Source organism: Nonomuraea sp. NPDC049152 (assembly GCF_040648355.1).
Taxonomy (GTDB): domain Bacteria; phylum Actinomycetota; class Actinomycetes; order Streptosporangiales; family Streptosporangiaceae; genus Nonomuraea.
The window spans coordinates 1-55,676 of sequence record NZ_JBEZDO010000037.1 but is presented as its reverse complement, the minus strand read 5'-3'; the positions used below and the strand labels follow the sequence as shown (position 1 = coordinate 55,676).

Sequence of the window (55,676 nt, the reverse complement as noted above, 5' to 3'; positions counted from 1 at the left end):
GTGTGCGCCGCCGGCGCGTGGTCGGCCCCCCTCGCCCGCTCGGCGGGGGTGGACCTGCCGCTCACCGAGCCGATCGTCCAGGAGCTGCTCACGACCGATCCGCTGCCGTCCATGCCGGACATCCCCGTCACCCTGCACGCCGCCAGCGGCCTGCTGGTACGGCTGCGCGGCGACGGGCTGCTGATCGGCATGGGCTACCCGGGACCCGACAGGGGCGCGTGGCGGCGGCGCGTGGCCGCCCAGCTCGCCATCGTCTATCCGAGCCTGGCCGGCTCCGGTCTGTACACCGCCGCCACCGGCGTCCGCGACGCCAGCCCCGACCGCACCGCGTTCATCGGCCATCTGCCGGGGCCTCCCGCGTTCCTGTACGCGGCGGGGTTCTCCGGCCACGGCCTGTGCAACGCGCCCGCGGCGGGCGAGCTGGTCCGCGACCTCTACCTCGGAAAGGATCCAGGGCTCGACACGACCACGCTGTCCGCAAGGCCAGAGCGAGTGGGGTGACATGGACACCGAAAACGCCGAATTCGTACTCGACCCCGCCACCCCCGACGTGCACGCCGACAACGTGCGGCTGCGGGAGGCGGGAGCGCTGATCCCGGTGGAGGTCGAGGGGGTGCGAGCGTGGGCGGCCACCCGCTACGCCACGCTGGCCGCCGTTCTCACCCATCCGGACCTGTCCAGGGACGTCAGCCACTGGGATCCGGCGGCCAAGGCCGCCGCGCCTCCCAACACCGCGGTCAGCAAGCTCGCGTCCGACACCTCCATGCTGAACGCGGAGGGCGACGCCCACCACCGGCTGCGCGCACCGGTGTCCAAGTCGTTCAGCGCACGCAGGGTGGAGGACCTGCGCCCGAGGGTGGCCCGGCTCGCGGCCTCTCACGTCGACCGGCTGGCCGCCATGCCGCCTGGCCCCCTCGACCTGCGGCTGGAGTTCGCCTATCCGATACCGCGCGACGTCATCTCCGAGCTGATGGGCGTCCCGAGCTCCCTGAGAGAGGAGCTCCACGAGCTCACCGACGTGGCCGCCAGGGTCGGCGACGGTCCCGACGACGTGGCCGACGCCCGGCGGCAACTGTGCAGGCTGCTCGACGAGATCATCGAGATCCGGCGCGACACGCCGGGAGAGGACCTGATCACCGACCTGATCGCCGCCTCCGAGCAGGAAGAGGACCGGCTCACCCGATCGGAGGTCCGCGACACGGTCGAGCTGCTGTTCATCGCGGGGCACGTGACGACCGTCAACCTCATCACCAACGCCGCCCGGGTCATGCTGACGCATCCCGACCAGCTCGCCGCGGTCCGCTCGGGGGCGCGGCCGTGGAGCGCGGTGGTCGAGGAGACCATGCGATGGGACTCGCCGATCGCGCACTTCCCGATGCGGTACGCCGTACGGGATCTGGAGATCGAGGGGATGCCGGTGCGCAAGGGCGAGGCGGTCATCGGCTGCTTCGCCTCGGCGGGCCGCGACCCCGACCGTTACGGGGAGCGGGCGGAGCGGTTCGACGTGACCGCTCCCACGCAGAGCCACCTGTCGTTCGGGCACGGACCGCACTTCTGCCTTGGCGCGCCGCTGGCCAGGCTGGAGGGCGAGGTGGCGCTGGCCGCGTTGTTCGCGGCGTTCCCCGACATCAGGCTGGCCAACCAGGAGAACGGCTGGCGGCCCCTCGGCACGGTGCTCGGCAACAGCACCAGGAACCTGCCCGTGGTCCTCGGAAGGAGGGCGGAATGAGCCTCGGCCACAGCGTCTTCGCGGGAGTGCGCGCGGCCGGGCCGAGAGAGGTGCTGGTGTGCGGGCGGCGTCGGCTGACCGGCGACGACGTACTGGAGATGGTGGCAGGCGCGGCGGCCGCGCTGCGGGCCCGCGGGATACGGCGCGGCGACACGATCGCCTGCATGTCGGGCCGGCAGCCCGAAACCACCGTCGCCAGGCTCGTGATGCTCGCGCTCGGCTGCCCCGTCGTCCACCTGCTGCCGGGGGTGCGGATCGAGGCCGCGGCCAGGACCATGCGCACGCTCGGCACGACGGTCCTGCTCCACGAGCCGTGCCGTCAGGAGGACGCCGACCGGCTGCTCGAGGCGTATCCCGTGCCGATCGTCTACCGTCTCGACGCCGACCTGTTCTCCACGCCGCACGGCGGGCTCGTCAGCCCGCCGGAGGTGCTGCCCGACGAGCTGTCGGCGGTGGCGTTCACCAACGGCACGACGGGCGGCGCCAAGGCCGTCGCCTACAGCCAGCGGGCCGAAGCGGCGCACCTGGCGGCGGCGCGGGCGACGTTCGGACCCGAACCGTGGCGCTTCCTCATGCCGCCAGGCCACTACGTGCCCAACCAGCTCGCGCTGTGGGCGCTGGCGACCGGCGGCACCGCGGTCCTGGTGGACGACACCGAGGTGGGCCACGAACCCGAGGTGATCGCCAGGGAGCGCGTCACGCAGGCTCTGGCGGGACGGCCGATCGAGCTCTACGACCTGGCCGGCCGGATGGGCCCCGTGGCGCTCGGCACCGGACCCGGCACCCTGCGGCTGTTGCTGTACGGCGGCGCGGCCGCGGTGCCGACGCGCAGCATGGAGGTCGTCATGGGGCTCGGCCCCGTGGCCCTGCAGTGCTACGGGCTCACCGAGGCGGGCTTCGTCACCGCCCTGTCACCGCTCGACCACCTGCGCCCCGACCGGGTGACCTCGGTCGGGCAGCCCGTCGAGGGCGTGGAGGTGTGCGTGCGCGACCTGGAGGGCCGCGCGCTGCGGGTCGGCGAGATCGGCGAGGTGTGGGTGCGTTCGCCCCAGCTCATGAGCGGGTACGTCGGCGAGCCTGAACGCACCGCCAGAACGCTGCGCGACGGCTGGGTCCGTACCGGCGACCTCGGCCACCTGAACGCCGACGGCTACCTGTTCCTCGTCGACCGCGTCGAGAACAGGCTGGCCGAAGGCGTCTACGCCCACCCGATCGAGCACGTCCTGACCAGCCATCCGGCCGTGGCGGACGCGGCGGTCTTCGCCGTGCCGCACGAGGGAGGACACGTGGTGGCCGGCACGGTGGTCAGGCGCGCCGACGGCGAGGTGGACCTCGACGTGCTGCGCGCCCTGGTCCGCGACTCGCTCGGCGCGCGGTGCGAGCCGCTGCACCTGTGGCTGATCGACAAGGTGCCCCGCACACCGGGCGGCAAGCCGGACAAGGCGGCGTTGCGCCTGCGGTACGAGCACACCGTCCCTGCCGCCACCGAACCCATCCACATCGCACCCATCACCATCGAACCGATCACCATCGAACCGATCACCATCGAATCCACCACCGAACCCGTGGCCACCTGACCGCGGCCACCTGACCGGCACAGAGATCCCGCGATGACGACGCCCGCCCGTCGTCATCGCGGTCTGGCGTGGAGCAGGGGTCAGACGCCGAAGGCGGCCAGGGTGCCCCAGGTGGTCGCCACACCCACCAACGCGCCGGCGATCACCTGTCCGGGGGTGTGGTGGGCGAGGCGGACCCTGGCCCAGCACACCAGGCCTACCAGGGCTCCGCCGACCAGCGCCGTCGGAGCAGGTGGCAGCACGTGGGCCAGGACCACGGCGGTCCCCGCCGACACGGCCGCGTGGAAGGAGATCTTCCAGCGCAGCGTCACCGGCACCGTCACCGCGAGGGCGGCGAGCATCGCGGTGACGGTGGCGACCAGAAGGGTGGGGGCGCCCAGCAGGACCAGCAGGACCAGCGCGACGAGCACGGCTCCCACGGCGGCCAGCAGAGGTCCCGTACGGCGGGCCCTGTCGACCAGGTGACGGGAGTCGAGCCGTCCCCTGCGGACGCCGACGGCGATGACGGTGGCGGGCACGCCGCCGCAGAGGGCGGAGGCGAGCAGGCCCCAGGCGGCGCCGGACCAGCCCTGGGCGAGCAGCCCGACGACGGGAGGCATGGCGATCACCAGCACCTGGGGGGCGAACACCTCGGTCACCCAACCGGCCATCCTGGTCATCACCGGCACGTACCCCCGACTCGTTTCATGGTCATCCAACCTGCCATGAGCCGGACGGTGGAGGCAATCAGCGCGGGCCCGCCGGCTCACGTGGTGGCGGGGCGGCCTCGCGAGTGCTCTCCGGCGATCGAACCTCGGACAGCGGGCATCGGCGGCGATGCGACATGATGGCGCGGTGGATCAGATCACGCTGAGCGCCTGTGCCGAGGTGGGGTTCCAGGTGGCGGGCCGCAAGGGGGCGCACGGCGCGATGCGGGCGTTGAGCCGGGTGATCCCGCTGGACGCCTACGCGTTCGTCGCCTTCGACCCGGTCACGGGACGGCACCGCAGCCTGGTCTCCGACGGGCTGAGCGGCGTCCCTGTCATCAGGGAGCGGCTGGGCGACGGCCGGGAGCCGTACCCGATGGATCCGGCGCAGCTGGCGGCCTTCGGCTGGCGGCAGGGGCTGACGACGCCGCTGCTGCTGGCAGAGGGCCGCTACACGGGGCTGCTGCACCTGTCGGCGCCCCGCTTCCCCGCGCACGCGCGGACGGTCATGGCGGCGCTGTCGCCGACGCTGGCTCATGTCACCGATCTGACCAGGTGCGTGATCGACCCCGTCGGGCTGCCGAGCGGCTTCGCCGCGGTGGCCTTCGACCGCGGCGGCGTGGTGCGCGACGTGGCGGGTGCGGCCAGGTCGGAGGTGGTGGCCGCCGATCCGGCCATGGCCGCCTGCGCCAGAGCCTTCCTCGACTCGCGGGAGCTGAGCAGGCGCGGGCTCTGGCAGGACCCGGGCGGCCAGTGGCGGGAGGTGCGGATGCTGCGCGCGGGCGTCGGCTCGCACGGCGCGCTGCAGGGGGCGGTGGTGGCCGAGCGGGCCTGCTGCCTGCCGTACGAGCTGACAGGGCGGGAGGTGCAGGTCCTGACCAGGGTGGCGGCGGGTGACTCCAATCCGCAGATCGCCGCCGCCCTCGTGCTGAGCGTCCGCACGGTCACCACCCACCTGGAGCACATCTTCGCCAAGCTGGGCTGCGACAGCCGTACCAGGGTAACCACGAAGGCCCTCGCCGAGGGCCTATGCGTGATCGACCTCTAGACGCCCGCCACCGCCCAGCCCCAGGGCACGGTGACGAGCACCAGCTCGAACCAGACGGTGTTGACGCCGTTCTCCCTGCTGTAGCCCCAGCGATGGCTGAGCGCCTCCAGCAGCGGCAGGCCGCGCCCGCTCTGCGCGGTCAGTGAGGCGGTACGGCAGGCGCACGGCGGCCCGTCGGAGCCGCCGTCCTTGACGCAGACGCGCACCTTCGACCCGGTGGACAGCACGGTCAGGGTGAAGGTGCCGCCGTCACGTGAGGCGGAGTGCACGACGGCGTTGGTGACCAGCTCGCTGGTCAGCAGCACGCTGTCGTCGTGAAGCGGATGTCCTGATCCGAGGGCGGTGGTCACCAGGCGGCGAGCCGTGGCGACCTGGTCGGGTGCTCCTGGAAGGGTCCAACTGTCGTACTCCGGCGGTTCCACGGCGACCTCCCCGACTGCGGCGACCCTTTAAGGACGCGGCGCCCGGCGAGCAGGAGGAGTCACGAAAAGGTAGGAATGTTCTTGCTGGACGGAACCGGATCAGGTCCGGTGCCATCGCGCTTCGGCCAGGCAGTACACCGCGAACAACACCAGTCCCACGGCCACCGCGACCAGCAGCCACGGGCCCGCGGGCGTGTCGGCGAGCGACTTGAGCGCGCCGTCGAGGCCGACGGCTCTGTCGGGGTCGTAGGTGATCGCCGCCTGCCCGATGAGGGCGCCCGCGGTGATGGCGATGACGCCCCGGGCGATGTACCCTGCCTGCCCGAGCCTGCGGACCGTTTCGCCGCCGCCTGTCATGTCCTTCATGAACTTCTTCGTCCAGCCCTCGTGGATCCAGTGGACGCCGAGCGCGATCACGCCGAGCGCGACGATCCCCACCAGCACCTGCCCCGCGGGCAGGGCGAGCAGCGCCTGGGTGACGTCCTGCGACTGGGAGTCGGTGGAGGCGGCCCGCTTCCCGCGCAGCAGCAGGCCGAGCAGGGAGACGACGAGGAGCACGTAGAAGACCGACTTGGCGGCCGACTCCAGCCTGTCGCGCGTCCTTCCCCCGCTGGTCAGCGCCTCGCGTGCCTGCCACACGACCAGCGCGGCCAGCCCCAACGTCATGATCCACAGCACCACCGACCCGAACGGCTGCGCGGCCACCAGGTGGATCGCGCCGTTCTTGTCCGCCTCGCCTGCCTCGCCGAAGGCCACCTGCAGCGCCACGAGGCCGATCAGCGCGTACAGCAGGGCCCTGGCCGCGTGCCCCAGCTTGGTGAGAATCATGGCGTTTCCTCTGCACCGGCGGGCGGGTCGTAAACCAGGGGGGCCGACCGAGTACGCTGCGATCGGATGAGGCGACTGGAAGGGGAACCTGGGCGTGAGCAGCCTCGAGGCCGTCTGGGTGCAGCCGTACGAGCAGCCCGGCGCGGCGATCGTGACGGGCGTCTTCGACATCCTGCACGTGGGGCACGTCCGCTACCTGCGGTCGGTGGCCGAACGCGGCCTGCCGCTGGTCGTCGGCGTGGAGGACGATCCGCGCGTTCGCGCGTGGAAGGGCCCGAGCAGGCCGCTGAACTCGGCCGCCGAGCGCGCCGAGGTGCTGGCGGCGCTGCGTTCGGTGTCGGGGGTGTTCATCGTGAGCGGCCCGCCCGAGGCGCACGGCCCCGAGGACTACATCGACCTGCTGGCCCCGATGCAGCCCGGCGCGCTCGCGCACACGGCGGGCGATCCGCACGCGGGCGGCAGGTGCGCGGCCGCGGCGCTGCTCGGCGCGCACTGCTGGGAGCTGGAGATGATTCCCGGTCGTTCGACGACCAGGATCGTCAACGCTGGGCTAGGATGATCCCCATGCAGCGCGCACTCGTCACGACGACGCCGGACCCGTTCCCGGCGCGCTGATTCCATGCTCCCCGGGCGAACGCCCGGGGATCGCTGGTCGTTCGCCCTCGTTTTCCGAAGGGTTCATCATGAACGACCATCGCAGGCTCGGCCGCGAGCTCGACCTGTTCGACACCCATCCGCTGATCGGTTCGGGGCTGCCGTTCTGGCTGCCCGCCGGCGCGGCCGTGCGCAGGGCGCTCGAGGACTTCGTGCACGAGCTCGAACGCCGCAACGGCTACCAGCACGTCAACTCGCCCGTGCTCGGCAAGCGCGAGCTCTACGAGAGATCAGGTCACTGGTCGCACTACAGCGACGACATGTTCCCCCCGATGGAGGTCGGCGGGGAGCAGTTCGTGCTGCGGCCCAGTCTGTGCCCGCACCACGCGCTGATGTTCGCCGCCAGGCCGCGCAGCCACAGGGATTTGCCGCTGCGCCTGGCCGAGCTCGGCGGCATGTACAGGGGCGAGCTGTCGGGCGTGCTGGGCGGCCTGTCCAGGGTGCGGGCCATCCAGCTCAACGACGGGCACGTGTTCTGCCCGCCCGACAGCGCTGCCGCCGAGGTGTCGGCCGCGCTCGACCTGATCGAGGCCGCACACGGCCAGCTCGGCGTCGTGCCCGCCCGCTACCGCCTGTCGCTCAGGGGCGACGGCGCCAAGTACGTCGACGACCCCGCCATGTGGAGCAGCGCCGAGGCCATCCTGCGCGAGGCGCTGAACGCGCGGGGCCGCGCCTTCGACGAGGAGCGCGGCGAGGGCTCGTTCTACGGCCCGAAGATCGACATCCAGGTCGTCGATCCGCAGGGGCGCGAGAGCACCCTGTCGACCGTCCAGGTCGACCTGTTCCAGCCCGGCCGTTTCGACCTGTCCTACGTCGGCCCCGACCAGGCGGCGCACCGGCCCGTGATGGTGCACAGGAGCCTGGTCGGCAGCCTCGAACGCCTGATGGCGCATCTCGTGGAGATCCACGGCGGCGCCTTCCCCGCCTGGTTCGCGCCCGTCCAGGCGGTGGTGCTGCCCGTCACCGACGCCGAGGTCCCCGCGGCCGAGGAGCTGGTACGGCGCAGCGTCGCCGCGGGCCTTCGCGCGTCGATGGCGGCGCCGGACCAGGGCACCCTGGGGGCGCGCGTCAGGTCGAACAGGCTGGTGCCGTACCAGCTGGTCGTCGGTCCCGCCGAGGCGGGGCTCGGTGAGGCGGCGCTGCGGCTGCGCGACGGCAGCAGGCACGAGGCCAGGCCGATCGCGCAGGTGCTGGCCTGGATGGCGGCTAGAGCCAGTCCCGCTTTTTGAACGCCAGGTACAGCAGCCCCGAGGCGACCAGGATGACGAGCGTCGAGGACCAGAAGCCGAGGCTCGTCCCGTACCCCGGATAGGGCACGTTCTGGCCGTAGTAACCGGTGATCATGGTCGGCACCGCGATGACCGCCGCCCAGCCGGTGAGCTTCTTCATGATCTCGTTGAGCCTGAACCCCTGCTGTGACATGTGGGTCTCGCGCAGGTTGCTCATGAGGTCGCGCAGGTTCTCCGTCCACTCGGCCACGCGCAGCACGTGGTCGTAGAGGTCCTGGTAGTACGGCGTCATCTCCGGCGTGGCCACGTCAAGGTCGCGCCGGAGCAGCGTGTTGACCACCTCGCGCATCGGCGCGGCCACCTTGCGCAGGCCGGCCATGTTCTTGCGCAGGGTGAACATCTTCCTGGAGTCCTCCCTGGACATCGGGCGCTCATCGAACAGCTGCTCCTCCAGCGCCTCGACCTGCTCGTCGAAGCTCTCGACCAGTTCGAAGTGGCTGTCGACGACGTAGTCGAGCAGGCCGTGGAGCAGGAAGGGGACACCGTTCTTGGCCAGGTCGCCCGCCGCGTCCCACCGGGCGGTCACCCTGTCGATGTCGAAGTGCTCGTTCTCTCGCACGGTCACCAGGGCGTTGCGGGTGGCGAAGATGTTGATCTCGACGGCGTCGAGCCCGCTGTCCTGCATGTGGAGCCAGTAGGCCGTGATGAACAGGTGGGTGTCGTAGACGTCGACCTTGGGCCGCTGGTGTTCCTGGAAGACGTCCTCCACCGCCAGCGCGTGCAGCCCCAGTTCCTCGGCGATGAGCTCCAGATCGCCCGCGCTGGGCGCGCACAGGTCGAACCAGACGACGTTGCCGGGGTCGCAGACGTGATCGGAGACCTCCGCGATGGGAAAGCCCTCCGACACGAGGGCACCGTCGCGATAAAGGCGGGTTCGCACCATGACCGTCCACCCTAGACGAGCTCCGCGAACCGCGCCGCGTTGTGCACGGCGGCGCCTCCCGGATCGTTGTTGAAGTAGACGTAGGCCTCCCGCCATCCGGCCTCGCGGACGCGTCGCGCCCACGATCGGAGCGCGGCCTCGCCGTACGCGGGCCTGGGGGTGGCCCTGCCCTCGTGCAGCCTGACGTAGCCCCAGCCCGTGGTCCGCCACGGCGGGTTCAGGATTCTGCTCTCCCTGTCGGCCCAGCACAGCGCCGCCTCCCGGGCCTCCAGCACGCTCCTCACCTCGTCGCTCCACCAGGAGGGGTGCCTGAACTCCACCGCCACCCGCACCCTCGGGGGGAAGCAGGCCAGACAGCGGTCGAGCTTGCCGGGGTCGGCGTGGAGCGTGGGCGGCAGCTGCAGCAGGATCGGGCCGAGCTTGCCCTTCAGGCCCTCGACCGAGGCCATCAGCCGCTCGACCGGTTCCTCGGGGTCGGTCAGCCGCTTGATGTGGGAGAGGTACCTGCTGGCCTTGACCGCCATCACGAACCCGTCCGGTGTGCGCTTGGCCCACGCCTCGAACGTCTGCGTGGGCGGCAGGCGGTAGAAGGCGTTGTTGTTCTCGACCGTGCGGAAGGTCTCCGTGTAGGTCTCCAGCCACAGCCGCTGCGGCACCTTCTCCGGGTACAGCACGCCCCGCCAGTCCCTGTACTGCCAGCCGGAGGTCCCCACGAGCGTCTCCATGCCGGGCACCTACCCGTGCGCGCGGGGGGCAGACAGGCGGGGTCAGCCGGATCCCGCGGGCAGTGACGGCGAACCGCCGCTCTGGAGGGCGTCGGAGCCGTAGGCGGCCGAGAGGATCCGCTCGGCGCGCGTACGGCACTCGGCCGCCGCGGCCAGGTCGTCGAGGCGCTCGTGCACGGCGGCCAGGTCGAGCAGGGCGCGCCCCACGTCGGGATGGCCGGGGCCGAGCGCCCGCTCGGTGCCGGACACGGCTCGCTCGAGCAGTTCCCTCGCCTCGACCACGCGACCGCCGAGGAGCCTGGCCACGCCGAGCCTGCGCGCGCCCAGCTGGGCGTGCGGGTGGTCGGGGCCGAAGACCGCGGAGAAGACGCCCATGGCCCGCTCCTGGTGCGCCTGGGCCAGTTCGTGCTCGCCGATGTCCTGGTAGACCAGGCCCAGGTTGGTCAGCGGCATGCCGACCTCGCCGTGGCCGGGGCCGTAGCAGGCCTCCAGGATGGTCAGCGCGCGCTCGTGACTCATCCTCGCCTCGTCGAAGCGGCCCACCAGGCGCAGCGCGTAGCCGAGCTTGTCGAGGGTGTGGGCCACCTCGGGGTGCTCCTCGCCGTAGACGCCCGCCAGCAGCGCCAGCGCCTGCTCCTGCAGCTTGATGGCCTCCTCCGCGCGGCCGGCGTCCTGCAGCACCAGGCCGAGGCCCGACAGCGAGTGGGCGACGTCGGGGTGGCCCGGGTCGAGGAGGCTGCGCGAGGCGGTCAGCGACCTGGTCAGCCACTGCTGGGCGGCGGCCAGGTCGCCGGCGAGCCACGCGGCGAACCCCAGGTCGCGGCCGATCCTGGCCAGTTCCCTGCCGTCGGCGTCGTCCCGGGCGGCCAGGATGCCGTGGCCGCGCTCCAGTGTCTGCCTGGCCTCGGGCAGCCGCCGCTGGCAGACCAGCACGTCGCCGAGGCGCTTCAGCACGTAGGCGACACCGGGATGCTCGGGGCCGAAGGCGCCCTCGGCCAGGGTGAGCGCCTGCTCCTGGGCGGCCCTCGCGCCTTCCAGGTCACCCACGACCTCCAGCAGCTTGCCCTGCTCGGTCAGCACGGCCGCCAGGTCGGCGTCGGAGCCGCCCGCGCGCCGCAGCAGCGCCAGTGACGTCTCGAACAGCCACGCGGCCCGGTCGAAGGCCGCGCGCGTGGTCAGGTAGCGGCCCGCCCCGCACAGCAGCTGGGGCAGCGCGAGCGGCACGGTGTCGAGGTTGTCCGACTGTCCCGCCAGGTGGATCAGGCCCGGCAGCACCTCGTCCCAGTGCGGCCAGTTCGTCGGGTTCTCCGGGTCGGCCGGCGCGGTCGCCTCGACCAGGTGGACGCCGCGCAGCAGCCACTGCTGCCGGCCGTCCCTCGACAGGGTGGCCATGGCGGCGACGCTGACCATCTTGTGCATGCGCAGCCGTCCCCTGTCACGGTCGACGAGGGAGTGGCGCAGCAGGTGGGCGATGGCGTCCTGCAGGCCGACCTCGTCGGCGACGGCCGCCTCCAGCGCGGGCGGCAGCACCCCGGCCAGGCCGCGCAGCAGGCGCAGCGACAGGCCGTCGCCGCCGAGGCACGCGCACAGGTAGAGCAGCTCGGCGGCCGAGGCGGACGCGGCCCGCACCCGCTCGAAGGCGAGCTGCCACGCCGTGGCGAACGTGTGGTCGCGCTCCCCCGCCCTGGTCAGCAGCTTGTCGGCTCTGCGGCGGAACAGGTCGGCGTACTCCTCGAAGGTCATGCCGGTCTGCTCGCTGTAGGCGGCGGCCTGCTCAAGCGCGAACGGCAGGTCGCCGAGCTGGTCGGCCAGCTCGGGCGCGCCCGTGGAGCGTCCAGGCAGCCCGAGCCGCCGTTCGAGGAAGGCGACCGACTCCTGCCGCGAGAACGGGTCGATCCGCAGCGGCACGGCGTGCAGGCCCCACGCGGGATTGCGCGAGGTGATGATCACGTGACCCTCGCCGCCGTCCGGCAGCAGCCGTTCGAGCAGCGAGGCGTCCTCGACGTCGTCGAGGATGAGCAGCCACCTGCCCATGCCCGCCAGCCTGTCGCGCAACGCGGTGACCAGCTCGCCCCTGTCGGCGCGCTCGCGGACGCCCAGGCGCACCGCGAGGTCCTCCATGGCTCCGGCCAGCGCGAGCGGCTCGGCGGCCGAGGCGCGCCACGTCACGTCGTAGTCGGCGGCGTTCCTGTGGGCGTACTCCACGGCCGCCTGGGTCTTGCCGACGCCGGCCAGGCCGTACAGGGCGACGGCGCGGCTGGTGGCCAGCGCGTGGCCGAGCTCGACCAGCAGGTCCTCGCGCCCGGAGAAGACGCGGTTGCGGGTGGGCAGGTTGGAGACGCGGCGCGGGGCCGCGGGCCTGGCGGGCGGGGCGGGGGCCGCGCCCTGCGTGAGCGGCGGGGCGGTCAGCGAGGAATCGTGGGTGAGGACGGCCTGGTGCAGGGCCTGCAGGGTGGGGGCGGGGTCGACGCCCAGCTCCTCGGCCAGGACCCTGCGCACGCGTTCGTAGACATTCAGCGCGTCGCCCTGCCGCCCGCAGCGGTAGAGCGCGGTCATCAGCTGGGCGGCGGAGCGTTCCCTGAGCGGGTGGCGGGCCACGCGCTGTTCGAGGCGGGGCAGCACCTCGGCGTGGCGGCCGAGCGCCAGCTCGGCGTCGGTGCGGCCCTCCTCGGCCGCGTAGCGCAGCTCCTCCAGCCTGATCGCGTCGAACTGCGCCCATGGGTCGGCGCCGAAGTCGGCCAGCGCGGGGCCGCGCCATAACGCCAGCGCGCTGTCGAGCACGGTGACGGCCTCGCTCCAGTCCTGTTTGGCCAGCTCGTCCCTGCCGCGCGTGACCAGGCTCTCGAAGCGGTGCGCGTCGACCCGCTCGGGGTCGATCATCAGGCGGTAGCCGGGCCCGTGAGACTGCAGCAGCGCTGTGCCGCCCAGCGTCCTGCGCAACCTGGAGACGTGGGCGTGCAGGGTGTTGGTGGCGCTGCGCGGCGGACGGCCCGCCCACACCTGGTCGATCAGCTGGTCGGCGCTGAGCACGTCACCGTGGTGGAGCAGCAGCACGGCGAGGATGGCCGCGCGCTGGTGACCGCCGAGCGCAGCAGGGACGCCGTCGACCAGGACCTCCAGCGTGCCGAGAATCCCGATCTCCACGCGGGCTTCCATGCTGCGCTTCCCTTCTGAATGCTTGCAAGCGACTGTAACGCGTCACACATTGGGCTGAAACCAAACGAATCTGGAGGTGCGCCACATATGGCGACCGTCGAGGAGATCGTCAGCCAACCCGCGCCGCGCAGGATCGGGGACGCTCCGTGGCCTGAGCGGCAGGGTTACCACCCTTCCCCCGCCGACTGGCGGAGTGAGGTCATCTACTTCCTGCTCCCCGACAGGTTCAGCGACGGCAGGGAGTTGGAGCGCCCGCTTCTGGACAGGACCGATCTGTGGGCCGCGAGGCCCCAGGGCTGGCGCTGGGACCGGTGGGCCAGATCAGGACGGGAACGCTACCAGGGCGGCACACTGCCGGGAATCGCTTCGCGGCTGGACTATCTGGACGATCTGGGCGTCACGGCGCTGTGGATCGGTCCGGTGTGGAAGCAGCGCCCTGTCGCGAGCGTGGAGGGCGGCCCGGCCGAGCCGGACGACTACCACGGCTACGCGGTGCAGGACTTCCTCGAGATCGATCCACGTCTCGGCAGCCGCGCCGACCTGGTCGCACTGGTACGGCAGGCGCACGAGCACGGCATCAGGGTCATCCTCGACGTGCTGCTCAACCACTCGGGCGAGACCTGGGACTACGACCTCGGCGAGGAGGGCTCGCCGCGCTACGAGCCGCGCCCGCCGTACAGGGAGAGCCCGCCCTACGCCTTCGGGACGTGGCGTGACGGCAAGGGCGGCAGGCTGCCGCACGGGGCCGCGCCCTCGCTGCCCGACCATGGGGTCTGGCCGGAGGAGCTGCAGCACCCCGACGCCTACACCCGGGCCGGCGGCGACGGCGGCAGTTTCGGCCCTGGCGGCGACGAGGACCCGAACGCCCCGTTCAGGAGGGCCGACTGGTTCAGCCGCGACATCGACATGCCGAGCAGGCTGCAGACGATGATCCAGATCTACAAGTACTGGATCGCGCTCGCCGACCTGGACGGGCTGCGGGTGGACACGCTCAAGCACGTCCCGCTGGAGCACGCGCGCGCCTTCTGCGGGGCGATCAGGGAGTACGCCGAGCAGCTCGGCAAGTCCAACTTCCTCATCGTCGGCGAGGTCGGCGGCGGCGACACGATCCAGGAGAAGTACCTGAAGCTGGTGGGGCAGAACCTGTCGGCGGTCCTGGAGACGGGCGAGACGCGGGCGACGCTGCGCGCGGTCGCCGAGGGGCAGGCCAGGGCCGAGGACCTGTTCGGCCGCTTCACGCTGCCGCTCGACATCACCCACCGGGCGCTCGGCAGCCGGTACGTCTCCATGCTCGACGACCACGACGACCTGGCGATCTCCCCGCAGCTGCGGTTCGGGTCCGCCGAGTCCTCCCCCTCGCGGACGGTGGTGGGCGCGGGCCTGCTGCTGTTCCTCCTCGGCATCCCGTGCCTGTACTACGGCATGGAGCAGGGCCTCACCGGGCCCGAGCAGGAGGAGCGCAAGTGGCTGCCCGGATGGGGGATCAGGGATCTGGCGGGCGACATCTACCTGCGCGAGGCGATGTTCGGGCCGGAGCATCCGCGCGTCCTCGGCGGGCACGCGCCCGACCCTGCTGTGCCCGGCTTCGGGCCCTTCGGCACCTCCGGGCACCATGTCTTCGACCAGGACAACGACGTCTACCAGCGGGTCAGGATGCTGCTGCGGGTCCGCAAGGCGCACCCCGTGCTGTCGGCGGGACGGCAGTACCTGCGCGGGCTCGGCAGGCAGGACGGCTCCTTCACCGCGCCCGAACCAGGAGAGGTGGTCGGCTGGTCGCGGATCCTCGCCGACGACGAGGCGCTGTGCGTGATCAACCCGGGCCACTCCTCCCGTACGGCGAGGCTGCACGTGGACGCGGGGATCAACGCGGGCGTCACGGCGTTCACGGTCGTCGCGAACACGGCGGAGGTGAGCGGCGGCACCAAGCATCCCGTCGGCTCGACGGTGCCGGTGCTGTCCTCACCCGACGGGGCCCGCTACGTGGAGATCCACGACCTGCCGCCGCTGTCGGTCCTGGTAGCCGTCAACCGCTGACGAGCCCGCCGGGGGGCGACCATCATCGCCCCCCGGGAAGGCCTGTCAGCCGTTGACGAGCCTGTCGGACAGGCGCATGGCGAGGGCGGCCAGGGTGAGGGAGGGGTTGGCGGCGGGCGAGGTCGGGAAGACCGACAGGTCGCAGACGTAGAGGTTGCGCCTGCCGTACACCTTGAGGTCGGGGTCGACGACGCCGGTGGCGGCGTCGGCCCCGATGCGCATGGTGCCCACCTCGTGGCCGACCGCGCCCAGCGTGGAGCGCATCGGCCGCGGGTCCAGCGGCGTCCCCCCGACGGCCGCCATCACGGCCGCGCCGACCTCCGCCATGACCTCCTCCAGACCCGGCACCTCGACGTGGTGCATGACGACGCGCGGGCGCGCGCTCCTGCCCTCGCCGCGCACCTCGACGCTGTTGCGCTCCTCCAGCGGGACGGCGGTGAAGAAGACGACCTCGCACGGCATGTCGGCCTCGTCGAGGTCGAGGTCCTCGTCCACGTGGTACTGGTTGAGGTTGACGCCCATCTCGACGACGGCGTTGAACGGCGTCCCGCCCGCCGTACCCCTGAGCAGGAGCTTGGCCGCGTCCCGCGCGCTGTAGCCGGGGGCGCCGTCCTTGACGGAGAACTTCCAGTAGTAGGTCGGGTGGTCGGTGATGCCGCGCCCGATCAGCTCGTGCTCCAGCCCCGCGCTGTGGGCGAGCACAGGGGTGCCGACCGTGCCGCCTGCCATGATCACGCTGCCGCCCTCGGCGAGCCTGTAGGTGCGCGGAACGCCTGCCGCCAGGTCGAACGCCTCGACCGCCGTCACCGCGTCGCCGTCGAAGACGAACCCGCAGACCTGGTGGTGGAGGTTGACGTGCAGCCGGTCGGCCCACGCGGCGCGCAGCACGTCCTCCATGAGCAGCGCCGCGGTGGAGAAGATGCCGGAAGGGATGCCGAGGCCGTTCACCGAGGCGTGTTCGGCCGCCAGCATGGCGTCGTCGTCGGCCAGGTCGGGCAGGTGGCCCTTCAGAAGCGACTGGACCGCGCCGCACAGCGTGTCCTGCGGCATGGCCGTGCCGTTCAGCAGATCCTCGGCCCTGGCGTACCAGGTGCTCTCCAGGTCCTGCCTGATCGGCTCCGGCCACCCGGCGAACTCGGCGGCCGCCATCCGCGGCACCAGCGCGCCCCAGAACAGCGACCTGCCGCCCAGGCAGAACGCCTGGGCCAGGTCCATCGGCTGGTCGGTGTCGTAGCGCCTGACCTTGAACTGGTTCCACAGCTCCCAGACGCTGCGGTTGACGTAGGGGCCGTGGCGCCTGGGCAGGTTGCCGACGTGCGTCGGGAACAGGTAGCCGCCCGCCTCGAGGACCAGCACCCGCGCTTCGCCTTCGCTGTCGACCATCAGGCGGTGCGCCAGCGTGCCGCCGCCCGTCCCGCTGCCCACCACGATGTAGTCGAAGACCTCCTCGGCCGAGACCGGCGGGAAGTGCACGCGCGCGGCCAGCGAGTCGGCCACGGGGATGTCGTCGGGCTGTTCGAACAGGTCGGCGACGCGGCCCTTCATCGTCGCCACGTGCTCGCCGTCCACGACCCTGTTGGGTCCGCGCTCCCAGGCGCCGTCGCAGCGGAACTTGAACTCCACCGGGCCCTCACCCTGGAGTTCGACACGCCACTCGTCGGCCCCCCTGACGTACTCGCACGGCACGTCCGTCTGCCAGCCGTCCAGACCGCTGCGGACCGACAGCCTCGCGTCGGGCCTGACGCTGCCGCCGCGCAGCACGATCGTGAGAGTCCCCATCTTTTGTTACCTCCCGCCTTGGAAGGATCTCACTGCACGCGGCTTTCATGACGCTTGTGAACGGCTACAAGGTCCTGACAACCGGGCGGGCGGATGCTGGGTCCAGGCGGGAGCGCGAGCCGGGAGTGATCACGGGGCGCCTGGGGGAGGCGCGGCTCGTTTCCCGCCCACACAGCGACGGGGACCGGCGAGCTCGGGGGCCGGAGCGGCGGCAGGCACCTCCCGCTGCTCCGGCCCGAGCTCGGCTTCGATCGTGGTAGTGTTTTCCACGCAAGGCCGCCGCGGAAAACCTCCAAGAGAAGGTTTCGAGGGGCTTGGCGGGACGTAGCGCAGCTTGGTAGCGCACTTGACTGGGGGTCAAGGGGTCGCAGGTTCAAATCCTGTCGTCCCGACCAGATATTCGCTGGTCGATGAGGGTGTCATCCGGAAGGATGGCACCTTTTCGCATTCCTGAGTGACCATCAGATGAAGATCTCGCTCTGGCCGACGAGCCGCGCGATCTCTTTCGATGGGCCGCCGGAGTCGGAGAGCAGCTCGCGGGGCGTCCGGTTGTGGAGAACGTTCACCGGGTGCGCGGTCGCGAACGGCATCCTGGACCTGCGCCAGGAAAACCTACTGGCGGCCTGACAGTCGCGACTCGTATCGTCGCCGCATGACGACGGTGCTCTGCGTACCACAGTGGCAGGGATCAGGTGCGGACGCCGCGCCGCGGCTCGCGGCGGGCGCCCGGCGTACCGCCGAGCTGGTTCCCGCCGACGCCCTGGTCACGGTGCCGGTGCTCGATGCGGCTGGGGAACCCGATGCCGGGGTACGCGCGCTGGACGTGCTCGTGGAGAACCTGCGGCTGACTCGGAAGGCCCTGGACGGCATCGACGACGTGGTGATCACCGTCGGCGGCGACTGCGGGGTGGACCTGGCGCCGATCGCCGCCGCCCGCGCCCGGTACGGCGATCGGCTGACGCTTCTCTGGTTCGACGCGCACCCGGACCTGTACCTTCCGCACACCGTGCCGTCGGGCGCGTTCCACGCGATGGTGCTCCGTACCTTGCTCGGCGAAGGGGCGGCCCCGCTCACTCCTGAGCAGCCGCTGGCGCCCGAGCAGGTGATCATCGCCGGGCTCCGGGCCGGCGCCGAGGTGGAACGCGAGTACCTCGGCAGGGGCCGCGTCCGGACGTACGGCGTCGAGGACCTCGAAGGAGTGCTCGACGGTCTCACCGGGCCCGTGTACGTGCACATCGATCTGGACGTGCTCGACCCTGCCGCCTTCGGCTCGATCTGCTATCCCGAACCGGACGGGGTGGCGCCGCAGCGGCTCATCGATCTGGTCTCCCGCCTGGACGACGTAGTCGGAGCGGCGATCACCGAACACGCGCCGCCCGACCTCGACAATGACGGCGAGGCCGAGGTGATTCGCCGGTTGGCTGCCGCGCTTCCCCTCTGATCGGCCACACGCCGCCGACATGCGGCCGTCACACCCGGCCCACGAGCCGGTCCCCCACCGAGGCGATGAGATCGTCGATCGCGGTGCCCTCCATGGTGCTCGGCTGGATGGCCAGGCGATGCACGCCCAGCTCGGCGTACCTCTCGGCCGTCTCCAGATCGATGGGTCCTGGCGGCGTGACCGTGATCTCCAGTTCGCCCAGCGCGTTCGGCCGCTCGTACTGGTCGGCGACCGCACGCAGCCCGGTCAGTGCTTCGGCGGCGCCGTCGGGGTCGAGGTAGACGCCGTACCAGCCGTTCGCGGTCTGGATCGCCCTGCGGAAGGCGGCGGGTGAACGGCCGCCGACCACGATGGGCGGATGCGGCTCCTGGACCGGGCGCGGCCGCTGAAAGACACCCTCGTACGAGATGAAGCGCCCCTTGAACGCGGGCCCTCCCTCCTCCCACAGCCCGCGCATCGCGCTCAGGTATTCATCCGTGCGTGCCCCGCGATCGGCAGGCGAGACGCCCATCGCCTCCAGTTCCGGCTCCACGTAGCCGACGCCGACGCCGACGATCAGTCTTCCCTGGGACAGGACGTCGATCGAGGACAATTGCTTGGCCAGCAGGACCGGCTGGCGCTGCGGCAGCACGAGAACCCCGAAACCGAGCCGGACCCGTTTGGTGAGGGCCGCCAGATGCGCCACGGCCACGACGGCCTCCAGCCGCCGGTCCGTGTCGCCGCCGAGTTCGCTCGGCAGGGCGATGTGGTCGCCGACCCACAGGGACTCGAAGCCTGCCTCTTCCGCCAGTGCCGCTCGCCTGCGCAGTGTCTCCGGCTCCACACTGCTGCCTCGGTGCAAGCCGTACAGTCCGAACTTGATCATGTGGACAACGTAGGAGGGCGACTGTCCATGTGACAAACGAATGTTTAGCATGGTCGTCATGCTAAATACGCATGGGCTGGACGTGATGTGGTTTGAGGTGTTCAAGGAAGTGGCCAGGCGCGGCTCCTTCACCGCGGCCGGGGCCGCCTTGGGCTACACCCAGTCCGCCGTCTCGCGGCAGATCCTGTCGCTGGAAGCCGAGGTCGGCGTGGCTCTGTTCGACCGGCAGCCCCGTGGCGTCAGACTCACCGAGGAAGGCCGCTGCTTGCTCGATCACGCCACGGCGGTCCTGGACCGGCTGGAAACCGCCCGTTGCGAGCTGCGCGCCCTGCGCGACATGGAGACGGGCCGGCTGCGGGTCGGCGCGTTCGACACAGCCGACGCCGCCCTCGTCCCGCGGGCGTTGATCGCCTTCAGAACCGCGCACCCGAAACTCGCCCTGTCGGTGGTCGAGGCGACGACTCCTGGCCTGCTGGCACGCTTGCTGGCCGGCGACATCGATCTCGCCATCGTGAGCGCCTACCCGCATCAAACGCTCGACGCGGACCAGTTCGACCTCCATCACCTGGCCGACGATCCGTTGCTGGTGGCGCTACCACGCGATCACCGCCTCGCCTCACGGCCTGCCGTACGGCTGGCCGAGCTGGCGGAAGAGAGCTGGATCGAAGGCTTCCCGAGCGGAACGGACACGCTGATCAACGTGCACGCGCATGCCGGGTTCCGGCCGCGCATCGACTTCGCCGTTCGTGAATGGATCGCCAAACAGGGATTCGTCGCCGCGGGACTGGGCCTCGCCTTCGTACCCGCATTGGCCGCCAGCGCCACCCGCCCCGACATCACACTCGTGCGACTGCATCCGGACGAGGAGCCCGTCAGGACCGTGTACGCCGCGACCGTACGGGGCCTGACCCGATCGCCTGCCCAGTCCGGGTTTCTTCACTGCCTGGACGAGGTGATGGCAGAACTCGGCCTACCGGAACCGGCGGCCCACCGGTAGCGCACCTTTGCGCCACCGTCACATTCGAGGGCCGCCTGACCGGGCGGCCCCGGCATCGCGATCGCCGACCCCGCACCGCGCGACCCACACCACCCGACCGGCCACAGGACACCCTCGCGCCTGATTCCGATGGACGGTCGCGGGCTGGTCACTCGGTGCGGTCAATCCTTTCGGGGTGCTTACGTGCGGCGGCGTGAGCTACCTCCCGGGGTGCGGGGCGGCGATCATAGCGATCATCCCCACACGTCAAGGAGTACCTCTGATGAGATCACCCCTCTATCGGGCCAGCGCGGTGGCAGGCTTAGGCTGCGCCGTCCTCCTGCTGGTCAACGTGGCCCGCCGTGGCGGGCTGCTGCCCGAGACCACCTTCACGCACTCCATCGCGCCGCTCGCGCCGCTGGCGGGGCTGCTCGCCGTCACCGGCCTCTACCTGCTGGTCCGCCACCGCGCGGGCGGCCTCGGCCTGCTCGGCTACCTGCTCAACGCCGCCGGTCTCGCGGGAGCGTTCGCCATCGAGTACGCCCTGCACTTCGTCTTCCCCTACCTCGGCCCATCGGCGACCAGCGGGCTGCTGGCCGGCGGGACCGGGCGGGCCTTCCTGATCACGTCGATCATCCTGCTGGCAGGGGTGCTCACGTTCGGCTTCGCGGCACTGCGCTCCGGATCGCTGCCGGTCGTCGCGGTCGTCCTTTACATGGCGGGGATGGTCCCCGGCTCGCTCCGCAGCGCCGTGCCGCTGCCCGTGTACCTGGTCGGCCTGGCCGCCGCCGCGATCGGCATCGCGTGGATGACCGCAGGACTCTGGTCGGCGGCCGACGAGGCTCCCTCGAGGGCCGCAACGCTCCCTCATGGGCCGACGAGGCTCCCCTGACATCAGGAACCGTGACACGGGCTGCCATCGCCTGAGGACTCAGGTCCACCAGTCCGTGACGGGAGCCGGCGAAGGCGCGACTCCGATCGTGCGCGGGCCCGGGGAACAACCGAGCGTACGGCCCGCGGCCGGGGCGAAGGGCCAGCGCCTGGCGGCCGCCGAACCATGATCACGAAGATGTACTTCTGCGTGCTGTTCTGCGTGGTCCGGCCCCCATGCGCGCGGCTTGGATGAAGGCACATCGGACAGGCGTTGGGCCTGTTCATCCAGGTCAGGAGCGACCATGACGACCATCAGGAACATCGTGCTCGTGCACGGTGGCTTCGTGGACGGATCCGGCTGGCAGGGCGTCTACGACGAGCTCGCCAGAGACGGTTTCACGATCCGGATCGTGCAGAACCCGACGCTGTCGCTCGAGGGTGACGTCGCCGCGACCCACCAGGTCCTCGACACTCTCGACGGCCCGGCCGTCCTGGTCGGCCACTCCTACGGCGGGGTCGTCATCAGCGAGGCCGGCAACCACCCCAACGTGGGCGCGCTGGCCTACATCGCCGCGTTCGCCCCCGACAAGGGCGAATCTGTCAGCACGCTCATCGCCGACCCGCCGCCCGGCGCGGCCGTGCCGCCGATCCTGCCCCCGCGCGATGGCTTCCTGTTCCTCGATCGGGACAAGTTCCACGGCGCGTTCGCCGCCGACCTGCCCGCGCAGGTAGGCGCGTTCATGGCCGACGCGCAGGTCCCCTGGGGGGTCGACGCCCTCGGCGGTACGGTCACCGAGCCTGCCTGGCGGCACAAGCCGGCCTGGTACCTCGTGGCCACCGAGGACCGCATGATCCCGCCCCCGGCCCAGCGCGGCATGGCCGAGCGTGCCGGCGCGTCCGTGGTCGAAGCCATCGGCAGCCACGCCGTCTACGTGTCCCAGCCCGCTGCGGTCGCCGACCTCATCCGCCAGGCCGCCACCTGAGGGCGACTCGCCGCTGACCATCCCGCCTGACGCCAGGCCGCAGCGGAAGCTGCCTTCTTCACCCCATCGCGGCGCTCGGCGCAAGGTCCTGCCTACGGGTCGAGCGCCGCCGCTGAGCCTCACTGCCCGCTTTCGCTTTGGAGACTGATATGAACGTTCGTCTCGCATTGCCGCGCCGTATGGTGCTGGTGGCCGCTGCCGGTGGGCTGGCCGCCGCGCTGCTGGCCGTGCCGTCCGCGGCCTCGGCCCACGATGACGCCTCCGCCAAGGCCAAGCCCACGATCGTGCTGGTGCACGGCGGCTTCGCCGACGCATCCAACTGGAACGGCGTCATCGCCCGGCTCCAGCGTGACGGCTACAAGACGATCGCCCCCGCCAACCCGCTGCGCGGCATCCCCACCGACGCGGCGTACATCAGCAGCGTCCTCAAATCGATCCACGGGCCGATCGTGCTGGTCGCCCACTCCTACGGCGGCGCCGTGATCACCAACGCCGCCGTCGGCGTCGACAACGTCAAGGCGCTGGTCTACATCGCCGCGATGGCGCCTGACGAGGGCGAGAAGCTCGTCGACCTGTTCGGGAAGTTCCCCGGCAGCCAGATCCCCGACTCCGTCCGGGAGGTGCCCTACACCAACGCGGACGGCAGCACCGGCATCGACCTGTACCTCGAGCCGGACAAGTTCCGGGCCGCGTTCGCCGCCGACCTGCCCGTCTCCACCACGCGCCTGATGCAGGCCACCCAGCGCCCGTTCGCCGCCTCCTCCTACACCGACACGACCACCGGAGCGGCCTGGCGCACCATCCCCTCCTGGGCGCTGGTGGCCACCGAGGACAAGGCCATCCCGCCCACGCTCGAGCGCTTCTTCTACAAGCGCGCCAAGTCCCACGTCTACGAGGCGAAGGGCGCCTCGCACGTGCCGATGATCAGCATGCCCGGCCTGGTGACCCGCATCATCCAGGACGCCGCCGGCTCGGTCAGCTGACCCGCAGACCGCCGGGGGCGGGTGCCGCCTGGACATCTTGCCGCCCGGCGGCCCGGCCCACGGCGGCTTCGTGGCGCAGCGCTACGCCCTGACCCGCCCCGGCCAGCTTGGCGGGGCTGATCCTGTACGACACCTCGCCCGTCACCGGGCAGGAGTTCTGGAACCAGGCGCTCGCCCGTCTCGGCCGCTTCCCGAGGCGTCATCCCGGCCAGCCCGAGGCGGCCGGCATCGCGGAGGCGTTCGACCAGACCCTGGCCGCCACCGACAACGAATCCTGCACCCGCAGCCTGCGGACGGTTCCGCCCGCCTACTTCGCCGACTACTGGGCCAACGAGCACGAGCTGGCCCCTCTGCGGGCGTACCTGCGCGCCTGGGTCGATCCCATGCGTGCGGCCGAACCGCCCTTCGACGTGCGTGACAGCCTGGGCGAGATCAGCACACCTACTTTGATCATCAGCGGCATGCACGACTTCATCTGCGGACCCCGCTGGGGCCGGATGCTGCACGAAGGCATCCCCGGCTCCCGTTTCCTCCTCCTGGAAGACAGCGGGCACATGGGACACCTCGAACAGCCCGACCTGTTCGCCTCGGCGATCACCAGGTTCACCCGCGAGGGGGCCACTCGGCCCCTGCCCCACCGCAGGGCCGAGCCGTAAAGTCGAAGCCGTGACGTCGACGACGGGTCGTTTCGCTGGTTCGCTGATCGGCCGCGAACGGGATCTTGCCCGGATCGGCGACTTCGTCGACCAGGCCGCCGTCCAGGGCGGCGCGTTCATGCTGCTGGGCGAGGCCGGAGTCGGCAAATCCGTGCTGCTGGAGGCCGCCGCGGCGCGGGCGCCGGCGGCCGGCCACCGGGTGTTGCGCGCTTCCGGGTCACAATTCGAGGCGGAGGTGAGCTTCGCCGGTCTCCACCAGGTCCTCCACCCGCTCTTCGACGCCCTGCCACAGTTGAGCCAGACGCACGAGCGGGCCCTGAGCGTCGCGCTGGGGCTGGGTGAAGGACCTGCACCAGGTCAGCTCCTGGTGGCCAACGCGGCTCTGCTGCTCCTGCGCCAGGCCGCCGTCGATCGCCCACTGCTGATGATCGTCGACGACATCGCGTGGCTGGACCGGGCCAGCGCCGTCGTCCTGAGCTTCGTGGCCCGCCGCCTGACCGGCAGCCGCGTCGCACTGCTCGCGGCCTCGCGCTCGGGTGAGGAGAGCTTCTTCGAGTACGGCGGGCTACCCGGTCATGAGCTGCAGCCGCTGAACGAGCAGGACTCCGCGGCTTTGCTGAAAGCGCGGTTCCCGGCGCTGGCGCCCAGGACTCATCAGCGTCTCCTGGCCGACGCCCAGGGCAACCCGCTGGCCCTGCTGGAGTTACCAGTGGCACTGGGAGATCTCCGACGCAGCAGTACGCTGCCCGCGGTCCTGCCGCTCAGCGGACGCCTCCAGGCGGTGTTCGCCGCACGGATCAAAGATCTGCCCGGTGCGACGTATGACCAGCTGCTGCTCGCCGCACTGGATGGGACCGGAGACCTGAAGGCCCTGCACACGGATGAGCTGGCTCCCGCTGAACGGGCGCGGCTGGTCCGGGTCGACCAAAGCGCAGGGAGGCTGGTCTTCCGGCACCCGCTGATCGGCTCGGCGGTGGTGGAGATGTCGATGGCGGAACAGCGCCGCCGGGCACACCGGCTGCTTGCCGTACGGCTGGCCGACCAGCCCGAACGGCGGGCCTGGCACCTGGCCGAGGCGGCCGAGGGGCCTGATGAGGAGGTCGCCGCCCTGCTGTATGCCGTGGCACGCGCCGACCTGCGGCGTGGCGACGGCGTGGCCGCCATCACCCACTTCCTGCGCTCAGCCGAGCTGAGCCCGGCCGACATCGACCGGGCCGGACGGCTGGGGGAAGCCGCCTACCTGTCCGCGATCGTCAACGGCGACCTGCACGACGCGCCACGCCTGCTGGAGCTGGCCCGCCGCGCCGACCGGCGGGGCGACTCGCTGGCCACCGCGGTCGCCGGCGCCTACCACCTGCTCAACGGCGACGGCGATGTCGACAGCGCGCACCGCCTGATGACCGGCGCGATCGAGATGCTGGCCGATCCCGGCGACGCCCACGACAAGGTCCTCATCGAGGGCCTGTACACCCTGCTCATGGTCTGCTTCTTCGGCGGACGTGCCGAGCTGTGGGAACCCTTCCACGCGGCGATCGCCCGCCTCAAGCCGGCACCGCCCGACCTGCTCGACATCCTCGGCAAGACCTTCTCCGATCCGGTCCGCTTGGCAGCGCCGGTGCTTGATCGGCTGGATGCCGTCATCGGCAGGCTGAACCAGGAGATCGTCCCGGCGCGTATCTCCCGCGTCGGCATCGCCGGCTCCTACGTCAACCGGCTCGGACAATGCCGCGATGCGTTGTGGCGGGTCATCAGCCACGGCCGCGACGGCGGAGCCGTCACCTCGGCCATCGAAGCGCTGTTCCTGCTGGGCAACGACGCCTTCCTCGTCGGGCAGTGGCAGGAGATGGAGCAGGTCGTCGACGAGGGCCTGGCGCTGTGCGACAAGCACGGCTACCAGCTGCTGGCCTGGCCCGGCATCTACCTGCGGGCGATGCTGGCCGCCACACGCGGACAGGACGAGAACGCCACGGCGCTGGCCGACCAGATGACCCGCTGGGCCACACCGCGCAGGGCCCGCGCGATCCAGGCCTACGCCTGGCACGTCAAAACGCTGGCGGCGCTGGGCAGGGGCGACTTCGACCAGGCCTACCAGCAAGCCACCGCCATCAGCCCGGCGGGCATGCTGGCCTCGCACGTCCCACACGCCTTGTGGGTCATCACCGAGCTCGTCGAGGCCGCCGTCCGGACCGGCCGCCACGCCGAAGCCACCGCTCATGCCGCCATGGTGGAGCAGACCGGGCTGGCCGTGATCTCACCGCGGCTGGCGATGGTCGCCACCGCCGCTGCGGCCATGGTCGCCCCCGACGGCCACTACAGCGACCTGTTCCAGACCGCACTCGCCACTCCCGGCGCGGAGCGCTGGCCGTTCGAGCGGGCCCGCCTGCAGCTCATCTACGGCGAGCGCCTGCGCCGCGACAAGGCCACCAGTCAGGCCCGCGCCCAGCTGGCCGCCGCGCTCGACACCTTCCGCAGCCTGGATGCAGCGCCGTGGATGGCCAGGGCGAACGCTGAGCTGCGGGCGACCGGTCTGTCCCTCGGGCACGGCCTGGCTGTAGGGCTGGGCGCGCTGTCGCCCCAGCAGCGGGAGATCGCGCTGCTGGCCGCCGAAGGGCTGAGCAACAAGCAGATCGGCGAGCGGCTGTTCCTGTCCCCGCGTACCGTCGCCAACCACCTGTACCAGCTGTTTCCCAAGCTGGGCGTCACCTCCCGGGCCGCGCTTCGCGATGCGCTGACGCCGCAGGAGCGCGACTGAGTCAAATGACTCAAGCCAGCCACCCCCCAGGTACCTAGCGTCGGCGTCATGGATACAACCATCCCGCGCATCGTGCTGGTCCACGGTGGATTCGTGGACGGATCGGGCTGGCAGGGCGTCTACGACCTGCTGAAGCGCGACGGCTACACCGTCGCCGTCGTGCAGAACCCGACCCTGTCGCTGGAAGGCGACGTGGCCGCGACCCGGCAGGTCATCGACGCCGGCAGCGGCCCGGTCGTCCTGGTGGGCCACTCTTACGGCGGGGTGGTCGTCACCGAGGCGGGCACCCACGACAGTGTCGTTGCGCTGGTGTACATCGCGGCCTTCGCGCCCGACAAGGGCGAGTCGGTGAACTCGCTGATCGCCGACCCGCCGCCCGGCGCCCCGGTCCCGCCGATCCTGCCGCCCACCGGCGGGTTCCTGCTGCTGGATCGTGAGAAGTTCCACGCCTCCTTCGCCGCAGACCTGCCGGCCGGGCAGGCCGCGTTCCTGGCCGACTCCCAGGTCCCCTGGGGCGTGGACGCGCTGCGCGGCGCGGTCAGCGAACCGGCCTGGCGGCACAAGCCCAGCTGGTACCTGGTCGCGACCGAGGACCGGATGATCCCCCCGCCCGCGCAACGCGCGATGGCCGAACGGGCGGGCTCCACCGTGACCGAGACGCCCGGCAGCCACGCCGTCTATGTCTCCGCCCCAGCCGCTGTGGCCGACCTCATCCGCCAGGCCGCCACCGCCCAGTGACCACCGTGCCCAGTTTCGCGGAGCTGCTGCGCCGCCACAGGCACGCGGCACGTATGACCCTCGAACAGCTCGCCGAAGCCTCAGGGGTCAGCGCCCGCACTCTGTCGGACATGGAGCGCGGACGCAGCAAGGGACCCCAGCACCGCACCGTGACCGCCCTGGCCGATGCGCTCACCCTGCCGGAGACCGACCGCAAGCAGCTCATCGAGCAGGCCAGAGAAGGCCGGTTGCGCGATCATTGGTCGCGCCCGACGGGCCTGTGCGAGCTGCCGCGATCGGTGGAGGACTTCACCGGCCGAGCGGCCGAACTGGCCTGGACCGACGACATCGTGCGCGCCGACGGCACGCCGGGCGCCGCGGGCGTTGCCCTCGTCACCGGCTCGGCCGGTCTGGGCAAGACCACGCTCGCCGTCCGCGCCGCCCACGCCCTGCGGCCCCGTTTCCCGGATGGGGTGTTCTTCGTCGACCTGTTCGGCATGTCCCCCCAGCCGCTGGCCGCCGACGACGCCCTGGCGCAGCTGGTTCGCGCGCTCGGCGCTGCGGAACAGCATCTCCCTCACGGCACCCTCGCCCGTGCCTCGCTCTACCGGTCGCTGATGCGCGAGCGGCGAGTCCTGGTCGTGCTCGACAACGCCCGATCCGAAGAGCAACTACGCCCACTCCTGCCCGGCGGCGGCCCCAGCAGGGTGCTCGCCACGAGCCGGAGGCTGCTGGCCGGGCTGGAGGGTGTACACCGGCTGAGCCTCGGCCCGTTGCCTTGTCCGGAAGCCGCCGAACTGCTGACTGGCATCCTGGGTGGTCCCTCGGACGGGGGGACGGCGATTTCCGAGCTGGCCCAGCTCTGCGGCGGTCTTCCCCTGGCCCTGCGGATCGTCGGTAACCGGCTGGCCAGCCGGCCCGGCTGGCAGCCCGCCGAGCTCGTGGCCCGGCTGACGGACGAGGAGCGCCGCCTCGACCAGCTCAAAGCCGGCGACCTCAAGATCGCCAGCGCGTTCGCGATGTCCTACGACCAGCTCGCCGACCTCGCGCGGCAGGTCTTCCGCCGCCTCGCGCTGGTGCCTGGCCGGGACTTCGACGCCGCCCTGGCCGCGGCGGTCGCCGGGACCTCGATCGAGGACGCATGGGACGCCCTCGACGAGCTCGTCGACCTCGGCCTGCTGCACGACAGCACCTCGGGCCGCTACCGCTTCCACGACCTGGTACGGCTGTTCGCCCGCGAGCGGCTACACACCGAAGACAGCCCCGCCGAGCGGGAGGCGATCACCGAACAGATGGCCTCGTGGCTGGTGCGCAAGGCCACCGTCGCTGGACGGTGGTTCGACCCCGCCTACGGCCCTCCCGACCGGCCTGACCCTGGCCTGTCCTCGGCCGAGAAGGCCGACCGTTGGCTGCGCGTGGACTCGGCCAACTGGCTGGGCGCGCTGCGGCACGCCGCCGACACCGGCCGACATTCGATGGTCCTTGAGTGCGCCTGGTCGATGCGCTGGTACGCCGGCCGGTGGATGCACTGGCCCTCCTGGAAAGAAGTCTTCGCTCGCGGCGCGCAGGCCGCCACCGCCCTCGGCGACCCGGCCCACCAGGGCGCACAGCTGACCTACCTGTCCTGCTTCCACCAGCTGCCACCCCTGGCCCCCGAGGCCATGCTGGGGCACGCGGCCGAGATGCTGGAGCGCGCCACCGGTAGCGGCGCCACCTCGCAGATCGCCTGGGGACACCTGTTCGTCGGCCGGGCGCTGCTCCAGCTCGGACAGCTCGACGAAGCCGTCGTATCGGTGTCCAGGGCGGCGGAGATGTTCAAGGCCGACAGCGACATCGTCGCCTACTGCCAGGCACTCGGCATGGCCGGAGAATGCCTGCGCCGCGCCGGACGCCACGCCGAAGCGCTGGATCGCTACCTGGAGATGTGCGATCTGGCATGGGCAGAGGAGAAACCGAGCGTCGCGGCGCTCACCCGGCCCAACGCCCTGGCCGGCGCCGGCCTGTGCCTGACCTTGCTCGGCCGCCGTACCGAAGCCATCGCCACGTTCACCCAGGCGGTCGACCTCTTCGACCAGCTCTCGCCATCCGGCTCGCAGGCCCGCTGCCTGATGCGTCTGGCCGACGTACTGGACCAAGAGGGCAGGACCGGCGAGAGCCGCCAGATCTACGCCCGCGCGGCCGAGGTGTTCGAGGCGATCGGCGACGCCGAGGCGAGTAGCAGCTGTCGCGACCTGGCAACCGCTATCCCCTGACGGCACGTCGGCACCCCTCAGCGTCATGACGTGTCTGGGCGGATCCAGTTCCTCCGGTACGACGGAGGAAGGCTGGTCGCCTCCTACGGCCCCGGGCTGCCCTTGCGAGAGCAGCGCGACTACGACCACCAGACGGTGACGAGGACGTCGATCACCAGGATCCCCGGCGCCGGCGGCCTCTGGGCGGTCGCGGCCGCCGGTGGCGGGGACTTCGAGAGCCACTTCCTGCTCCGCTACGGCTGAGCCGGGCCAGGGGGCGCTACGCGGGCATGAGGACCTTGTCGATGAGGTAGACGGTGGCGTTGCTGGTCCGCACGTCGCCGCAGACCACCTTGGCCCCGTTCACCGTGTAGCCGTCCCCCGAGCGGGCGGCGGTCAGCTGTCCGCCCTCGAGGGTGGTGAGCTTGGCGTCGGCCAGGTCGGACGGCGCCTTCTCCCCCTTGACCACGTGATAGGTCAGGATCTTGGTGAGCTTCTCCTTGTCGGCCAGGACCGCGTCCAGCGTCTGCTTCGGGATCGCGTCGAACGCCTCGTTGGTCGGCGCGAACACCGTGATGTCCTTGGCCGAGTTGAGTGTGTCGGCGAGTCCCGCCTTCGTGACGGCGGTGGTCAGCGTGGACAGCGCGGGATTGCCCGCCGCCGCGGTCGCCACGGGCTCGTCGGCCATGGCGCCGACGCTGCCCGCCCCCGAGGAGGGCAGCGCCGAGCAGGCGGGGCCGAAGGGCTCGTCGTACGCCGCGGCGGGCGGGGCGCCTGCCGCGATCACGGCCAGGGTCAGGGCCGCGGAGGAAAGGAGGAGTTTCATGTCGCCTCACTGGTTCTGAAGGTTGTGTCACCCCTGTCTTCGAATCCCTTCACCGGCCCGGACGCGTCAGCCGGTCCAAAAAGCGGCAAAGTATGACAAAGCCGCCATCAGCCGGGTATGCGACGTGCATGACTCGCTGCCTGGTCACGGGCGCCACCGGTTACATCGGCGGAAGGCTCGTGCCCGAACTGCTCGCGGCCGGCCACGACGTCCGCTGCATGGCGCGGTCGGCGGGACGGCTGCGCGACCTGCCGTGGGCGGGGAGGACCGAGATCGCCGAGGCCGACGCGCGGGACCCCGAGCGCACCGGCGCGGCTCTGCGGGGGATCGACGTCGCCTACTACCTCATCCACGCCATGAGCGGCGGGCGAGGCTTCGCCGCCTCCGACAGGGACGCCGCGCGCACGTTCGCGGCGGCGGCAGCGCGGGCCGGGGTCAGGCGGATCGTCTACCTCGGCGGCCTCACCCCGGACGCCGGCGAACGGCACGGGCTCTCGGCGCACCTGAGCTCGCGGGCCGAGGTCGGCGAGATCTTCCTGGCGTCCGGGGTGCCCAGCGTGGTGCTCAGGGCGGCGGTGATCATCGGATCGGGCTCGGCCTCCTTCGAGATGCTGCGATACCTGACCGAGCGGCTGCCGGTGATGACGACGCCGCGCTGGGTGCGCAGCCGTACCCAGCCGATCGCCGTGCGGGACGTGCTCCGCTATCTGGTGGCGTGGGCGGGCATCGCAGAGGACGTCAACAGGGTGTTCGACGTCGGCGGGCCCGACGTGCTGACCTACGCCGAGATGATGCACCGCTACGCCGCGGTGGCGGGGCTGCCGCCACGGCTGATCGTTCCCGTACCCCTGCTGAGCCCGAGACTGTCGAGTCTCTGGGTGGGGCTGGTCACGCCCGTCCCCGCGGGCGTCGCGCGGCCCCTGGTGGAGTCGCTGCGCACCCAGGCCGTGTGCCGCGAGCACGACATCGCCCGGTACGTCGGCGACCCGCCGGACGGCCTGATCGGTTTCGACCGGGCGGTCTCGCTGGCACTTCAGAAGATCAAGGAGGCGGACGTGGCGACCAGGTGGTCGTCGGCCGCCATGCCGGGCGCGCCGAGCGACCCTCTGCCCACCGATCCCGACTGGGCGGGCGGCAGCCTGTACATCGACCGGCGCGCCATCACCGTCGCCGCCTGCCCCGAGGCCCTGTGGCGGGTGATCGAGGGGATCGGCGGCGAGAACGGCTGGTACTCCCTCCCCGTCGCCTGGAGGGTCCGCGGCGCGCTCGACCGGATGGTCGGCGGCGTGGGCCTGCGCCGCGGCCGCCGAGATCCCCTGCGGCTGAGGGTGGGCGACTCCATCGACTTCTGGCGGGTCGAGGAGATCGAGCAGGGGCGCCTGCTCCGCCTGCGGGCCGAGATGCGGCTTCCGGGTCTCGCCTGGCTGGAGCTGAGCCAGAGCGTCGAGGAAGGTCAGACCGTCTACCGTCAGCGGGCCGTCTTCCATCCGCGCGGCCTGCTCGGCCACCTCTACTGGTGGTCGATCCTTCCCTTCCACGGCCTGATCTTCGGCCGGATGCCCAGGAACGTGGCGGCCGCCGCTCGGGGCGTCATGGGCCGACGCCCGGCGTGACGGCCCGCTGGATGGCCGTGGCCCTGGTCAGGAAGTCGAGGATCAGCTCCAGCTGCTCGTCGGTGTAGCCCATGTAGAGCTCGGTGAGCCCCGACACGAGCTCGTCGAAGAGGCTTCCGAAGCCGGCCAGCCTGCCGTAGTCGATCTCGACGATCACCTTGCGCTTGTCGCGCGCGTCACGGGTGCGGTGGACCAGGTCCTTGGCCTCCAGGCGGTCGATCAGCCCGCTGACCGACGCGGGGGCGAGACCGGTGTGCTGGCTGATCTCTCCCGCGGTCATCGGCCCGTGTCGTTGGAGCAGGTCGAGGGCCTTCTCCTCCGTCATGCCCAGCCCGATGCGCGCCGCGATGGCGGTGTGGAACATCACCGCCGCGTTGCTGTTCTCCCGGCCCGCCACGAACAGCGACTCGAGAAGTTTCTTTCGGTGATCCGAAATATCTGTTGACACGGTCCTCCTCCTTCCCGTTATATTTCGTTCGGCCGAACAAAATAACTGGGGAGAGGATAACACGATGAAGGCTCTGATCATCGGATGCGGCATCGGCGGACCGGCGACGGCGATGGCGCTCCAGCGGGTGGGCATCGACGCGGAGATCTTCGAGGCCTACGACGTGACCGCCGACAACGTCGGTTCGTTCCTGAACGTCGCCTCGAACGGTCTTGACGCCCTGCGCACCCTGGACGCGCACAAAGAGGTCCTGACGGCGGGCATTCCCACTCCCCGCATGGTGATGTGGAGCGGCACGGGCAAGCGTCTGGGCGAGGTCGCCAACGGGCTGGCCCTGGACGACGGCACGGTGAGCCACACCATCCAGCGCTCCGACCTCTACCGCATCGTCCGCGACGAGGCCGTCAAGCGCGGCATCGCCGTCTCGTACGGCAAGCGCATGGTCTCCTACCGGGAGACGGCCGACAGCGTCACCGCCCGCTTCGAGGACGGCACCGAGGCCACAGGGGACCTCCTCATCGCGGCCGACGGCGTCCACTCCCGCACCCGCGCGCTGCTCGACCCGGGCGCGCCCGCTCCCCGCTACAGCGGCCTGTACAGCTTCGGCGGCATCGTCAAGGACGCGGACTTCACCGGCGAGCCCGGCGTCTACAACATGATCTTCGGCAAGAAGGCCTTCTTCGGCTACACCGTCTCCGCCGCGGGCGACACCTGGTGGTTCGCCAACCTGCCGCGCGAGCTCGGCGACGTGCCCGCCGACTGGAGGACCACGCTGGTCGAGGCGTTCGAGGGCGACGACAACTTCTCCGCCGAGCTGATCCGCCGCAGCTCGATCGACCTGGCGCTGCCGATCCACGACCTGCCCCCCGTTCCTACCTGGCACCGGGGCAGGGTCCTGCTCACCGGCGACGCCGCGCACGCCACCTCCCCCAGCTCGGGACAGGGTGGCTCCATGGCGATCGAGGACGCGCTCGTGCTGGCCGCCGCCCTGCGCGACGAGCCTGACCACGAGGCGGCGTTCGCGAGCTACGAGCGGCAGCGCCGCGCGCGGGTCGAGCGGGTGGTGGCGTGGTCCAGGAAGATCAGCAACAGCAAGGCGGCGGGGCCGGTGGCCAGGGTCTTCCGCGACCTGATGCTGCCGATCTTCCTGAAGAAGTCGGCGGGCGACGAGTCGCTCGCCTGGATGTACCGCCACCACATCGCGCTCTGAGCACCGGGCGAGCGGGCGGCCCGGCTACGACGCCGTCGGGTGCGGCTCCCCTGGCGGCGGAAGGAGCGCCTAACCTGGGCGAGACGGCGAGCTTGGAGGGTGCGGTGGGTCGCAGGCCGACGATCGACAGGGCCGAGCTGGAGCGGCTGGTCGGAGCGGGGATGAGCGTGCGGGAACTGGCGGCGCACTTCGGGGTGAGCGAGTCGGGCGTGCTGCAGGCCAAGCGGGCCGCCGGCCTGGCCAAGCCGCAACTCGACCACGGCAGGGCGCTGCCGTGGACGCTCAGCCGTACGCACGCCCAGTCGGGGCCCGCCACCAACCTGCGGAACCTGTCGGCGGCGGCGCAGGGCGCGCCGGTGGCGCCGGAGCGGTTGAACACCGCGCTGCGCTGGGCCCGGCGGCTGGTGGAGCAGGGGCTGGATGTGACGTACGACCCGGTGGAGGGGTTCAAGGAGATCCCTGCGGCACCGTCGGGCTCACATGTCGCGGAGGTGCTCGGCCGCGCGGTGAAGGTCGTCGAAGCCGGCTGACGCCGCGTTTCGACTCGCGGCTCCAGGGCAGGCGGAAGGCCAATCACGGCCCATCGCGACAGACCTCGGAGGCGTCAGATGACCACCTCAACTCTGATCTGGGTGGCCGTCATCGTGGTGGTGGTCATCGCCATCGCCGCAGTCGGCTATGCCATTGTGCAGCAACAGCGCCGGACCCGCCTCCGAGACAGGTTCGGTCCCGAATACGAGCGTACGGTCGCCGAGCACGACAACAGGCGAGAGGCCGAGCAGGACCTGCGCTCTCGTGAGCAGCGGGTCGCCGACCTCGACATCAGGCCGCTCGACGACGACACCCGCGCGAACTACTGCAGCCGCTGGGGCGAGGTGCAGGAGCGCTTCGTCGACGCGCCCGGTTTCGCGGTGACCGAGGCGGACCAGCTGGTGACCTCGGTCATGGGCGATCGCGGCTATCCCACCGACAACTTCGAGGACAAGATCTCGACGCTGTCGGTCGGCCACGCCCAGACGCTGGACCACTACCGGCAGGCCCACGAGATCAGCGGGCGCGCCGCCAGGAAGGAGGCCTCGACCGAGGAGCTCCGCCAGGCCATGGTGCACTACCGCGCGCTGTTCCTGGTGCTGCTGCACGACGACAGCCCTCATCCCACCCGTCAGGAGCCAGGAGGACGGTGACCGATATGACCGAGCACAGGCATGCCGAGGACGAACTGCAGGTACCACCGCCGCGCGCCGACCAGACGCGGGACGACCCGGACGTCACTGACGACGCCGCCGGCCGCGACTTCCAGGCGGCCGGAGCCGACACGCGCGACGAGCGTGCGGAGCAGCGGTGGCAGGGCCAGGAGCGCGACGAGATGATCCAGGACGACCGGGCGCGCGAGGGCCAGGGGTGGGAGGACCGCCCCCAGGACGACCGGATGGCACAGGAGCGCGCCACCGAGGAGGGGATGGCGGGAGAGGGCCTGCGGCAGCCGATGACCGACGCGGACCCCGAGACCCAGCAGGGCGACGCCCGCTACCGCGACCCTTACGAGACGAGGACGTCCGACGACGTTCTCGCGGCCGCTCCGGGCGACACGGGGATGCGCGAGACGGAGGCGTCCTCGCGGGAACGGATGGAGGCCGCCAGGTCCGGAGACATGGGGGCGCGCCCCGAGCGCGGCGGATTCATGCTCGACCAGGACCCCGAGCAGGTGCGCATCCGCTGGCGCGAGGTCCAGGTCGCCTTCGTCGACGAGCCTCGCCAGTCGGTCGAGCGGGCCGACACGCTGGTGGACGAGCTGCTGTCGACGCTCACCTCCCAGACGGACCAGCTCCGCGACCGCTGGAAGAACTCCAGCGAGGGCGATACCGAGCAGCTGCGCCAGGCACTGCGCGAGTACCGCTCGATGCTGGACTGGCTGCTCACCCTCACGTCGGCAGAAAGGTGATATGACATGCTCGCCATCGTCGCCGCGATCGTGTTCGGGCTCGGGTTCTTACTGGACCTGCTGAACACCAGGATCGCCGGAATCAGTGGTATGGCCTTCGTCCTGCTCGGCCTGTGCCTGCTCGCCCTTCACCAGGCGGGGATCGGAACGGCCAGCATCAGCAGCTACCGCGGCGGCTGGCGCCGTACTCGGCGGTAGAACCCATCGGAAAGGGGCGCTCCCTGAGCTCAGGGAGCGCCCCTTTCGTCGTATGCGCCGGCTCGGGAGCCGCCCCCTTCCCTGCGTGGAGAAGTGAGATCAGCGGGCGTGGGAGACGGGTTTGGCGGTGCGGATGGCGTACTCGAACTCCCTGCGGGGGTCGGTCAGCGCGCCGAGCGCCGTGATGTCCCTGCGGAAGAACAGCGCGAGCGTCCAGTCCAGGAGCACGCGCACCTTCCTGTTCGTGGTCGGCATCCGTGACAGGTGGTAGGTCCTGTGGATGAGCCACGCCAGCGCGCCCCGCATCTTCACGCCATAGATCTGCGCCACGCCCTTGTGCAGGCCGAGGCTGGCGACCGAGCCCGCGTAGGCGTGGCGGTACGGCCTGCGCCCGGTGCCCCTGATCGTGGCCAGCACGTTGTCGGCCAGCACCTTGGCCTGCCGTACGGCGTGCTGCGCGTTCGGCGCGGTGTACTCGCCCGGCTTGGTCAGGTCGGGTACGGCCGCGCAGTCCCCCGCGGAGAACACGTCGTCGTACCCCTCGACGTTGAGGAACGGCGTCGCCCGCACCCTGCCCTTCCCGTCGATGGGCAGGTCGCTCTGCGCCACGACCGGATTGGGTTTGACGCCCGCCGTCCACACCAGGGTGTCCGCGTTGAACGCGGTGCCGTCGTCGAGCACGATCCGCCCGCCCGTGGCCGATTCGAGCCTGGTCTTCAGACGCACGTCGATGCCGCGGTCGCGCAGCTGCTCCAGCGTCCAGATGCCCATCTCGGGTCCCACCTCGGGCAGGATGTGGTCGGTCGCCTCCACGAGGTACCACTTCAGGTCGGAAGGCTCGATGCCCGGGTAGTAGCCGCAGGCGTCGTGCGCCATGTCCTCCAGCTCGGCCAGCGCCTCCACCCCCGCGAAGCCCCCGCCGACGAACACGAACGTCAGCGCCTCGCGCCTGATCGTCTCGTCGTCGGTCGACGCGGCCAGGTCGAGCTGGCCGAGGACGTGGTTGCGCAGGTGGATGGCCTCTTCGACGGTCTTGAACCCGATGCCGAACTCGGCCAGCCCGGGGATGGGCAGGGTACGGGAGATCGAGCCGGGACACACGACGAGCAGGTCGTACCCGATCGTGCGGGCGGGACCCTTGTGCGGCCTGAACTCCACCTCGCGCCGGCTGGTGTCGATGGCCTCGACGACGCCGTTGAGTATCGTGCAGCGCGGCAGCACCCGGCGTAGCGAGACGATGACGTGCCTGGCTTCGAGGTTGCCGGCCGCCGCCTCAGGCAGGAACGGCTGGTAGGTCATGTAGGAGTCGACGTCGATGACGGTGATCTGCGCCTCGCCCCTGTGGAGCCTGCGCTGGAGCCGCAGCGCCGTGTACATGCCCACGGAGCCGCCCCCGAGGATCACTATGCGAGGAGTCATCGAGCTCTCCTACCCCTGAACCGCATCGTCACCGTGCTGCCCTCCCGGCCGGTGCGGAAGCCGATCCACTGGGCGAGCCTGCGAGCCACCCACAGGCCCATGCCGCTGGTCGCGTCGGGCGGCGGGGGCGTGTTGCCGGGATCGCCCTGCAACTCCCAACGACCGTCGTCGTGCACCTCCACGACGACGGCGTCAGGCTCGCTCCAGACGCGCAGGCGGGCCTTGCCGGCGACTCCGTGGGTGACCGCGTTGGTCGCCACCTCGTTGACGGCGACGAGGAGGTCGCTGACCTCCTCGTCGGGCAGCCCCGCCGCGCGCGCGTGGCCCGCGGCGAACTCGCGGACCTCCGGCAGGTCGGAGAGTCGGAAGACCACTTCCCTTGCCGGAACGTCCGCTTGTTCGTCCACCTGAAAGACCACCTAGCGTTCCGCGATCAGCTCTGCCCTGAGCTGGTCGAGCACTTTGCGCAGGATGCGCGAGACGTGCATCTGCGAGATCCCGAACTCCGCGGCGATCTCGGCCTGTGTCATGTTGCCGAAGAAGCGCAGGAGCAGGATGTTCTTCTCCCTGGGGGGCAGGGCGTCGATGAGCGGCTTGACGGCCTGCTGGTCGACCAGGTTGTTGAGCGTGTCGTCGTCCCCGGGGATGACGTCCCCGAGGGAGGCGGCGTCGTCGTCGGCGCCCAGCGGGGCGTCGAGCGAGAGCGTGCTGTAGGCGGCGGAGGCGTCGAGCGTGAGCAGGACGTCCTCCTCCGAGATGTTCATCTTGGCGGCCAGCTCCGCCACGGTGGGCGCGCGGCCGAGGTCCTGGCTGAGGTCTGAGACCAGCCTGTTCAGCTCGGAGCGGCGTTCCTGGTACAGCCGCGGCACCCTGATGGCCCACGTGCGGTCGCGGAAGTGGCGCTTGACCTCGCCGGTCATGGTGACGACGGCGTAGCCCCTGAAGGCGTGGCCGAGACCGGCGTCGAATCCGTTGATGGCCTTCATGAGCCCGACGTAGGCGGCCTGCAGCAGGTCCTCCATCGGCTCGCCTCGGTAGCGGTAGCGCCTGGCGATCTCCGTGGCCAGGGATCGGTGCATCTCGACGACGCGCTCGCGCAGCCGCTCCCGCACCGAGTCGGGAGTGTCTTCCCTGACCATTTCCGCCAGCAGCTCTTCGGCGGTCATGTCTTCAAGGACTCGTTCCTGAACAGCCATCGCTGTCTGCTCCTCGTATCTTCGCCGGCCGCTCCCCCGCCCAGCGAAAAAAGCCCAGGCAGAGGTGCGCCTCGATGGAGGTCGCTCGTAAGCCCTCTGCTGGACTTCGACTTCAGTTTTCCCACTTTGGGATGGAGTATTCAACCCCAACCCGGTGACAGTAGGGTTGCCCTGCCAAGCGGGCGATGATGGAGGAGGGTTCTTGTGACGATGTCGGAGAACGGCGAGTGGCCGAAGGCCGCCCTGAGTCTGACGTCGTCAGTGGCCGGTGAGATTCCCGTGATCGCCGTGGAGGGCGTCCTCGACGCGACGACCAGGGAACAGTTCGCCGCCCATCTGGCCGAGGTGGTCGCCGTCCACGGGCACGACCTGATCCTCGACATGGCGGGGGTCACGTTCATGGACTCGCGCGCCCTGGGACTGATCGTCCACCACTGGCAGGGGTGCACGTCGGCGGGCGGCAGATTCGCGCTGGTGGGGGTGCGCTACTCGCCGTCCAAGGTGATGTGGATCACCGGCCTGGCGCAGCGGCTGCCGCTCTACGAGACGCTCGACGAGGCGCTGGCGGCGCTCGCCTGACGGCCGGGAACGGCCTCGCCGGTCAGGCGGGGCCCTGGGCCTTGCCCTGGTGCTCCTCGACCAGGAGGCGGGCGAGGTCGGCGACCTTGACCTGGTGGTGCTGGGACACCTTCCGCAGCTCCTCGAAGGCCGCCTCGGCGCTGCACCCGCTGGTCTTCATGATGATGCCCTTGGCCTGGTCGATGACCGACCGCCCGGCCATGGCCTCCTGCAACTGGGCGGCGTCGATGCGCATCTCGTCGAACTCCCACATGTTCGCCAGCGCCACCCCGACCTGCTCGGTCAGCATCTCCGCCAGCGGCGCGGCGGCCTGCGTGGTGAAGGCGCCGGGCCGTACCGAGTAGAGGCCCACCACCAGCAGCACGGGCCGGACCTCGATCGGCAGCAGCAACGCGGAACGGACGCCCCACCTGGTGGCCAGGCCCGCGTAGCGGGCCCACCGGCGATCGCGCAGGACGTCGGCGACGACGACGCGCCGCAGCGTGCCCCGCGCCTCGGTCGAGGGCCCCTCGCCGATCTCCCGCTCACCGTCGACCAGCATGATGAGCTCGCTGTGGGATCCCGAGACCAGCACCCTGTCATCGCGCCACAGCTCGGCGGACCCTCCGGCGCAGCCGGGCACCCCCCTGGCCAGGGTCGTGGTCAGCCCGCGAAGTACGCTCTCACTCGAGGTGTCCTCGCCGACCCGGCCCAGCGCGGCCAGGTCGCGCGCCAACACAGAGGTGATCATTCTTGCCATGGCGAATCCCTTCCCGATGAGCCTAGATTAAACAGGTGACCGATCCCATCGGCCTGGCCGCACTCGAACACGCCCTGGATGAGCTCGTGGGGCGCGTGTCGTCGTTGCGTGCCGCCAGATCCGCCTACCCGCAGGAGCTGGAGCAGACACTCGACGCCGCTCTCGCCGAGCTCGACACCGCCGCCGAGCTGCTTGCCGCGGCCAAGGCGGAGCTGGGCAGCGCCGCGCGGAACAAGGCGGGCAAGAGCGGCTCCCTGCGGGAGCTGAAGCTGCTGCGCCAGGTGTTCAGGATGTTCCCCGTCCCTGTGATCGTGATCGACGGCGGCGGCGTGATCAGGCGGATCAACCCGGAGACCTCGGCGCTGCTCGGCAGCCCCGACGGGTTCCTGATCGGCCGGTCCTTCCCGCTGCTGGTTGACGTGCCGCGGCGGGCGGCCTTCCGCTCGCACCTCACGTCGGTGCTGCAGACGGGGCAGAGCGCCGCGTTCGAGACGCGGCTGGCCCACCAGGGCCGCACTCACGTCGCGCAGCTGGCGCTGACCAGGCTGACGATGCCCGGCGAGCCGCAGCAGATGGTGGCGGCGGTGGCGCTGCCGACGCAGGTGCAGCTGCCCGAGCCGGGCGCGCGCCGTCCCGAGCAGTCCGACGCGGCGCTGCTGATGACGGCGGCCAGGCGGCAGGAGCTGCTGGCGCGGATGACGGCCCTGCTGCTCGACGAGGAGAGCCAGCGGCGGCCCGTCGCGCTGCCAAGGGCCGCGCGGTTGCTGGCCGAGGAGTGGGCCGACTGGGTGATCGGCGACGTGCTGCGCGAGGGCCTGCCGAGCAGGTCGGTGGTGCTGGGGCCGAAGGACCAGCCGGTGGCCGACCTGGTACGGCTGGTCGAGCGGGCCGATCCGGCGGCGAGCCCGCTCGTGGCGCAGGTGCTCGACCAGGGCACCGGCGTGGTGCACGAGATGCTGGAGGACGAGTCGCTGCTCGGCGTCTGCGCCGACGGGCCGCTGCTGACCGCGATGGGGGCGGGCTCACTGCTGTGCGTGCCGATCGGGGCGGAGGGCGCGGTGCGCGGCGCGCTCACGCTGGTGCGCTCGCACGACCGCCCGCCGTACACGCTGGCCGATCTGGGCCTGGTGCAGGAGCTGGGCGCGCACCTGGGGATGGCCATGTCGGCGCAGGACAGCTTCCGCGACCGCTCGCAGGCCGCCGAGGCGCTGACGGCCAGCGTGGTGCCGCGCAACCTGCCGCAGATCCCGGGCTTCGAGGCGGCGGCGATCTACCATCAGGGCGCTTCGGTGGGCGCGGAGTTCTACGACGTGTTCCCCGTCAAGGACGGGTGGGGGTTCTCGCTGGGCGGCGCGGTCGGCTCCGGCGAGGAGGCCGCCTCGGTCAGCGCGATGGTGCGCGGCGGCCTGCGCGTGCTGAGCGTGTGGGAGAGCCACCCCGACCAGGCCATGCGCAAGGTCAACGAGGCGCTGGTCGCGCAGCGCTCCGGCATGTTCGTCATGGCCGTGGCCGGCTACGTGAAGGGCAGGACGATCACGCTCAGCTCCGCGGGGCACCATCCGGCCGCGCTGGTCCAGCAGGACGGCAGCGTGCGTTCCGTCTCCGGCGGCGGCGTGCCGCTCGGCATCGCGGCCGAGGCGGAGACGGCGGTGGAGGAGATCACGCTGGCCCCCGGGCAGACGCTGGTCCTCTACTCCGAGGGCCTCATCTCCTCGCGCGGCGAGAACGGCGAGCCGTACGGGGAGGAGCGGCTGGCCGACGTGCTCGCTCGCAGCGTCGAGCAGCCGCCCTCGACGGTGGTGAAGTCCATCGAGGAGGACAGGCACGGCTTCTCCGGCGGGCGGGTGTGGGACGAGATCGTGGTGCTCGCGCTGAGGGTGGCCTGACGGGCGGGTGGCTCCCGTGGCAACTGTCCACGCCGAGGAGGTTTACTTTCTCCGGGCGCCGGGGTATTTCTAGTTGGTACGTGAGTGCCTAAGACGCAGGCACACCTGTAGGAGCCATATGCCCGAGGTGTGCCATGCATATCGCCATCGTCGCTTCCGACGAGCGCCGTACTCATATTCTCGCCGTCGCCCGTGAGCTGGGCCGCGGGCACAGAGTCACGATTTTCAGCCGCCGCAGCGGCGCTGACGTCAAGTCCAGGGCGAGGGTGTGCCATGGCGTCACCGTCGAGTCCATAGACGCGGGCCCGGCCCGCGACCTGCCCGCCGACGAGGTCGTGCCGTACCTGTCGGACGTGGGCGACTACCTGATGCGCCGATGGCGCGAGGACAGGCCCGACGTGATCCACGCCCACTCGTGGACCGGAGGGCTTATGGCGGTGGCCGGCGCCAACGGCCTGGGCGTGCCGGTCACGCAGACCTTCCACCACACGCTCGGCGTCGCCGTACCGCCGGCGCATCTGAAGCTGGAGCGGGTGCTCGGCCGGCGCGCCGACGCGGTGATCGCGGGGTGCGGCGACGAGGAGTCCGAGCTCATCAAGATGGGGGTGCCCCGCAACCACATCGCGGTCATCCCCTACGGGGTGGACGTGGACAGGTTCCGCCGCCAGGGCAGCGCGGCGGCGCGCGGCACTCGCAAGCGGCTGCTGCACGTCGGGCCCCTCTCCCCCGACCGTGGCGCGCACACCGTGGTACGGGCGCTGGCCGCCGTCCCCGAGGCCGAGCTGGTCGTGGCCGGCGGGCCGCCGGCCGAGGGGCTGGACGAGGACCGCGAGGCCAGGCGACTGAGGACGCTGGCCGAGCAGGCGGGCGTGGCCGACAGGGTGAACGTGCTCGGGCTGGTGCCGAAGGCGTCGGTGGCCAAGCTCATGCGCAGCGCCGACCTCGTGATGACGCTGCCGCGTGAAGCCCCGGCGGGGCTGGTGGCCCTGGAGGCCATGGCCTGCGGTGTCCCCGTCATCGCCTCCGCCGTGGGCGCGCACCTGGACGCCGTGGTCGACGGGGTCACGGGGATGCTGGTGCCGCCGGACAGGCCCGCTCAGACCGCCAGGCTCATCCGCGAACTGCTCGCCGACCCGACCAGGCGCACCGCGCTCGGGTACGCGGGCGCCGACAGGGCCCGGTCCCGCTACTCGTGGGAGCGCGTCAGCCAGGAGCTTCTCCGGGTATACGAATCCCTATAAGCTGCCATGCATGCTTATTCACCCCTGGGACGCGGGTTCGCCCGAGGAGTCGCTGGCCTTCGTCCGCGACAACCAGTTCGGCACGCTGATCGCCTCGGGACACGACAGGGCCGTGCCGGTGGTCGTGCCGACCCAGTTCCTCCTGGTCGATGACACGACGGTGATCCTGCACCTGGCCAGGCCCAACCCCATCTGGCCGGCGATCGAGGAGAACCCGAAGGTCGTGCTGTCGGTGACAGGACCGTGGACCTACATCAAGGGCGAATGGCGTGCCGAGCCCGGCACCGATCCGCGCCTGGGTGTGCCGACCACCTACTACTCCGCCGTGCAGCTCGTCTGCACGGCCGAGATCGTCAAGGACGACGAAGGCAAGCTCGACGTGTTGCGCCGGCAGTTGGCCGACCTCGAGCCGACGCTCGGCGACCCCGCCCTGATGCCCCGGTTGATGTCCGGCATCAGAGGACTGCGGCTGACCGTCGACGAGGTGCGCGGCAAGTTCAAGTACGACGGGCACAAAGACGAGGAACACCGCGAGCGCGTCAAAACCGCCGTTACCAAAGCGAAATCTATGCTTTCCTGAGACGCATGTCGATTCCTGGTTATCTCGTGGCGGCGGCGCTCCTCGCGGCCCCCGCCGCCACCACCGCTACCGCCGGCGAGCAGCAGCCCTTCGAGCAGGTCTTCAGCGAGCGTTTCGACTCCCTCGACACCAGCAGGTGGATGGTCTACCACTCCCCCGGCGCCGAGACCAACCCCCGCACCGGCAAGGCCGCCTCCGTCTCCAACGGGGTGCTCAGGCTGAAGGGCGGCTTCTACGGCGGCCAGGACCTGTCGGGCGGCCTGGCCACCCGCTCCTCACAGGAGTACGGCAGGTGGGAGGTCAGGTTCAAGGCCGAGGCCGGAGCCGGCTACACGCCCGTGGCGCTGCTGTGGCCCGACCGGCAGAGCGACGGCGACTACGCCGAGATCGACTTCGCCGAGATCATCGACCCCCAGCGGCGCGGCGGCGGCATCTTCGTCCACGCGGGCCGCGAGCGGGCGCAGAAGCAGCTGCGCGCCGACTTCACCCAGTGGCACACGGTCGCCGTCGACTGGCTGCCAGGGCGCCTGACGTTCTGGCTCGACGGCGAGAAGGTGTGGGACTACAGGGGACCGCACGTGCCCGAGGGCCGCAGGATGGGCCTGGCCCTGCAGAACGACGTCGTGTGCAACGAGTGGTCGCCGTGCAGGAACGCCTCGACCCCCGACACGGTGTCGATGTACGTCGACTGGGTGAAGGTCTACCGGTTCACGGGAGCAGCCTGACCGCCTTCAGCCCCAGGTGGACGGCCAGCCTGTCGTCCCCGTCGGACAGGTCGAGCCCGATCAGCCGCTCGGCCTTGCCCAGCCGGTAGTAGAGGGTCTGGCGGTGGATGCCCAGCTCCGCCGCCGACTTCTGGGCGTGCCCGCCGAGATCGAGATAGGTCTCCACGGTGTGGGCCAGCTCGGCGTCGAGCGGTCCGGTCTCGGCGGCCAGCTCGCGCAGGTCGGCGGTGCCGAGCCTGGCCAGCAGCCGGTGCACGCCGAGGTCGGCCCACCTGGCGACGGGGTGGAAGCGGGGGAAGTGCTCGGCGATCCGCAGCGCGTGCTTGGCCTCCCGCCAGCTCTGCCACGCGTCGGCGGGATCCAGCCGTGGTGTGCCCATGCCTGCGGCGGTGCCGTACGCGGTCTGGAGGTTGGCCGCGATCTCGCCCGCGAGGTGTGAGGGGGCCAGTACGGCGACCGGCCGGCCCGCACGCGACAGCACGCCGCGCGGCAGCGTCCAGAGGGCCGCCACCCTCTCCTGCGACTCCTTCACGGCGATCGCCGTCACGGGCCCTGCGAGCTCGATGGCGGCGCCCGCCCGCTCCTCCGGGTCGGCCGACAGCAGCGCGCCCAGTTCCCTGCCGAGGTCGTGGCGGCTGCGGGCCTCCTGGGCGAGCATGGCGGCCGCCCTGGCCGTGAGCCGCTGGACGCGGGCCAGCTCGGCGTCGCCGAGGGTGCCGAGCAGCCAGAGGTAGCCGTAGGTCACCGAGGCGTGCCTGAGCGGGACGCACACCCTGGCCAGGACGCCGAGCGCCTGGTCAGCGGGGATGCGGACGGGGCCCTCCGCCCTGGCGATGCCGAAGCGCTCGAAGTAGTCGCGGACCTCGCGGCTGGCGCGTCTGCGCAGGATGGACTCCTGGCGGACGGTGTCGATGTCGCCGTGCTGCGCGCCGTACGCCAGGAGTCTGAAGGAGCGGTCCTCCAGCGTCGCGGAGACCCCGAGAACGCGGGCGATCTCGTCGACGGTCTCCTGTAGGTCATCGGTGTTGTGCATTTGTATGACAGCCTGCCACACCTCGCGTTACGGACGTCAATGGGCCCACCGTGAGCTGGCGTTTTAGCCTGGACGCATGCTGGGTCAAGTACTTCTCGCCGGGTCGCGGAGCGCGCTCGTGCGCCGCACCGTATCCGGGCTGCCGCTGACCAGGAAGGTCGTGGACAGGTTCGTCGCCGGTGAGGGCGTCGCCGAGGCGAGCGCCGCCGTTCAGCGCCTGGTCGACGGCGGGCTCACCGTCACGATCGACCACCTGGGCGAGGAGACCCGCGACGCGGGCGCCGCCGCCGCCACCGCGAAGGCCTACCTCACGCTGCTGGAGGAGCTGCGACCGCTGGATCTCGGCACGCGCGCCGAGGTGTCGGTGAAGCTGTCCGCGGTCGGCCAGGAGCTGAGCGACTCCATGGCGCTCGACCACGCCCGTGAGATCTGCGCCGCCGCTGCCGCCAACGGCTCCACGGTCACCCTGGACATGGAGGACCACACCACGGTCGACTCCACGCTGGGAATCCTGCGCACGCTGCGCGAGGACTTCCCCTCCACCGGTGTCGCCGTCCAGGCCTACCTGTTCCGCAGCGAGGCCGACTGCCGTGACCTGGCCGTCGAGGGCAGCAGGGTGCGCCTGGTCAAGGGCGCCTACCGCGAGCCCGCCTCGGTCGCCCACCAGAGCAAGGGCGAGGTCGACAAGGCCTACGTGCGATGCCTGCGGATCCTCATGGCGGGGAAGGGTTACCCCATGGTGGCCACGCACGACGACCGGCTCATCTCGATCACCGAGCTGCTCGCCGACAGGTTCTCGCGCGCCGTCGGCGACTACGAGTACCAGATGCTCTACGGCATCAGGACCGACAAGCAGGAGTCCCTCGCGGGCGCCGGTCACACGGTCCGCGTCTACATCCCCTACGGCGACGACTGGTACGGCTACTTCATGCGCCGTTTGGCAGAGCGCCCCGCCAACGTCGCCTTCTTCCTTCGTGCCCTTGGGGGTAAGTGATCATGGATGCGATCAGCAACGTCCCGACCCCGGCCAACGAGCCGGTGTACGGCTACGCGCCGGGTAGCGCAGAGCGCACCGCGCTGGAGAACCGCATCAAGGAGCTGGCCGGGTCCTCGATCGACCTGACCATGACCATCGACGGCGTGGAGAGGATGGGCGGCGGCGCGGCCATCGACGTCGTTCAGCCCCACAACAAGGCCGCCGTCCTGGGCCGTACCAACGACGCTACGGCTCAGGACGTGCAGGACGCCGTCGACGCGGCACTGGCCGCGGCCCCCGCATGGCGGGCGCTGTCGTTCGACGAGCGGGCCGCCATCTTCCTCAAGGCGGCCGACCTGCTCGCAGGACCGTGGCGGGCGACGCTGAACGCCGCCACGATGCTGGGCCAGTCCAAGTCGGTGCAGCAGGCGGAGATCGACGCGGCCTGCGAGCTGATCGACTTCCTGCGCTTCAACGTCGCCTACGCCCGCCAGCTGTACTCCGACCAGCCGGTCTCCTCCCCCGGGGTGTGGAACCGCATGGAGTACCGCCCCCTGGAGGGCTTCGTCCTGGCGATCACGCCGTTCAACTTCACGGCCATCGCGGGCAACCTGCCGACCGCGGCCGCCCTCATGGGCAACGTCGTGGTGTGGAAGCCCTCCCCCACCCAGCAGTTCGCCGCGCACCACACGATGCGGCTGCTGGAGGCGGCAGGGCTGCCGCCCGGCGTCATCAACCTGGTCACCGGCAACGGCCAGGCGGTCTCCGAGGTCGCCATGACCCACCCGGCGCTGGCCGGCATCCACTTCACCGGCTCGACCGCGACCTTCCAGCACCTGTGGGGCACCGTCGGCGCGAACATCTCGCGCTACCACGGCTACCCCCGCCTGGTGGGCGAGACCGGCGGCAAGGACTTCGTGCTCGCGCACCCGTCGGCCGACCCGGGCGTGCTCTCGACGGCGCTGATCCGCGGCGCGTTCGAGTACCAGGGGCAGAAGTGCTCGGCGGCCTCGCGCGCCTACGTGCCGCGCTCGATCTGGTCGCGGATCAAGGATGACCTGGTGGCCACGGCCGAGTCGCTGACCGTGGGCGACGTGGCTGCCGACCTGTCCACGTTCATGGGCGCGGTCATCGACGACCGTGCCTTCGCCAAGCACAAGGCGGCGCTGGACAGGGCGAAGGCCACCGACTCGATCGAGGTGCTCACCGGCTCCTACGACGACAGCGTCGGCTACTTCGTCAAGCCGTCCATCCTGGTGTCGGACGACCCGACGGACGAGATCTTCGTCAAGGAGTACTTCGGGCCGATCCTCGGCGTGCACGTCTACGACGACGCGGCCTTCGACACGGTGCTCGACCAGATGGAGTCGGTCTCGCCGTACGCGCTGACCGGGTCGATCATCGCGCAGGACCGCTACGCGATCGCCTCGGCGTCGGAGCGGCTGCGGTTCGCGGCGGGCAACTTCTACGTCAACGACAAGCCGACGGGGGCGGTCGTCGGGCAGCAGCCGTTCGGCGGGGCCAGGGCGTCCGGCACGAACGACAAGGCGGGCTCGATCTTCAACCTGATCCGGTGGGTGAACGCCCGCACGATCAAGGAGACGTTCGTTCCCCCGACGGACCACCGCTACCCCCACATGGGCTGATATTCAGCGTATTTCCATACACGCGGCCGGGTTCGGGTCCTGCTCCCCGAGCCCGCGCGCACCCGTCGCGCGCCGCGTGCCGACGCCCCGGGACTCTGCCGCGGGTCCCGGGGCGGCCGGCTTCTCAGACGCAAAGCCACGGCGTCGCCCCGACCCACACCGCCCCGCCATCCGGATCGAGCCGGTACCAGCCCGGCCCGTACGCCGCCCGCAGCAGCACCGGCTCCGTGCACGGATCTTCGCCAGGCCCCAGCAGCAGACCCAGCTTGCGGGCCGGCACCCGGTGCCCCTCGATCCACGCATGGCAGCCATCGTCCAGGTCCAGCCCGGAGGGATAACTGGGGCGGGCAGCGGCTGGGGACGAGCGCGCGGAGGCGGCGCGGGGCGGCGGCTAGGTGTTGCTGGCCATGACGTTGTAGTCGGTGGTGGTCACGGCTGAACTTCGTCAATCCGGCATGAGCGGTCGGATCTTGTCGCCAGTCGCTGACCGGAAGACGATATTGCTGTGACCAGCGGGAGAACCTCGGATTGTGCAGCGGGTATCGGCTAGAGGCGTGTCGCGGTGCGGACGAGGTCGGCGACGGCTTTGGATCTGCTGTGTGGTGGCCAGGCGATGACGGTCGTGACGGCCGGTGCGTCCGGCACCGGCACGATGGCGTGGTCGTCGCGTAGCTGGTCTCGGAGCGACTCGGGTACGACGGCGCAGGCCAGTCCGAGCGCGATCAGTTGGAACAGTTGGGTATGGTCGCGCACCTGCGGGCCGGGGCCGTCCGGATGGCCGCCATCTCGTCCAGGCCAGCGCGGCAGGGGCAGGTCCGTCTGGGCGTTGACCTCGACTAACGACAGATGCGCCCGGTTGGCGAGGGGATGACCCTTGGGCAGGACCACGACCTGCTGTTCGGTGTGCAGATCCTCGGTGTCGAATCCGGCTGTCGTGTCGTAAGGCCGGTGGAGCAGAGCAACGTCGGCACGCCCGGTGCGCAGCAGACTTTCCGGCTCGCCCGGCCCGCACAACATCACCTCGACTGCCACTGAGCCCGGTTCAGCGGCGTAGGCGTCCAGAAGCTTCGACAACAGTTCCCTGGACGCTCCGGCCTTGGCGGCCAGCACCACACCCGGCTGGTCGCCCGCGGCACGGCGGGTTCGCCGCTCGGCGGCTTCGACCGCGTCGAGCGCGGTCCGGGCCTCCCGCAGCAGCACCGACCCGGCCTCGGTTAAGGCGATGGCGCGAGCAGTGCGGTGCAGCAGAACGACTCCGAGCCGCCGTTCCAGCTGCTGGATCGCCCGCGACAGTGGTGGTTGCGCCATCGCGAGCCGTTGTGCCGCCCGCCCGAAGTGCAACTCCTCGGCGACGGCGACGAAGTATCGCAACTCCCGCGTCTCCACCCGCTCATCGTATCCGGCGCTGACCACGACCAATACCCGTGCGGTATCGCCGCCCACCCGACCGGTCTTGGACGCCCCACCCGAGTCCGCAACATGATCGACGGTATGAGTGAACGGACGATTGCGCTGGTGACCGGCGCGAACAAGGGAATCGGATACGAGATCGCCGCTGGCCTGGGCGCGCTTGGCTGGCGAATCGGTGTGGGCGCGAGGGATCAACAACGCCGCGACACCGCGGTGGAGAAGCTGCGCGCGGCCGGGACCGATGCGTTCGGTGTGCCGCTCGACGTGACCGACGACGCAAGTGTGGCCGCGGCGGCCGAGCTGATCGCCGGCCATGCCGGAGGGCTCGATGTTCTGGTCAACAATGCCGCGATCACCGGCGGCGTGCCGCAGACACCTACCACGGTCGATCCCGCGACCGTGCGAGCTGTCGTGGAAACCAACGTGATCGGGGTCATCCGGGTCACCAACGCGATGCTGCCGATGCTGCGCGACTCGGCATCACCACGGATCGTCAACATGTCCAGCAGCGTCGGCTCGCTCGCCCTGCAAACCACACCCGGCATCGACATGGGCCAGGTTCCGGCCGCCTACTTGGCCTCGAAGACCTTCCTCAACGCCCTCACCATCCAATACGTCAAGGAACTGAGCGACACCAACATCCTGATCAACTCCGGCTGCCCCGGCTTCACCGCCACCGACCTCAACGGCTTCCAAGGCGTCCGCACACCACAACAGGGCGCGGCCATCGCGATTCACCTCGCGACCCTGCCCGACGACGGCCCGACCGGCGGATTCTTCGACGACGCCGGAACTGTGCCCTGGTGATTAGCACACCGGTGCCCACCATTCCCGTTCTCGAGGTCAGCCGCGCGTCGTGCATCGAAGGAGAAGCAGACATTGACAAAGGCAGTCAGATACGACGAGTTCGGCGGAATCGAGGTCTTGCGGGTCGACGATGTCGACCGCCCCGTGCCTGACGATGGGCAGGTCCTGATTCGGGTCAAGGCGGCAGGCATCAACCCCGGTGAGGCGGCCATTCGAACCGGCGCGATGGCCGACATCTTTCCCTCGACGTTTCCGTCCGGGCAAGGCAGCGATCTCGCCGGGGTCGTCGCCGAGGTCGGCGTCGGAGTCGACCGATTCTCGGTCGGTGACGAGGTGATCGGGTTCTCCGAGAAGCGGGCCGCCCAGGCCGAGTTGGTCCTGGTCGACGTCAACAACCTCACACCCAAACCGAACGGCGTCCCCTGGGAGGTGGCTGGCGGCCTGTACGTCGCCGGGGTGACTGCGTGGGGGGCAGTAGATTCCATGCAGCTCGACAAAGGGGAGACCGTTATCGTCTCCGCAGCAGCCGGAGGAGTCGGCTCGCTCGCCGTTCAGCTCGCTCGCCGTGCCGGAGCCACGGTCATCGGCCTGGCGAGCCAGCACAACCACGAGTGGCTGCAAACACACGGTGTGATCCCGGTCGCATACGGTGACGGCGTGACCGACCGGATCAAGGCCGCCGCACCGAGCGGCATCGATGCCTTCATCGACACCCACGGCGGCGGGTACGTCGAACTGGCCCTTGCCCTCGGCGTCGCTGTCGAACGGATCGACACCATCGCCGATTTCGCGGCAGCCGCGAAGTACGGAGTCAAGACCGAACCCGGAACCAACGCCAGACCGGGCGCCGAGGTAGTTGCCGAACTGGCCGCCCTGATCGCCGACGGACACCTCGAAGTCCCGATCGCCAACGTCTACCCGCTGACGCAGGTCCGCCAGGCCTACACCGAACTCGAACGCCGACACACCCACGGCAAAATCGTGCTCAGACCCTAACCGGCACCATGCAACGCAGCGCGCTCAAGGCTCTGCTCAACCGCAGGGTGATCCCCGTCGGGACTGTCCGGTCGGCCACCTGATTGGCCGCGGCAACCCGGACGACACATCCGATATTCGGCAGATCCGCAAGCAAACCTCGCAAGAAGTTCAGACATGACGACGACGGCTGAAAACTCCCCCTGTGGACGCGTGAAAACGGGACCCACCGCAAAGCCTTGTGAGGCTATAGCGAGAGGGGTGCTGAACGTGGAGGACTGGGCGGAGATTCGCCGGTTGCACCGGTCAGAGGGGATGCCGATCCGGGCGATCACCAGGAAGCTGGGGGTGGGCCGGAACACGGTGCGTCGGGCGCTGGTGTCCGAACAGCCGCCGAAATGGGCATTTCGCGAGCCACGGCGTCGAAATGGGTGAATCGATACCGGCAGTTCGGCGACCTCGGGTTAGTCGACCGGCCCTCGACGCCGCACCGGCAACCCACCGCGACCCCAGGCGACGTTGTCGTACAGATCGAAACTATGCGCCGCAGCCATAAGTGGTCGGCGGCACGGATCGCCTTCGAACTCAGCCAGCAGGACGTCCCAGTGAGCCGGCGCACGGTCAGCCGGGTGCTCGCACAGCTCCAACTGAATCGGCGACGGTTCATCGACCCAAGCGGGGAGAGCAACCGCGAGCCTCAGCAGATCGTGGCCCGTCGGCCAGGCCACATGGTCCATATCGACGTGAAGAAGGTCGGCCGGATCCCTGACGGCGGCGGCTGGCGCGTCCACGGCAAGAACCGCGCACAAGCCCGAGCCGTCGCTCGAGCCAAAACCCGAGGTACACGGACGGGCTATGTCTACCTGCACTCGGCGATCGACGGCTACTCACGCTTGGCCTACACGGAAGCGCTGCCCAACGAGCAGGCCGTCACCGCCGTAGCTTTCTTCAATCGAGCGCGAGCGTGGTTCGCCGCGCACGGCATCACCCACATCGAGCGAATCGTTACCGACAACGGCCCCTGCTACACCGCTGCCGCGTTTGCAGCAGCCCTCGAAGGCTCCCGGCATCAGCGGATCACGCCCTACACCCCGAAACACAACGGCAAAATCGAGCGCTACAACCGGATCCTTGCCGAAGAGTTCCTCTACGCCAGAACCTGGACCTCGGAAGACGAGCGACGCGCGGCGATCGAAGTGTGGAACCTGCACTACAACTATCACCGGCCCCACGGAGCTGCCGATGGGCAGCCGCCAGCGTCGCTGGTGCCAGTCCGCGTCGACAACGTGCTGGCCTCATACAGCTAGGGACGGATGGGCAGGTGGGTGGGGCGGCGGGCGCGGAGGGGGGAGGGCGCCCGCCGCCGTCGGAGATGTCAGCAGTTGCCGAACGCCGGGAGGCCGTAGATGCGGAGGGCCAGCCATTCGATGGCCAGCGGCCCACCCTCCACCGCCCCCAGCACGTGGCTGCCGGCCGACAGGGAGGTCCAGCGGGTGTTCACGCCGCGTGCGCAGTACTCGGAGCGGAGCGTGGCGCCCACGGCGTGCGGGATCGTCTCGTCCCCCCGAGCGTGGTACAGGAACATCGGCACCTGCGGCGAACGCGCGCCGAGCCGGTTCTCGGTCAGACGCGCCACCCACTTGGGCTGGTTGAGCAGGTCGATCGGCGACAGGTCGGCGAAGCGCAGCCCGGCGAGCTTGCCGAGGTCGCCCACGCAGTCGTCGGCGGCGTCGGCCATCAGCGCCTTGCCGCGGTCGTTGAGGTCGTTGAACAGGTCGAGCTCGTCGTAGGCCGCGTCCAAGCCGACGCCGGCCGCCGCGCCCAGGCCGAAGTTCGCGGTGCCGTCGAGGTGCTCGGCCACCGCCTTGAGGTCGGCGGGCACCCCGCCGGCGGCGACGCCGCGCAGCCGCAGCTCGGGCGCGTACGTCGGCTGGAGTTGTGCCGCCCACGCGGCGGAGGCGCCGCCCTGGGAGTAGCCCATGATGCCGACCGGCGCGCTGGGCGACAGCCCCGACGCGGGCAGCCGGGTGGCGGCTCTGACGGAGTCGAGTACCGCCTGCCCCTGCGAGATGCCGGCCATGTAGGTGTGCTGGCTCGGCGTCCCGAGGCCTTCGTAGTCGGTGATGGCCACCGCGAAGCCCTTGAGCAGGAAGAGGCTGACCAGCGCGAGCTCGGCCTCGCGGCCCTCCCTCATGCTGACGGACGGGGCGCACTGGTCGCCGAGCCCGTGGGTGCCCACGGCGTACCCGATGATGGGCCGCCTGCCCAAGGGGTAGCTCGCCTTGGGCACGAGCAGGGTCCCGGAGACGGCGTTCAGTGAGCCGGTCGCCGAGGTGGAGCGGTAGAGCAGGTGCCAGGCGTTGACAGGCACTTCGAGCAGCTTGCCCGGCAGTAGGTAGACCGTGGTCGGTTGCGCGGAGATGACGTCTCCCGCGGTCACCGAGGCGGCCTTGGCGGGCGTGGGGAGGAGGATGAGCGAGATGAGCAGCGAGAGGAGCACGGACACTCTCATGGCACCGTCCTCTGGGGGGATGACCACGCTGTCACGTGGCGGGAACCTGATGGTTACCCGCCAGTAACCTGCTGTCAAGACAGTTCGCCGCTCATGCCAGCCTCACCGGCGCTTCCACCCGCAGTCCAGGCATCGGGCCACCTCGGGGAACCAGAAATGCCCGAAGTCAGCAGACACCAGATCATCGGCCCGGCTGTGGTCGCCGCCGCGGTGTACGGACCAGAGCAGGTCGTGGCGGCCGAGCTCGTGTGGACCCGCGAGAAGTAGGCAGGCGACCCGCCTGGTCGGCCCGCCACCTTTCCTTCACGTGGACCCTGTCTGGCGTCCTGGTGGCCTGTCTGAACTCCTCTGAGCGGACGCGTCTACATTCGGGCAGATCGTTTCTCGGCAGGATGTCCGTGCCACCCCGTATGGTGCCGTGGCATGACGATCACCCCGGAACCGCCGGACCTGACCGCCCAGCGCCCTTTGCTGGCCTCCGCCTCCCCCACACGGGCATGGAAAGATGTGCGGACGCTCGTGCTCGACGGCCGGAACGAGGCCCTCGCGCTGGCCGTCGAGTTCGCCGAGATGGCCGAGATGGCCGAGCCGTCCATGGACATGCTGCTCGCGCTCTGGTTCCAGGCGCCGTCGCCGGACGGCTTCGCCGAGCGCATTCTCGCCCCCGCGTTCGTCGCCGAAGGCCGTACCTCATTGCAGCTGCGCAAGCGCGCCTCCGTCACGGGCCTGCGTCACTTGACCATGCTGCGGTCCCTGCACCTGGATCACTGCAAGTACCTGACCGACATTTCCGAGCTCGCCGCGCTGGAACACCTCAGCGTGGCGTTCACCAACCTGCGCACCCTCGGTGAACCCGAGAACCTGCCCGCCCTGGGCACGCTCAGGCTCTACGGCTGCCCCTCACTGACCGACCTGGGCACGGTCATGGATCTGCCCTCCCTCAAGGAGGTCATCGTCGACGATTGCCCCGCGCTGCCGCCCACCCTCATCTCGGAACTGCGGGCCCGCAACCTCCTCACCGGCTGAGCCTCGTCAAGACGTCCTGGGACGTCTGATCTCGCGCTCTAGTACGCCCCTGGCCTGGTCGACACGGGCATGCACCAGCTGGCCAGGTAGTCGCGCAGAGTGCCTGAAATGTGTGGAAGATCGGGATGGTACGGTTCGGCCATCCACGACGGGAGGCGCGCGGGGGCGGGACACTGGTTGGCTGCCTCCACCAGAGCTAGGGTCCTGCTGTGGCCTTACACGACCCTTCGGACACGCAATTCGGCGAAACCCCGCCGCCGCTGCGATGGCAAACGGTCATCCTGGCCCTTGGGGGCACCCCGCCGCTTCCTGGGCAAACCCAGCGGGTTGGTGTACCTCAGGCTGTGCACGCAGTGACCGTGCCCACCATTCTGTTCGGTGGTCTCATCTGGCTGGCGGGAGTGTTCAACTTCGTCGGGCCTGAGGCACAGTCGGTGTCGGGCTGGACAGCTCTTTCAGCGTTCACTGTGGGGGTGGTGGTGTCTGTTGTCGATCAGATACGCCATCGAGAGCAGCGCGAAGCCGCCCTTCGTGAGGTCATGGCCGCGACGGAAGAGCGCCACCAGGCCGTCGTACAGAACACCGCCAACCTCGCCGACCAGATCAACGCCATCGAGCACACGGTGGAGGAGGAAAGTAGCGAACTCACGGTGATCGGCGAGAAGGTGCGTCAAGGACACATTTCGCTCAAACAGATCGACATTCGGATCAAGGAGCGTCAAGCCGAACTGGCCGAAGCTACCAGGAGGCTTGGTGAACTGCGTCGACAAGCGATGCTAGCCGCCGCGTCACACAACGAGTTGGCGGAAGCATGGGCCGCATTCCCGGCGCAGTTCGCGGAGGCTAAACAAGAAGGCAAACGGGAAAGCAGGAGGCTGTTTCTCCTCGGTCTGCTCATGTCTGTCCCTCTCGGCTTCTTCGTGAACTGGCTAAGCGCGAACTGGCTGAGCTCATAGCGACCCGGTCTGCCGATTGCTCCGCAAGCCGTACGCTCGGCGCGGCTTACGCACTCCAGGGGTGGCCAGCGTCGGGGTCGGCGTCGGGCTGGGGCTGCCTGTCGAGGCCAGCGCGGTCGGGTCAGGTACGGCGAGAGTGTCTCAGACGGGGCTGGAGTCAGCGACACGGTCGAGCTGGCCGGGCTGCACGACGCGGTCAGCGTGACCGCAACGATGAGCACCGCCGCGCTGATGAGTCGGGGCAGGTCGGGGAGCCTTCCCTAGGCGGATACGTCGGCTCGTCTCATCCGCCCGTACCAGCGACCGCCACCCGATCGGCACAGAAAGTTGCCAGCCGAGGACGGTAAGTCATGATCTGTTGCCGGATGTGGAGGAGAGCCGGTTCGTCTGAGTAGGCCTTACTCATGCGGGCGAGCCTGGCGAGGCCGATGCTCGTCAGGAAACCC

General features: G+C 70.5%; 52 protein-coding genes, 1 tRNA gene and 2 pseudogenes (1 of these 55 running past the window's edge). 37 read left to right on the top strand and 18 right to left on the bottom strand.

Going from position 1 to position 55,676, the window contains the following annotated elements; genetic code table 11:
- The 3 genes in view from AB0B45_RS43450 to AB0B45_RS43440 are tightly spaced (at most 1 nt apart) and all read left to right on the top strand, a layout consistent with a single transcriptional unit that may run on beyond the window.
- A protein-coding gene (locus AB0B45_RS43450) for an FAD-binding oxidoreductase (protein WP_358143557.1) crosses the window boundary here: on the top strand, positions 1-501 show its final stretch. Its footprint begins 591 nt before the window's first position; 501 of the gene's 1,092 nt are visible here — the last part of the coding sequence; its start codon lies off the left edge, out of view; its stop codon occupies positions 499-501.
- Between the two features lies 1 nt (position 502).
- A complete protein-coding gene (locus AB0B45_RS43445) occupies positions 503-1,729 on the top strand; it encodes a cytochrome P450 (protein ID WP_358143555.1) in 1,227 nt (408 codons plus the stop codon).
- The gene (locus AB0B45_RS43440; protein WP_358143553.1) at positions 1,726-3,306 is read left to right on the top strand and encodes an AMP-binding protein; all 1,581 of its coding nucleotides are present in this window, start codon (positions 1,726-1,728) and stop codon (positions 3,304-3,306) included. The genes AB0B45_RS43445 and AB0B45_RS43440 overlap by 4 nt, the downstream gene beginning before the upstream one ends.
- An 80-nt stretch (positions 3,307-3,386) precedes the next feature.
- Here AB0B45_RS43440 and AB0B45_RS43435 read toward each other — a convergent pair whose 3' ends face one another.
- Positions 3,387-3,965, bottom strand: a complete 579-nt coding sequence (locus AB0B45_RS43435) for a phosphatase PAP2 family protein (protein ID WP_358143551.1) — start codon at positions 3,963-3,965, stop codon at positions 3,387-3,389.
- A gap of 175 nt (positions 3,966-4,140) precedes the next feature.
- Here AB0B45_RS43435 and AB0B45_RS43430 point away from each other — a divergent pair, with 175 nt between their 5' ends.
- Entirely contained in the window at positions 4,141-5,040 is a 900-nt protein-coding gene (locus tag AB0B45_RS43430; protein WP_358143549.1) for a helix-turn-helix transcriptional regulator, read from the top strand.
- Here AB0B45_RS43430 and AB0B45_RS43425 read toward each other — a convergent pair.
- Positions 5,037-5,462 (bottom strand): ATP-binding protein, encoded by a 426-nt coding sequence (locus AB0B45_RS43425; RefSeq protein ID WP_358143547.1) that lies wholly within the window; start codon positions 5,460-5,462, stop codon positions 5,037-5,039. The two genes, AB0B45_RS43430 and AB0B45_RS43425, sit on opposite strands and share 4 nt — an antisense overlap.
- Positions 5,463-5,561: 99 nt before the next feature.
- Positions 5,562-6,290, bottom strand: coding sequence for a DUF1206 domain-containing protein (locus tag AB0B45_RS43420; RefSeq protein WP_358143545.1), 729 nt, complete (start codon positions 6,288-6,290; stop codon positions 5,562-5,564).
- A 94-nt stretch (positions 6,291-6,384) separates the two neighbouring features.
- Between AB0B45_RS43420 and AB0B45_RS43415 the strand changes: the two genes are divergently transcribed.
- Both AB0B45_RS43415 and thrS read left to right on the top strand, forming a co-directional pair.
- Positions 6,385-6,849: an adenylyltransferase/cytidyltransferase family protein gene (locus tag AB0B45_RS43415; protein WP_358143543.1), complete on the top strand. Its 465-nt coding sequence runs from the start codon at positions 6,385-6,387 to the stop codon at positions 6,847-6,849.
- A gap of 124 nt (positions 6,850-6,973) precedes the next feature.
- Positions 6,974-8,173, top strand: coding sequence for a threonine--tRNA ligase (gene thrS / locus AB0B45_RS43410; RefSeq protein ID WP_358143541.1), 1,200 nt, complete (start codon positions 6,974-6,976; stop codon positions 8,171-8,173).
- Here the strand turns inward: thrS and AB0B45_RS43405 are convergent.
- Genes AB0B45_RS43405 through fxsT form a run of 3 tightly spaced genes read right to left on the bottom strand, consistent with a single transcriptional unit; the run spans position 8,151 to position 12,997 of the window.
- A complete protein-coding gene (locus AB0B45_RS43405; RefSeq protein WP_358143539.1) occupies positions 8,151-9,116 on the bottom strand; it encodes a magnesium transporter CorA family protein in 966 nt (321 codons plus the stop codon). The two genes, thrS and AB0B45_RS43405, sit on opposite strands and share 23 nt — an antisense overlap.
- 11 nt (positions 9,117-9,127) lie before the next feature.
- Entirely contained in the window at positions 9,128-9,841 is a 714-nt protein-coding gene (locus AB0B45_RS43400; protein WP_358143537.1) for a DUF72 domain-containing protein, read from the bottom strand.
- 42 nt (positions 9,842-9,883) lie between these two features.
- Positions 9,884-12,997 carry an FxSxx-COOH system tetratricopeptide repeat protein gene (gene fxsT / locus AB0B45_RS43395; protein WP_358143535.1) on the bottom strand — a complete coding sequence of 1,038 codons (3,114 nt, stop codon included), beginning with the start codon at positions 12,995-12,997 and terminating at the stop codon, positions 9,884-9,886.
- An 87-nt stretch (positions 12,998-13,084) separates the two neighbouring features.
- Between fxsT and AB0B45_RS43390 the strand changes: the two genes are divergently transcribed.
- Positions 13,085-15,031, top strand: coding sequence for an alpha-amylase family glycosyl hydrolase (locus AB0B45_RS43390; protein WP_358143533.1), 1,947 nt, complete (start codon positions 13,085-13,087; stop codon positions 15,029-15,031).
- A 45-nt stretch (positions 15,032-15,076) separates the two neighbouring features.
- Here the strand turns inward: AB0B45_RS43390 and AB0B45_RS43385 are convergent, their stop codons facing one another.
- Complete coding sequence (locus AB0B45_RS43385; protein ID WP_358143532.1) at positions 15,077-16,810, bottom strand: GMC oxidoreductase; 1,734 nt, start codon at positions 16,808-16,810, stop codon at positions 15,077-15,079.
- A 318-nt stretch (positions 16,811-17,128) separates the two neighbouring features.
- On the opposite strand from AB0B45_RS43385, the gene AB0B45_RS43380 reads away from it, so the two are divergent.
- A tRNA-Pro gene (locus tag AB0B45_RS43380) sits at positions 17,129-17,205 on the top strand.
- Between the two features lie 66 nt (positions 17,206-17,271).
- On the opposite strand, the gene AB0B45_RS43375 is transcribed toward AB0B45_RS43380, so the two are convergent.
- Positions 17,272-17,400, bottom strand: coding sequence for a hypothetical protein (locus tag AB0B45_RS43375; protein ID WP_358143530.1), 129 nt, complete (start codon positions 17,398-17,400; stop codon positions 17,272-17,274).
- A 62-nt stretch (positions 17,401-17,462) separates the two neighbouring features.
- Here AB0B45_RS43375 and AB0B45_RS43370 point away from each other — a divergent pair, with 62 nt between their 5' ends.
- Positions 17,463-18,251, top strand: coding sequence for an arginase family protein (locus tag AB0B45_RS43370; protein ID WP_358143528.1), 789 nt, complete (start codon positions 17,463-17,465; stop codon positions 18,249-18,251).
- Between the two features lie 28 nt (positions 18,252-18,279).
- On the opposite strand, the gene AB0B45_RS43365 is transcribed toward AB0B45_RS43370, so the two are convergent.
- Positions 18,280-19,116, bottom strand: a complete 837-nt coding sequence (locus AB0B45_RS43365) for a TIGR03619 family F420-dependent LLM class oxidoreductase (protein WP_358143526.1) — start codon at positions 19,114-19,116, stop codon at positions 18,280-18,282.
- A 58-nt stretch (positions 19,117-19,174) separates the two neighbouring features.
- Between AB0B45_RS43365 and AB0B45_RS43360 the strand changes: the two genes are divergently transcribed.
- The 9 genes from AB0B45_RS43360 (at position 19,175) to AB0B45_RS43320 (ending at position 29,551) form a co-directional block, all read left to right on the top strand.
- On the top strand, positions 19,175-20,113 hold the full coding sequence (locus AB0B45_RS43360; protein ID WP_358143524.1) for a LysR family transcriptional regulator: 939 nt from the start codon (positions 19,175-19,177) through the stop codon (positions 20,111-20,113).
- Between the two features lie 262 nt (positions 20,114-20,375).
- Positions 20,376-20,984, top strand: a complete 609-nt coding sequence (locus AB0B45_RS43355) for a hypothetical protein (protein WP_358143522.1) — start codon at positions 20,376-20,378, stop codon at positions 20,982-20,984.
- 283 nt (positions 20,985-21,267) lie between these two features.
- Positions 21,268-21,948, top strand: a complete 681-nt coding sequence (locus AB0B45_RS43350; protein WP_358143520.1) for an alpha/beta hydrolase — start codon at positions 21,268-21,270, stop codon at positions 21,946-21,948.
- A gap of 149 nt (positions 21,949-22,097) precedes the next feature.
- Positions 22,098-22,931 (top strand): alpha/beta hydrolase, encoded by an 834-nt coding sequence (locus AB0B45_RS43345; RefSeq protein ID WP_358143518.1) that lies wholly within the window; start codon positions 22,098-22,100, stop codon positions 22,929-22,931.
- Positions 22,932-23,038: 107 nt separating this feature from the next.
- Positions 23,039-23,587 carry an alpha/beta fold hydrolase gene (locus AB0B45_RS43340; protein WP_358143516.1) on the top strand — a complete coding sequence of 183 codons (549 nt, stop codon included), beginning with the start codon at positions 23,039-23,041 and terminating at the stop codon, positions 23,585-23,587.
- 10 nt (positions 23,588-23,597) lie between these two features.
- Positions 23,598-26,339, top strand: a complete 2,742-nt coding sequence (locus AB0B45_RS43335) for an AAA family ATPase (RefSeq protein ID WP_358143514.1) — start codon at positions 23,598-23,600, stop codon at positions 26,337-26,339.
- A 48-nt stretch (positions 26,340-26,387) separates the two neighbouring features.
- The gene (locus AB0B45_RS43330) at positions 26,388-27,077 is read left to right on the top strand and encodes an alpha/beta hydrolase (RefSeq protein WP_358143512.1); all 690 of its coding nucleotides are present in this window, start codon (positions 26,388-26,390) and stop codon (positions 27,075-27,077) included.
- A 5-nt stretch (positions 27,078-27,082) separates the two neighbouring features.
- Complete coding sequence (locus AB0B45_RS43325; RefSeq protein WP_358143510.1) at positions 27,083-29,308, top strand: tetratricopeptide repeat protein; 2,226 nt, start codon at positions 27,083-27,085, stop codon at positions 29,306-29,308.
- Between the two features lie 30 nt (positions 29,309-29,338).
- A complete protein-coding gene (locus tag AB0B45_RS43320) occupies positions 29,339-29,551 on the top strand; it encodes a hypothetical protein (protein ID WP_358143508.1) in 213 nt (70 codons plus the stop codon).
- A gap of 16 nt (positions 29,552-29,567) precedes the next feature.
- On the opposite strand, the gene AB0B45_RS43315 is transcribed toward AB0B45_RS43320, so the two are convergent.
- Positions 29,568-30,113, bottom strand: coding sequence for a fasciclin domain-containing protein (locus AB0B45_RS43315; RefSeq protein ID WP_358143506.1), 546 nt, complete (start codon positions 30,111-30,113; stop codon positions 29,568-29,570).
- Between the two features lie 128 nt (positions 30,114-30,241).
- Here AB0B45_RS43315 and AB0B45_RS43310 point away from each other — a divergent pair, with 128 nt between their 5' ends.
- Positions 30,242-31,726: an SDR family oxidoreductase gene (locus AB0B45_RS43310; protein WP_358143504.1), complete on the top strand. Its 1,485-nt coding sequence runs from the start codon at positions 30,242-30,244 to the stop codon at positions 31,724-31,726.
- Here the strand turns inward: AB0B45_RS43310 and AB0B45_RS43305 are convergent.
- Positions 31,704-32,174, bottom strand: a complete 471-nt coding sequence (locus tag AB0B45_RS43305) for a MarR family transcriptional regulator (RefSeq protein ID WP_358143502.1) — start codon at positions 32,172-32,174, stop codon at positions 31,704-31,706. The genes AB0B45_RS43310 and AB0B45_RS43305 overlap by 23 nt on opposite strands.
- A 64-nt stretch (positions 32,175-32,238) precedes the next feature.
- On the opposite strand from AB0B45_RS43305, the gene AB0B45_RS43300 reads away from it, so the two are divergent.
- From AB0B45_RS43300 to AB0B45_RS43280, 5 genes are all read left to right on the top strand, one after another.
- Complete coding sequence (locus AB0B45_RS43300) at positions 32,239-33,384, top strand: FAD-dependent monooxygenase (protein WP_358143500.1); 1,146 nt, start codon at positions 32,239-32,241, stop codon at positions 33,382-33,384.
- Between the two features lie 104 nt (positions 33,385-33,488).
- Positions 33,489-33,914 (top strand): hypothetical protein, encoded by a 426-nt coding sequence (locus AB0B45_RS43295; protein ID WP_358143498.1) that lies wholly within the window; start codon positions 33,489-33,491, stop codon positions 33,912-33,914.
- Positions 33,915-33,992: 78 nt separating this feature from the next.
- The gene (locus tag AB0B45_RS43290; protein ID WP_358143496.1) at positions 33,993-34,568 is read left to right on the top strand and encodes a hypothetical protein; all 576 of its coding nucleotides are present in this window, start codon (positions 33,993-33,995) and stop codon (positions 34,566-34,568) included.
- A 5-nt stretch (positions 34,569-34,573) separates the two neighbouring features.
- Entirely contained in the window at positions 34,574-35,326 is a 753-nt protein-coding gene (locus AB0B45_RS43285) for a hypothetical protein (protein ID WP_358143494.1), read from the top strand.
- Positions 35,327-35,332: 6 nt separating this feature from the next.
- Positions 35,333-35,524 (top strand): hypothetical protein, encoded by a 192-nt coding sequence (locus tag AB0B45_RS43280; protein ID WP_358143492.1) that lies wholly within the window; start codon positions 35,333-35,335, stop codon positions 35,522-35,524.
- Between the two features lie 99 nt (positions 35,525-35,623).
- Here the strand turns inward: AB0B45_RS43280 and AB0B45_RS43275 are convergent, their stop codons facing one another.
- The 3 genes from AB0B45_RS43275 to AB0B45_RS43265 are packed head-to-tail and all read right to left on the bottom strand — an operon-like array spanning position 35,624 to position 38,109.
- Positions 35,624-36,943, bottom strand: coding sequence for an NAD(P)/FAD-dependent oxidoreductase (locus AB0B45_RS43275; protein ID WP_358143490.1), 1,320 nt, complete (start codon positions 36,941-36,943; stop codon positions 35,624-35,626).
- Entirely contained in the window at positions 36,940-37,350 is a 411-nt protein-coding gene (locus tag AB0B45_RS43270; protein ID WP_358143488.1) for an ATP-binding protein, read from the bottom strand. The genes AB0B45_RS43275 and AB0B45_RS43270 overlap by 4 nt, the downstream gene beginning before the upstream one ends.
- 12 nt (positions 37,351-37,362) lie before the next feature.
- A complete protein-coding gene (locus AB0B45_RS43265) occupies positions 37,363-38,109 on the bottom strand; it encodes a SigB/SigF/SigG family RNA polymerase sigma factor (protein WP_358143486.1) in 747 nt (248 codons plus the stop codon).
- A 240-nt stretch (positions 38,110-38,349) separates the two neighbouring features.
- Here AB0B45_RS43265 and AB0B45_RS43260 point away from each other — a divergent pair, with 240 nt between their 5' ends.
- Positions 38,350-38,718 carry an STAS domain-containing protein gene (locus AB0B45_RS43260; protein ID WP_358143622.1) on the top strand — a complete coding sequence of 123 codons (369 nt, stop codon included), beginning with the start codon at positions 38,350-38,352 and terminating at the stop codon, positions 38,716-38,718.
- Positions 38,719-38,740: 22 nt separating this feature from the next.
- On the opposite strand, the gene AB0B45_RS43255 is transcribed toward AB0B45_RS43260, so the two are convergent.
- A complete protein-coding gene (locus tag AB0B45_RS43255) occupies positions 38,741-39,457 on the bottom strand; it encodes a GAF and ANTAR domain-containing protein (protein ID WP_358143484.1) in 717 nt (238 codons plus the stop codon).
- A 35-nt stretch (positions 39,458-39,492) separates the two neighbouring features.
- Here AB0B45_RS43255 and AB0B45_RS43250 point away from each other — a divergent pair, with 35 nt between their 5' ends.
- The 4 genes from AB0B45_RS43250 to AB0B45_RS43235 all read left to right on the top strand — a co-directional run bounded on the left by AB0B45_RS43250 (position 39,493) and on the right by AB0B45_RS43235 (position 43,889).
- Positions 39,493-41,343, top strand: coding sequence for a SpoIIE family protein phosphatase (locus tag AB0B45_RS43250; protein WP_358143482.1), 1,851 nt, complete (start codon positions 39,493-39,495; stop codon positions 41,341-41,343).
- Positions 41,344-41,477: 134 nt separating this feature from the next.
- The gene (locus tag AB0B45_RS43245) at positions 41,478-42,584 is read left to right on the top strand and encodes a glycosyltransferase (protein ID WP_358143481.1); all 1,107 of its coding nucleotides are present in this window, start codon (positions 41,478-41,480) and stop codon (positions 42,582-42,584) included.
- Between the two features lie 10 nt (positions 42,585-42,594).
- The gene (locus AB0B45_RS43240) at positions 42,595-43,164 is read left to right on the top strand and encodes an FMN-binding negative transcriptional regulator (RefSeq protein WP_358143480.1); all 570 of its coding nucleotides are present in this window, start codon (positions 42,595-42,597) and stop codon (positions 43,162-43,164) included.
- A gap of 5 nt (positions 43,165-43,169) precedes the next feature.
- A complete protein-coding gene (locus AB0B45_RS43235) occupies positions 43,170-43,889 on the top strand; it encodes a glycoside hydrolase family 16 protein (RefSeq protein ID WP_358143479.1) in 720 nt (239 codons plus the stop codon).
- Here the strand turns inward: AB0B45_RS43235 and AB0B45_RS43230 are convergent.
- Positions 43,873-44,922 carry a helix-turn-helix domain-containing protein gene (locus AB0B45_RS43230; protein ID WP_358143478.1) on the bottom strand — a complete coding sequence of 350 codons (1,050 nt, stop codon included), beginning with the start codon at positions 44,920-44,922 and terminating at the stop codon, positions 43,873-43,875. The two genes, AB0B45_RS43235 and AB0B45_RS43230, sit on opposite strands and share 17 nt — an antisense overlap.
- A gap of 76 nt (positions 44,923-44,998) precedes the next feature.
- On the opposite strand from AB0B45_RS43230, the gene AB0B45_RS43225 reads away from it, so the two are divergent.
- Together AB0B45_RS43225 and pruA are read left to right on the top strand one after the other, a co-directional pair.
- A complete protein-coding gene (locus tag AB0B45_RS43225; protein ID WP_358143477.1) occupies positions 44,999-45,916 on the top strand; it encodes a proline dehydrogenase family protein in 918 nt (305 codons plus the stop codon).
- A 2-nt stretch (positions 45,917-45,918) separates the two neighbouring features.
- Positions 45,919-47,544 carry an L-glutamate gamma-semialdehyde dehydrogenase gene (gene pruA, locus AB0B45_RS43220; RefSeq protein WP_358143475.1) on the top strand — a complete coding sequence of 542 codons (1,626 nt, stop codon included), beginning with the start codon at positions 45,919-45,921 and terminating at the stop codon, positions 47,542-47,544.
- 546 nt (positions 47,545-48,090) lie between these two features.
- Here pruA and AB0B45_RS43215 read toward each other — a convergent pair.
- Complete coding sequence (locus AB0B45_RS43215; RefSeq protein WP_192778441.1) at positions 48,091-48,930, bottom strand: LysR family transcriptional regulator; 840 nt, start codon at positions 48,928-48,930, stop codon at positions 48,091-48,093.
- Between the two features lie 105 nt (positions 48,931-49,035).
- Here AB0B45_RS43215 and AB0B45_RS43210 point away from each other — a divergent pair, with 105 nt between their 5' ends.
- The 4 genes and pseudogenes from AB0B45_RS43210 to AB0B45_RS43195 all read left to right on the top strand — a co-directional run.
- Positions 49,036-49,761 carry an SDR family NAD(P)-dependent oxidoreductase gene (locus AB0B45_RS43210; RefSeq protein WP_192778440.1) on the top strand — a complete coding sequence of 242 codons (726 nt, stop codon included), beginning with the start codon at positions 49,036-49,038 and terminating at the stop codon, positions 49,759-49,761.
- 117 nt (positions 49,762-49,878) lie between these two features.
- Entirely contained in the window at positions 49,879-50,757 is an 879-nt protein-coding gene (locus AB0B45_RS43205; protein ID WP_358143473.1) for an NADP-dependent oxidoreductase, read from the top strand.
- A 240-nt stretch (positions 50,758-50,997) separates the two neighbouring features.
- A pseudogene (locus AB0B45_RS43200) lies at positions 50,998-51,156 on the top strand (helix-turn-helix domain-containing protein); the annotation flags it as partial.
- A pseudogene (locus tag AB0B45_RS43195) lies at positions 51,126-52,043 on the top strand (IS481 family transposase); the annotation flags it as partial. The pseudogenes AB0B45_RS43200 and AB0B45_RS43195, both read left to right, overlap by 31 nt.
- A gap of 68 nt (positions 52,044-52,111) precedes the next feature.
- Here AB0B45_RS43195 and AB0B45_RS43190 read toward each other — a convergent pair.
- A complete protein-coding gene (locus tag AB0B45_RS43190; protein WP_358143471.1) occupies positions 52,112-53,248 on the bottom strand; it encodes a lipase family protein in 1,137 nt (378 codons plus the stop codon).
- Between the two features lie 423 nt (positions 53,249-53,671).
- Here AB0B45_RS43190 and AB0B45_RS43185 point away from each other — a divergent pair, with 423 nt between their 5' ends.
- Together AB0B45_RS43185 and AB0B45_RS43180 are read left to right on the top strand one after the other, a co-directional pair.
- Positions 53,672-54,274 carry a leucine-rich repeat domain-containing protein gene (locus AB0B45_RS43185; protein ID WP_358143469.1) on the top strand — a complete coding sequence of 201 codons (603 nt, stop codon included), beginning with the start codon at positions 53,672-53,674 and terminating at the stop codon, positions 54,272-54,274.
- Between the two features lie 209 nt (positions 54,275-54,483).
- Positions 54,484-55,230 carry a hypothetical protein gene (locus tag AB0B45_RS43180; RefSeq protein ID WP_358143467.1) on the top strand — a complete coding sequence of 249 codons (747 nt, stop codon included), beginning with the start codon at positions 54,484-54,486 and terminating at the stop codon, positions 55,228-55,230.
- The last annotated feature ends 446 nt before the right edge of the window (positions 55,231-55,676 follow it).

Coding starts and splice junctions, on each gene's coding strand:
- AB0B45_RS43445 (WP_358143555.1), top strand. CDS start 503: ATGGACACCGAAAACGCCGAATTCGTACTCGACCCCGCCACCCCCGAC.
- AB0B45_RS43440 (WP_358143553.1), top strand. CDS start 1,726: ATGAGCCTCGGCCACAGCGTCTTCGCGGGAGTGCGCGCGGCCGGGCCG.
- AB0B45_RS43435 (WP_358143551.1), bottom strand. CDS start 3,965: ATGACCAGGATGGCCGGTTGGGTGACCGAGGTGTTCGCCCCCCAGGTG.
- AB0B45_RS43420 (WP_358143545.1), bottom strand. CDS start 6,290: ATGATTCTCACCAAGCTGGGGCACGCGGCCAGGGCCCTGCTGTACGCG.
- thrS (WP_358143541.1), top strand. CDS start 6,974: ATGAACGACCATCGCAGGCTCGGCCGCGAGCTCGACCTGTTCGACACC.
- AB0B45_RS43405 (WP_358143539.1), bottom strand. CDS start 9,116: ATGGTGCGAACCCGCCTTTATCGCGACGGTGCCCTCGTGTCGGAGGGC.
- AB0B45_RS43400 (WP_358143537.1), bottom strand. CDS start 9,841: ATGGAGACGCTCGTGGGGACCTCCGGCTGGCAGTACAGGGACTGGCGG.
- fxsT (WP_358143535.1), bottom strand. CDS start 12,997: ATGGAAGCCCGCGTGGAGATCGGGATTCTCGGCACGCTGGAGGTCCTG.
- AB0B45_RS43390 (WP_358143533.1), top strand. CDS start 13,085: ATGGCGACCGTCGAGGAGATCGTCAGCCAACCCGCGCCGCGCAGGATC.
- AB0B45_RS43385 (WP_358143532.1), bottom strand. CDS start 16,810: ATGGGGACTCTCACGATCGTGCTGCGCGGCGGCAGCGTCAGGCCCGAC.
- AB0B45_RS43375 (WP_358143530.1), bottom strand. CDS start 17,400: ATGCCGTTCGCGACCGCGCACCCGGTGAACGTTCTCCACAACCGGACG.
- AB0B45_RS43370 (WP_358143528.1), top strand. CDS start 17,463: ATGACGACGGTGCTCTGCGTACCACAGTGGCAGGGATCAGGTGCGGAC.
- AB0B45_RS43365 (WP_358143526.1), bottom strand. CDS start 19,116: ATGATCAAGTTCGGACTGTACGGCTTGCACCGAGGCAGCAGTGTGGAG.
- AB0B45_RS43360 (WP_358143524.1), top strand. CDS start 19,175: ATGCTAAATACGCATGGGCTGGACGTGATGTGGTTTGAGGTGTTCAAG.
- AB0B45_RS43355 (WP_358143522.1), top strand. CDS start 20,376: ATGAGATCACCCCTCTATCGGGCCAGCGCGGTGGCAGGCTTAGGCTGC.
- AB0B45_RS43350 (WP_358143520.1), top strand. CDS start 21,268: ATGACGACCATCAGGAACATCGTGCTCGTGCACGGTGGCTTCGTGGAC.
- AB0B45_RS43345 (WP_358143518.1), top strand. CDS start 22,098: ATGAACGTTCGTCTCGCATTGCCGCGCCGTATGGTGCTGGTGGCCGCT.
- AB0B45_RS43330 (WP_358143512.1), top strand. CDS start 26,388: ATGGATACAACCATCCCGCGCATCGTGCTGGTCCACGGTGGATTCGTG.
- AB0B45_RS43315 (WP_358143506.1), bottom strand. CDS start 30,113: ATGAAACTCCTCCTTTCCTCCGCGGCCCTGACCCTGGCCGTGATCGCG.
- AB0B45_RS43310 (WP_358143504.1), top strand. CDS start 30,242: ATGACTCGCTGCCTGGTCACGGGCGCCACCGGTTACATCGGCGGAAGG.
- AB0B45_RS43300 (WP_358143500.1), top strand. CDS start 32,239: ATGAAGGCTCTGATCATCGGATGCGGCATCGGCGGACCGGCGACGGCG.
- AB0B45_RS43290 (WP_358143496.1), top strand. CDS start 33,993: ATGACCACCTCAACTCTGATCTGGGTGGCCGTCATCGTGGTGGTGGTC.
- AB0B45_RS43285 (WP_358143494.1), top strand. CDS start 34,574: ATGACCGAGCACAGGCATGCCGAGGACGAACTGCAGGTACCACCGCCG.
- AB0B45_RS43280 (WP_358143492.1), top strand. CDS start 35,333: ATGCTCGCCATCGTCGCCGCGATCGTGTTCGGGCTCGGGTTCTTACTG.
- AB0B45_RS43275 (WP_358143490.1), bottom strand. CDS start 36,943: ATGACTCCTCGCATAGTGATCCTCGGGGGCGGCTCCGTGGGCATGTAC.
- AB0B45_RS43265 (WP_358143486.1), bottom strand. CDS start 38,109: ATGACCGCCGAAGAGCTGCTGGCGGAAATGGTCAGGGAAGACACTCCC.
- AB0B45_RS43260 (WP_358143622.1), top strand. CDS start 38,350: ATGTCGGAGAACGGCGAGTGGCCGAAGGCCGCCCTGAGTCTGACGTCG.
- AB0B45_RS43255 (WP_358143484.1), bottom strand. CDS start 39,457: ATGGCAAGAATGATCACCTCTGTGTTGGCGCGCGACCTGGCCGCGCTG.
- AB0B45_RS43245 (WP_358143481.1), top strand. CDS start 41,478: ATGCATATCGCCATCGTCGCTTCCGACGAGCGCCGTACTCATATTCTC.
- AB0B45_RS43240 (WP_358143480.1), top strand. CDS start 42,595: ATGCTTATTCACCCCTGGGACGCGGGTTCGCCCGAGGAGTCGCTGGCC.
- AB0B45_RS43235 (WP_358143479.1), top strand. CDS start 43,170: ATGTCGATTCCTGGTTATCTCGTGGCGGCGGCGCTCCTCGCGGCCCCC.
- AB0B45_RS43230 (WP_358143478.1), bottom strand. CDS start 44,922: ATGCACAACACCGATGACCTACAGGAGACCGTCGACGAGATCGCCCGC.
- AB0B45_RS43225 (WP_358143477.1), top strand. CDS start 44,999: ATGCTGGGTCAAGTACTTCTCGCCGGGTCGCGGAGCGCGCTCGTGCGC.
- pruA (WP_358143475.1), top strand. CDS start 45,919: ATGGATGCGATCAGCAACGTCCCGACCCCGGCCAACGAGCCGGTGTAC.
- AB0B45_RS43210 (WP_192778440.1), top strand. CDS start 49,036: ATGAGTGAACGGACGATTGCGCTGGTGACCGGCGCGAACAAGGGAATC.
- AB0B45_RS43190 (WP_358143471.1), bottom strand. CDS start 53,248: ATGAGAGTGTCCGTGCTCCTCTCGCTGCTCATCTCGCTCATCCTCCTC.
- AB0B45_RS43185 (WP_358143469.1), top strand. CDS start 53,672: ATGACGATCACCCCGGAACCGCCGGACCTGACCGCCCAGCGCCCTTTG.